The organism is Microbulbifer maximicatervae (SeqCode) (assembly GCF_056232625.1).
On the sequence record NZ_CP174324.1, the window covers coordinates 2,539,496 to 2,597,166 of the forward strand.

Below are 57,671 nucleotides of genomic sequence, written 5' to 3' on the forward strand. Positions count from 1 at the left end.
AATGCGAAAAAATTTAGTCCTGCATGCCGGTCCCCCAATAACCTGGCAGCGGGCATCTGGACCGTTAAAAGGCGCAATCATTGCCGGTCTGATTTATGAAGGCCTGGCTAAAAATAAAGTTGAAGCGGAGCGGGTTATGGAGGAAGGCCGGGTTGATCTTGAGCCTTGCCATAACCACAATGCGGTCGGGCCCATGGCTGGCATTATTACCCATTCAATGTCTGTGTATATTGTCGAAGATAAGCTATCCGGCAATCGGGCTTATTCCAACCTTAGTGATGATCGCGCCGATTACCGCGGTAGCTCTATTCGCTTTGGCGTGTATGACAAAGAGGCCATCGATTACCTTCGTTGGATAGAGGACGAAATTGCCCCCGTACTAAATCAAGCAATCCAAGATGAAGGCGGAATTGATTTTGTACCTATAATTGGCCGGAGTCTCCTTATGGGAGACGACTGCCATGTAATGACTAATGCCGCCACACTGATTTTCTCCAGAATTTTAATGCCAGGAGTTATTCGGGCCAGTAAAAAGCGAAAAGATATTGAAAGGATTACCAACCAAATCTACAAGGATGAGACATTCCCGTTAAATCCAATCATGGCCACCTGCAAGGTTATTTCCGATGCCGGCAGCGGTATTCCTCACAGCAGTATTATTACAACCATGGCTCGCAACGGGACGGAATTTGGTATTCAAGTTTCAGGGTTGGACAAGGCCTGGTTTACCGGTTTGGCCGGGGTTGGCCATGGACTATTAATGCCAGGAATCACTCCCGCAGATGTCAACCGGGATATGGGAGACAGCGCCATCACAGAGACTATGGGTTTTGGCGGCACCCAGAAAATATTCTCGGGAACATACCAAGATAACATCGACAACATACTGAAAATGTATGATGTGTGCCACGCTGAGAGCGACTTTGTGGTTACTCCAGGCATAGAGGGTAGAGGTGCTCCATTTGGATTCGACCTGCTTAAAATTATCAGAACCGGCACAACACCAACCATCAACTCTGGCTTGGCCCACAAAGATATGAACCGCTATCAAGTCGGTACCGGGTCTCTGCACCCCCCGCTGGAAGCATTTTTAAATGCTGCTGCCAGCTTTCTAAATTCTGAGGAAGAGCAACCCCCTGTCCACTAACAACTGAGCCTCACAACTAATAATATTCAAGAGTTCATAATTCACGTGAGCATAAAACAGAAAAAGGGGCTAAGCCCCTTTTTCTAATACCGACAAACTAAAAGCTCAGATTACCAACCGCACTGACGCCCTTGGTTCTGCTCTTCCAGGTACGCCATCAGCGGCTGGAAGTAATCGATAATGGCGGAAGCATCCAGGTCGCGCTGACCGGTGAGCGCTTCCATAGCATCCGGCCAGGGCTTGCTTGCACCCATTGCCAACATAGCGCGCAGCTTCTTACCAGCCTCATCATTCTGGTAGATGGAGCAGCGGTGCAGCGGTCCGGTTTCACCAGCGGCTTCACACAGCGCGCGGTGGAATTGGAACTGCTGGATACGCGCCAGGAAGTAGCGAGCGTAAGGCGTATTACCGGGGATATGGTACTTGGCACCCGGATCGAAGTTCTCTTCGGAGCGCTCTACCGGAGCGGCAATGCCCTGGTAATCTTCACGCAGCTTCCACCAGGCCTTGTTGTAGTCTTCCGGCTTCACCTCACCGTTGAATACTTGCCAGCGCCACTTATCAACGAGCAGACCAAATGGCAGGAAGGCAATCTTATCCAGCGCCTGCTGCATCAGGTAACCGATATCTTTACTCTCATCCGGCACCTCATTCATCAAACCGATTTCCTTCAGGTACTTCGGTGTGATGGAAAGCGCGATGGTATCGCCAACAGCTTCGTGGAAACCGTCGTTAGCGCCATTTTTATAGAGGAAAGGCTGATCTTTATAGATGCGCTGGTAGAAGTTGTGGCCCAACTCGTGGTGGATGGTAACCAGGTCTTCACCCGTTTTATTGATACACATCTTGATGCGAAGGTCGTCCTGCCCGTCCATATTCCAGGCGCTGGCATGACAAACCACATCGCGATCGCGAGGCTGGGTGAACTGGGAGCGCTCCCAGAAAGTTTCCGGTAGAGGCTTAAAGCCCAGGGAGGTGAAGAACTTCTCCCCGACTTTAACCATGTCTTTTTCACTCATGCCGGAATCAACCACCAGCTGAGTCAGATCATAGGGGGCCTGCATGTCGTCGTCTTTGACGATGTCGTAGACGTTACCCCACTCCTGGGCCCACATATTACCCAGCAAGTGTGCAGGAATCTTACCCTGAGCCGGCACTACGTCATCGCCATAATGCTCATTCAACTTGGCGCGAACATGGCAGTGCAAAGCTTCGTACAACGGCTTCACTTTACCCCACTGGGTATCCATATCCTCAGCAAAGGCATCCGGGGCCATATCATATTTGGAGCGCCAGAAAACACTCAGGTTGTCATAACCCAGCTCTTTGGTACCCGCATTACCGATCTCCACCTGGCGCTCATACAGAGGCTTCATAGGAGGAGAAACTTTACGCCATCCAACCCACAGATCCTTGAGTAATTCAGGATCGCGATTGGTTGCCATCACCTGCCCCATCTCGGTCAGGGTGTAGCACTTTTCTTCACCGCCATCTTCGCGGCAGTATTTACCGGCACCGTACATGCCCTGCATTTTTGAGCCAATTTGCGCCAACTCAGAAGTTAGTGCCGGATCTTTCGGCGCCGGGAATACCAACCCCTGCTTCAACATGGTCAACTGGCGACGGGTATCCGGGTCCAGGTCCAAGTCGTTAAATTTGGCGGCCTCTGAAGCCAGCTCCACGGCCAGGGTGGTGTATCGCTCTGAAGCCAAAGCTTCTACGTATTGGGAATCAATATTGATATAGGTAGAAGCAAGCCAAGCGGCATGGCTTGCCTCTTGTCCCATTTTTTCCATGCGAGCCTGGGCATCTTTTAAGAAAGCTTGCGCATCTTTGACTGTCAGCTGGGAATTATCAGCTGGGCTTTCCGCAGTCGCCTGGGCTACACCAACCGGTTTTACCGCTTGCTGCCCACTGTCACAGGCAGACAGTGCAACGGCAACCGCTATCGAGAGAGCAACTTTTTTCATTTTCTCCTCAAGAATCATTTTTAGATCTGCTTATAGTTGACGCCGTTTATAGCATAAGCCCCACACGATCAGCGACGGCAAGGCCGAAGATCGAGCCAGATCGACACAAAATCCCCTTTTATATCGTCTTTGCGGGAAAAAATTTGGTGAGGGAAAGAGCAAAAACCCAGGACACGGTCGAGCAAAACACTCTCAACGGGGATTTTTCAGGGGATGATTTTTGAAACAAAGAAGGGAGAGATTGGAGGCAGCCCAACCAGCAACACCCTCGGCACATGATACCACTGCTACCGTTGCTCCCTTCCGGGCCTGGCGGAGTTCACAGCTGCTCATTGCGAGGGGACCGGGAGGGCCGCCACAACGATCTTCGGTGCCAGTGCATCCGAAGAGGGCGCGATTATAGAGGCATAAACGAATAAGATCCAGCCCTATTAACAGGTTATAATAAACGACTACTATCTCACCCCCTGCAAAGAGTTACTCATGCACTTGTTTGTCGATAATTTAACCAACGTTGACTTCAGCTACCTCGACTCAAAACGAGGCATCGTAGGCGAGACCTGGCTGGCAAACGCAGCCCTCGATGGCGCCTTGGATGAACAGGGGATGGTTTGCGACTTTGGCATAGTGAAAAAGACCCTGAGGCATTGGCTGGATGATCAAGTCGACCACCGCCTCTTGGTACCTACCCGCTCACCCCAACTGACCCTGGAGCACAGTGGAGACCAGGTTAACCTGACCTGGCTACTGGAAAACGGGGCCTCTATTAAAGTGTCAGGTCCGGAACAAGCTTTTGCCTTAGTGGACGCCGAGGTAATTACTCCTGAGAGCGTCGCCGTCTGGTGTGTCCAGCAGCTGGCCAGCCACTTCCCCGATAGCGTGGAGAAGCTCAAGCTCAGCTTCCACTGTGAAGTCATTGAAGATGCTTTCTACCACTACAGCCATGGCCTGAAAAAACACCTTGGCAACTGCCAGCGTATCGCCCATGGACACCGTTCACGTATTCAGGTCATGACGGGTGGCCAACGCGATACAGAGCTGGAAAAGTACTGGGCTGAGCGCTGGGAAGATATCTACCTGGGCACTCGCGAGGATCTGGTTTCAACAACTGCCGATGATCGCGGTGAGGATATCCATAACTTTGCTTACAGTGCACAACAGGGAAACTTCACCCTGTCCATCCCTGCCAAAGTTTGTGAAATTCTTGACTGTGATACCACGGTGGAGCAGTTGGCCCAATATATCGCCAACACCCTGGCGGCTAAAGAGCCTGGGAAAGCGATTACCGTAAGAGCCTACGAAGGTATTGGCAAAGGCGCGATTGCTTCAGCTCAAACCAGCTAGCCCAGCCCCATAGCACCGACACCGTTATAAATTGAAGTACCAAGGCGCCCGACTTTGAACCTGATTGTTTTACAAAAGCACGACTTTATTAGTCCCAATCGCGTCCGCCTGAGTGGACGCCAGCTGGAGCATATCACCAAGGTTCACAGAGCAGCGCCGGGACAACAACTGCGTGTCGGACTGCTCGACGGGCAAATAGGTAGTGGCGAGATTGTTACGCTCGACGAGAAGTGCGTTGAGCTTGAGGTGGCATTCGCAATCGATCCGCCCCAGCCATTACCTCTCACACTTATTTTGGCCCTGCCTCGACCCAAAATGCTCAAGCGGGTTATCCAGCACCTGACTGCACTCGGAGTCAAAAAACTGGTTTTAATTAATAGTTACCGGGTCGAAAAGTCTTACTGGCAAACCCCTTGGTTGCAGGAAGACAAACTCTTTGAGCAATGCCTGCTCGGACTCGAGCAGGCTGTCGATACACAAATGCCGGAAATTCTGTTGCGCAAACGCTTTAAACCGTTTGTCGAAGACGAACTCCCTTCCCTCTCCAGCGACTCTCGTAAACTGGTGGCTCATCCAGTAGGGGGAACGGCTTGCCCTGTGGACATAAAGCAACCGACCACTTTAGCCATTGGCCCTGAAGGCGGCTTTATCAGCTATGAAGTCGAGAAGCTCCAGGAAGCAGGCTTTCAATCCGTTCACCTGGGTCCACGTATTTTGCGGGTAGAAACTGCACTGCCAGTACTAATTAGCCGGTTATTTCCCGCGTTTTAAATTATCGGACTTTACGAGGCTCTGCTGCATATCCACAGGAGCCTCTGAGTACTTACCCGACGTATTGCTTTTTAAGCTTTTACGAAAGCTTAACTACCCATACCTCAATTGTTCAAATAACCCCCAGTAAAGTTACCTATCTCTTGCGATGAGACAGTTGCACAATTCAGCAATCAATATTTCATCAATTTGTCACAATTAAGTCATATTTTGCGCCCTCGTTTTACCACCTTACGGTCGAATTACTATGAGCGTATTCTTAAGCCGGCTAAAGCAAACCCTTACCTTACTTCTTATTGGGGGGGCCCTGGCTGCTGCAACTTCCACAGCCCAGACCCGCTTCCCTCCCGACACATCGGGCCTGCTTTTTACTTTACATGGCTCCAACACTGTCGGCGCAAAGCTGGCGCCCAATCTGGTGAGCGATTACCTCGAAGCCCGTGGTGGCAGTAATCTCGAGATTATCCCTTTAGGGAAAGAAAATGAGGTTCGAGTGCAAGGAGACCTCGGTGGTAAAAAAATATATGTCGATATTGCGGCACACGGTTCGAGCACCGGATTTAAAGGCCTTGAACGTTCCCAGGCCAATATCGCCATGGCTTCGCGACCAATAAAAGATACTGAGCACGCAGCCCTAAGTCGCTTTGGAGATATGCGCGGCCAAAGTGCAGAACATGTTATTGCCATCGATGGCCTGGCTATTATTGTTCACCCTCAAAACCCCATCAGCCAATTAACCCTGCAACAAATAGCAGCAATATTTTCCGGAAAAATTACCGACTGGTCTGAAGTCGGCGGGCAGAAAGGTCGCATCAAAGTTCTCGCGAGAGATAATCAGTCCGGTACCTGGGATACGTTTAAAAGCTTGGTACTTGGAAAAAAGCACTCCCTTATTGCCAATGCAAAACGCTTCGAATCGAATGATCAATTGTCGGACCGTGTTTCGGCAAACCCCAACAGTATTGGATTTGTGGGCTTGGCATCTATTCGACGGGCCAAGGCAGTGTCAGTATCCGATCAGAACACCCAACCACAAGCTCCAGAGCATCTGACAATTGCAACTGAAGACTACCCCCTTTCCCGCCGCCTTTTTCTCTATACCGCTGCTTACGGTTTAAAACCCGTCACCGAAGAGTTCCTGCACTTTGTACAGAGTGAGCAGGGGCAGGAGCAGGTAAAGGCCACTGGGTTTGTCGCGCAGACGCCGATCGGTGTAAAACCTGAAGCCAACCGGGATGGGCCCAGCGAATACCTGAAATTAACGGAAAATGCCGAGCGCCTGAGTATTAACTTCCGTTTCTCTGAAGGCAGTGCCTCTTTAGATAACAAGGCAAAACAGGATATACAGCGCCTTGTCCGCTTTATGCAAAAGCCTGAGAACAGCCACAAACGACTGCTATTGATCGGGTTTGGCGATGAGAAAGTCAGTGAGGGGCGTTCAATCGTTTTATCAAAACTACGCGCAGTTACCGTTCGCTCCGCACTCAGGGATCACCAGATTAATACAGCACCGGTTCAGGGCTTTGGTGCCTATCTGCCGGTAGCCTCCAACAGCTCCAGTTCAAAGATAAAAAATCGCCGGGTAGAAATCTGGGTTATTTAACCCTAGCCCTAAACCCCTCTCCCCCGTGAGGCGACAAGGAAGTCCCTCAGCATCCTTTTTTCTTTTCCTCCTCCCCTTCCCCAGTTTTTCCCTAAACAACAAGTCCAGCTTTCTCCAAAGCATAAATAACGCGCATAAAAAAGCCGCGTAAATACGCGGCTATCAATTAGTGGCTATGCCACCAGGTCTCACAGAGAGGAACGCAAAGAGCGCTCCGGGGGAAACTTCCCAACAACAAGCGCGTTACCGCTTATTTACAATGCGGCCGCCCGCAGGCGGCCACCGGGACAATTAAGCTACAGCGTCTTCCGCTACTGCTTGTTTTTGCAGAGCCAATTTGGGATCTACAAACTCGTAACCCAATACATCGGCTACGGCTTGGTAGGTCACCATGCCAGCGTGAACATTCAGGCCTTCCAGCAAGTTGGAATCGTCCAACAGTGCCTGCTTGGCGCCTTTGTTTGCCAGGGCTACCGCGTAAGGCAGGGTGGCATTGTTCAGGGCCATAGTAGAGGTGCGAGCTACACCGCCGGGCATGTTGGCAACACAGTAGTGAACCACACCATCAACTACGTAAGTAGGCTCTTGGTGAGTAGTCGCCTTGGAAGTCTCGAAACAACCGCCCTGGTCAATAGCAACGTCAGCTACAACTGCGCCTTTCTTCATGCGGCTGATAATGTCACGGGTCAGCAGTTTGGGGGCTGCCGCGCCAGGAATCAGAACCGCACCAACAACCAGGTCAGCTTCCAGTGCGTGCTTTTCAATAGCATCGTTAGTGGAGTACTCAGTGCGAACCGCACCACCGAAAATATCGTCCAGCTGACGCAGACGCGGCAGAGAGCGGTCGAGGATAGTAACGTCAGCACCCATACCCAGGGCCATCTTCGCTGCGTTAGTACCAACAACACCACCACCGATAATCAGGACTTTAGCGGGAGCTACACCGGGAACACCGCCGAGCAGTACGCCGAGACCACCCTGGGCTTTTTCCAGGTGGTGGGCACCGCACTGTACAGACATACGACCGGCAACTTCAGACATAGGCGCCAGCAGAGGCAGGCCACCGAAGCGGTCGGTTACAGTTTCATAAGCGATGCAGGTAGCGCCGGACTTAACCAGCAGCTCAGTTTGTTTGGGGTCTGGAGCCAGGTGCAGATAGGTGTACAGAACCTGCCCAGGGCGCAGCATTTCGCACTCGTGGGGCTGGGGCTCTTTTACCTTGACGATCATATCGGCAGTGGCAAAAATCTCTTCCGGAGTATCGATAATCTTGGCGCCGGCTTGAACGTACATCTCATCGGGGAAACCAATAGCGGCACCACCATCCTTCTGTACGATCACTTCGTGACCGTGGCCAACCAGTTCGCGAACACTCGACGGCGTCAGGCCAATACGATACTCGTGGTTCTTAATCTCTTTAGGGACGCCAATCAACATTTTCCTTCTCCTCGCTCTGTGCGCTCGGTACTGCCTTAATCAAATAGGAGTACCTAATTTCTATGTTTTCCCCAGTATAAGAACAGATAAGAAGTGGATATTTAGCAGATTTTTGATAAAACTAGTGGAATCCACTACACAACCTGTCGGCAAGTCTACTTTTTGACCATGTCGACCAATTCGGAGTCAGCAGTTATGCGCAAACGTGCGGGAGAGCTAAGCACTATCGACCGGAACATATTGCGTGTTCTACAAAAGAATGGACGAACCAGCTATGCAGAGCTGGCCCGACAGGTAGGTCTGACCGCGACCCCCTGTGTCGAACGGGTCAAACGCCTGGAAAGTGACAATGTTATTCAGGGCTACACCGCCCTGATCAACCCGGAGTACCTCGATGCTGCCCTGGTAGTTTTTGTGCAGATCAGACTGAATCGATCCGCACAGGACGCCTTCGAGGAATTTCGCAACGCCGTGGCCGCCCTGCCGGAAGTGCAGGAGTGTTACCTGGTATCGGGGAATTTCGATTACCTGATCAAAGCCCGGGTGGCGGATATGAGTGCCTACCGCAAGTTCTACGGTGAAACGCTTTTGACACTGCCGGAGGTGCAGGAGTGCACCAGCTATGTGGTGATGGAAGAAGTTAAAGAGACACTGGAAGTACCGGTTCACTACAACCGATAGCAGGATAGATCGATGAGTGGCCACAGCCACTCATCTGCATAAACCGGCAATCAGTATTGAATGCCCAGTTTCCGGTAAATAAAACCAATCACCCAGGCTGGGCCGATCAACAGGAATTGTAAGTCCTTAAAGAAAGAGGGTTTCTTGCCTTCGATATGGTGGCCAATGAATTGGAACACCCACATGATCACAAATAGGGCCAGTGCCGTCTGCCAGATGGGCACCCCCAGCCGCTCCAATACCGACCAAGCCCACAAACACAGAACCGTTAATCCCGTCATTCCCAGGGCAATGGGAAACGACATCGCGAAATAAAACAGAAGAATCGGGATTGTCACCACGACAGCCCAGTTCAGCCATGGAATTGTCGCCATAAATTCCGGCTGCGGAACTGCCCACAAAAGTCCGGCCACAGTTGCATAAATTACGGGAACAGCAATCCAATGAATGGATTTGTTGATCGGATTCTGATGACTCTCACCATACTCGGAAAACCACTGCTGGGCACTGCGCATGACAATCTCCTCATTCTTATATTGTTATTGTCAGAGCAATAATAATCCCCAACCCATGGATATCAATCAATGGCCGAAAATACCACGAGGCCTACAAAACGTGGCTTTTAGCGCCTAACGTAGGCATCCAACTGGGATAGATAGAGATCCGCCATCGATTTATCGAAACAACAGAATACAACCTGCTGCGGCGCCCCCTCCTTCTCCTGAAATTGCTGCACCTGCTCTACAGCCACCTCTACGGCCAGCTCCGGGGGGTAGTCGTAAACGCCACAACTGATCGCCGGAAAAGCAATCGAGCGCATATTTTCGCGCCGAGCCAATGCCAGGCAGTGCCGATAACAGCTGGAGAGCAGCTCGGGCTCACCCAAACTGCCGCCGCGCCAAACAGGCCCAACCGTGTGGTAGATACGTTTTACGGGAATGGAATAAGCGCCAGTGGCGCGCACTTCACCAACAGGACAACCGCCCAAACTGCGGCAGGCCTCCAGTAGATTGGGCCCCGCTGCGCGGTGTATGGCCCCATCGACACCACCGCCTCCCAAGAGACGGCTGTTGGCAGCATTGACGATTACATCGACGTGCAATCGAGTGATATCACCGAGATGAACTTTGATCACTCAGCATCTCCAACCGCTATTTGAATAATTGCTGCGGATGGAAATCCATTTCACTTCACAACAGTCGCACCTTTGCCAGAGATGCGTCCCTAGCGCGGCTGGTCTGTCTCGGCCCGAGCGAGTCGCTCGGGCTCAAGTCCTGCCCTGCCCCCTCAACCAAGCAACTTGCGGTGCTGTGAGGCAACGGCTTCCGGGCACTTCGTCAGCGCGCTCACTAACACGATAGCAGCTGAAGAGAAAACAAAACCCGGCAACAGCTCATAAACATCAAAAATGCCACCGGAGAGTTGCTCCCACACCACAACGGTGAGGCCGCCAACGATAACACCGGCAATAGCACCACTACCGGTCATACGGGACCAGTAGAGACTGATCAACAACGCCGGGCCAAAGGCAGCGCCCAGACCAGCCCAGGCGTAACTCACCACATCCAGAACCTTGGAATCCGGGTCCATCGCAATCCACACAGCCACCAGTGATAAAGCAACCACCGCCCAGCGCCCCACTTTCACCATGGCTTCCGGAGTGGTCTCACGACCAAACCAAACGTGGTAAATATCCTCCGCCAGCGCAGCCGAGGACACCAACAGCTGGGAGTCTGCCGTACTCATAATGGCAGATAGAATCGCCGCCAAAAGAACACCGGCAACTAGCGGATGGAACAGCACCTGCACCATTTCCATAAACACAGTTTCGCCATCTGGCAGGCTCTGCTGGATTTCCAGGTGGGCAAACAGGCCTACCGCCATTGCACCCAAGAAACCGGCCAGGGACCAAACCGCCGCCACTGTCGCCGCAACCGGAATATCGTTAGGGCTGCGCACCGCCATAAATCGCGCCAAGATATGCGGCTGGCCGAAGTAGCCCAGTCCCCACGCAAGGGAACTGAGTATCGCCACCAGGCTTAAGGTTTGCCCGGTGTTATCGGTCATCCAATGGGTCAGCTGTGGCATCTCCGTTTGCAGGCGAGTCCAGCTGGCAGAAAAACCACCCTGGTCAGAAATAACAACGAGAGGCACCGCAATCAGCGCCGCACTCATCAGCAGTCCCTGGAACACATCGGTCCAGGACACCGCCAAAAACCCGCCAAACAGGGTGTAAGAAATAACAGCAACCGCACCGATAATCACCGCCCAGCGATAATCCCAGCCAAACACCGTTTCAAACAATTTGCCGCCGGCAATCAGGCCCGAAGCCACATAGAAAAGGAAAAATAGAAGGATGAATATCGCGCAGACGGTGCGCAGATAGGGGTGCCCCATCTTAAACCGACGATCCAGATAAGCTGGCACCGTCAGGGAGTCGTCGAGCTCATAGGTGTAGATGCGCAGGCGCCGGCCCATTGTCACCCAGCTCAGAACGATGCCGGAGAAAAGGCCGATTGCGATCCAACCGGCGGAGAGCCCCGCTGCATAGGCCGCGCCAGGCAAACCCAGAAGCAGCCAGCCACTCATATCCGAGGCTCCGGCAGACAGGGCCGCCACTGCCGGCGGCAGGGAACGGCCGCCGAGGAAATAGTCGCTGGCATTTTTTGTACGCATGTAGGCGTAAATACCGATAACAACAATCAACGCCAAATAGGCGACAAAAGTAAGGGCGATCAGCCACTCGGCGGCCATAAGGGATTCCTTCTGATCAAAGTGGGGTGGTACTTGGCGCGGGAATAGTCTGCGTTTTCCTGCTCAATTTTTCAGCGCATTGAGCTATGGAAAGAGCACCACCTAAAAATTGTTATGTTTATTGCGCGTAAATCTACCCATAAGGTGGCGCCGACTCAATCAGCAAACTACATATATGTTGGATACAACTACAGAAAAAAAGACAACACTATGGGCATTTGTCTGGACGAGCTCCGACTCCAGGTTATCCGTCCAACCCTCAAGCACTTGAGAGCCTGGAGCCAGGGCATGGAGAATCTCCTTCTGGGAACCGCCGCCCAGGAGTCGCAATTGGGCTTCCACCTCAAACAGGGACGGCGCCACGGGCTGGGTATTTACCAAATCCAGCCCCACACCCACCGGGAAATCTGGGATCACTACCTGATCGATCACCCAAGCCTCGCCTCAAAAGTGCGGGGGCTGGCGAGCCAGCGGGATTTTCTCGATCACCCCCACAGCGAACTGACCACCAACCTGCGTTATGCCACAGCCATCGCCTGGCTGATTTACAGGTCGGCTGAGGTGCACAAGATCCAGGAGGAGGAAACCTCAGACGTGGCCAATATGGCGCGCCTCTGGCATCAGCATTTTCACCATGGACCCAGTGCCAGCCCCCGGGACTTTGAATGCAGTTACGCGCAACTGGTCAGCGGTGCAGATCCTACAGATTCAGCGCCTCGATATACTGGGGCTCCACTTCCTGAGCATCCTCAGGCTCCCAAGAATTCACCTGGCGCTGGATTGAATGGTCAGGACGCTCGACAGCCGACGGCGTAGAGCGATCCAGTTCCAGACTCTCAAAATCGTAGAGGTCCCTGTCCGCCAATTGTGACGGGGACACCCGGGTAATCGCGGCGAAAATATTCTCGCTGCGGCCTGGGAATTTCTTATCCCACTCCCGCACCATCTGCTTGATCGCCTGGCGCTGAAGGTTCTCCTGGCTGCCGCACAGGTTGCAGGGAATAATCGGGAACTGCTTGTACTCGGCGTACTGGGCGATGTCCTCTTCGCGGCAATAGGCGAGCGGACGGATCACGATATTGCGGCCATCGTCGGCGCGCAGTTTGGGCGGCATCGCCTTGAGGCGACCACCGTAAAACATATTCAGGAAAAGGGTCTCGACGATATCGTCTTTGTGATGGCCCAGTGCCACCTTAGTGGCGCCAATTTCTTCAGCAAAGCCATACAGGGTGCCACGGCGCAGACGGGAGCAGAGCCCGCAGGTGGTCTTGCCCTCAGGCACCACTTCCTTCACTACCGAGTAGGTATCTTTCTCGACAATATGGTGGGGAACACCCAGGGATTGCAGGTATTCCGGCAGGATATGCTCGGGGAAGCCCGGCTGTTTCTGGTCCATATTGACCGCCACCAGTTCAAAGTTAACCGGCGCTGTCCTCTGCAAATTCAGCAGAACGTCCAGCATGGCATAGGAATCCTTACCGCCGGACAAACAGACCATAATCTTGTCGCCCTCTTCAATCATGTTGAAGTCGGCGATGGCGCGGCCCACATGGCGGCGCAGGCGCTTTTGCAGCTTATTAAACTCGAGCCGCTCGCGGCGGTTTTCCAATTCGGGCATGGTGTCTCTCTAACTCATTCGCGACCAGTGACCGGGCCCAGAGTACCGGCACAAAACCTTAAACTTTGGGACCAGAGCCAGGCTTTCCTGTTCCTGGGGGCGCGATTGTACGCATTTCGATCACGGAGTACACGACTCACCAGCCGCCTTCTCCCCCAACAGGGACTTCACGCAGGGCCAGACATGATCCAGCAGGGCCGGCTGCGCCTTGGCGGTGGGGTGGATACCGTCGGATTGCATAGCGCCCTGCTCCAGGGCCACGGTTTCCAACAGGAAAGGCACCAGAGCGACCTCTTCGGCCTTGGCCACTTTGGGGAATACAGCGGCAAAAGCCTCGGTATAGGCGCGGCCGTAGTTCGGTGGGATACGCATCCCCAACAGCAGGACTTCGGCCCCGGAATCTTTAGCCAGCTTGACCATCTGCTGCAAATTGCGCTGCAAACTCTGGGGTGGGTAGCCGCGCAAACCGTCGTTACCCCCCAACTCGACAATCAGCCACTGGGGATTGTGCTCTTCCATCAAACGCGGCAGCCGGGTCAGGCCGCCTGCGGAGGTCTCCCCACTGATGCTGGCATTGACCACCTTCACCAGGCGCCCCTTCTCCTGCAAGCGCTCTTGCAACAGATTGACCCAGCCCAGCTCCTCATCGATACCGTAGGCCGCACTTATGCTATCCCCTAATACGAGCAGAGTGCCGGGCTTGTTGGCACTCAGTGCCAGATTGGGGACCGACAGCATCAGCACCAAGCCGAACCGAGTCAGTAACTGCCGAAAAAAGGCTGTTGTCATGTCATACTCTCCAAAAATCTCGCGTATCCGCAAAGGGAATACAGTATGTCCGCCATTCTCACGGCAGAAAACCTCTATCACAGGGTCTCCACCAGCGAAGGGCCACTGACCCTATTAAACAATATCTCCCTGAAAGTCGCCCGTGGCGAGAGCCTCGCTGTGACAGGGGCCTCAGGTTCCGGCAAGTCCACCCTGCTCGGCCTGCTGGCGGGATTGGACAAACCCACCGAGGGCAAGATCTGGCTGGCGGGCGACGAGATCACCGCCATGGACGAAGAGCAGCGCGCAGCAGTTCGCGCCCGCTGCGTGGGCTTTGTATTCCAGACGTTCCAACTGCTACCCGGCCTTACCGCCCTGGAAAATGTGATGCTACCGAGCGAATTGCGCGGTGAGCGGGGCGCTGCCAAGCGGGCGGAAGAGTTCCTCGCCCGGGTGGGCCTGGAACAGCGACTGCGCCACTATCCGCGCCAGTTATCCGGCGGTGAGCAACAGCGGGTGGCCATTGCCCGGGCCTTTGCCAGCTTTAGCAGCAAAGATGCCATCCTCTTTGCCGACGAACCCACCGGCAGCCTCGACGCCGGCAACGGCGCCAAAATTATCGACCTGCTGTTTAAACTCAACGAAGAGTCTGATACCACCCTGGTGCTGGTGACTCACGAACAGCGACTGGCAGAGCGCTGTGCCTCCCACCTGCATATGTCGGCCGGTGCCGTAGATACCTACGCTCCCCTTATCGACGGGGACAACCTGTCGGAGGTGTCCGCCTGATGCTGCCACTCAGACTGCTGTTCAGGGACTGGCGCGGTGGCGAGCTGGCGCTAATTGCCTCGGCCCTGGTTTTGGCTGTTACCTGTGTCACTGCTATCGCCCATTTCACCGACCGCCTTACCCGCGCCATGGAGCAGCAATCCCTCACCTTCCTGGCCGCAGAACGGGTACTGCGCAGCAGCAAACCCGTGGATAGCGCATGGCTGGAGGAAGCCGACAAAAAGGGATTGGAACAGGGCCAGATAGTCCAGTTTTCCTCCATGATCTCCGCCAACGACCAGTTCCAGTTTGTCTCGGTCAAAGCCGTCGATAAAGGCTATCCATTGGTGGGGCAACTGGAAATCAGCAAATCCCCGGAAGGCCCAGGGGAAGTGGCACCGCATGGACCTCCCCCGGGAGAAGCCTGGGTGGAGTCCCGCCTTCTACCTTTGATGGGAATCCAGCTCGGCGATCCCATCGCCCTCGGCGACACCCAGTTAAAAGTGACAGCCATACTGGAGCGGGAACCCGACCGGGGTACCAGCCTGTTTGATATGGGGGCGCGAGTATTAGCCAATACCGCCGACCTGCCCGCCTCAGGTGTAATCCAGCCCGGCAGCCGTGTGCGCTACCGCTACCTGTTTGCCGGTGATGACCAAGTCCTGAAGGACTACTTTGACTGGCTCAAACCTCAGCTCACTGAACACCAGCGGATCTTGGACCTGCGCGAAGGCCAGCCCCGGGTTGCCTCAGCCCTGGATAGAGCCGAGTCCTTCCTGTTTCTCGCCGCCAGCCTGGCCGTACTTCTCGCCAGCGTCGCCGTCGGCCTGGCAGCCAGACGCTACGGACTACGCCACGGCGCTTACGTAGCCGTAATGAAAAGCCTCGGCGCCGGGCGTAACAAAATTCTCGGCATCTACCTGGGACAGCTGGCCGCTCTCACCCTGATTGCCACCGCTATCGGTCTGGCACTGGGCACCTTTATCCAGAGCCAGGCGGTCAACCTGATGGAAGGATTCTTCCCGGTTCAACCCCCGGCCACCAGCTGGAGCCCACTGCTGATTGGACTCGCCACCGGCCTCGCCTGCGCCCTGGGCTTCGCCCTGCCGCCGCTGTTCCGTTTGGCGCGCACAGACCCGATGCAAACCCTGCGGCACGACTGGAGCAATCCGGACAGACGCGAATGGCTCGGGCTGATTCTCGGCCCCAGCGCCATGTTGCTTCTGATCTGGTGGCTTTCCGGCAGCCTGCTAATGACGCTGGCCTTATTTGTCGGCATGCTCCTGTTGGTAGCGGGCAGCGCCCTGGTCAACCGACTCCTGGTGCGCGGTAAGTTGGCCTCCCTCGGGGGCGCCTGGCGTATTGCCCTGGGCAGCCTGCAACGCCGCGCCGCGTTTAACACCCTATTGATTGCCGCTTTTGGCACCGGATTATTGGCCATGCTGGCCATGGTCTTTGCCCGCACCGCCCTGGTGGATGAATGGCGAATGCAATTGCCGGAAAAAGCCCCCAACCACTTCCTCCTGAATATCGCCCCCCACGATGTTCCAACCATGGAAAATATGCTGGCAGAGGGCGAGGTAAGCAGCACCGAGTTTTATCCCATGGTGCGCGGCCGTTTAGTGGCGATTAACGGCGTCTCGATAAAAGAGAAAAAAGATCGTCCCGGCGGCGTTCGGCGGGAATTGAACCTGAGCTACACCGACACCCTCGCACCAGATAACCGCATCTTGGAAGGCGAGTGGTGGGACAAGGCCAGCGAAGGTGTTTCCGTAGAAGTGGAGCTGGCAGCCCAGCTGGAACTATCACTGGGAGATCAGTTGCGCTTTTCCATCGGTGGCCTCGAAGTAGAAGCCCCGGTAGCCAGCTTCCGCTCGTTGGACTGGAACAGCATGCGCCCCAATTTCTATATGATATTTGCGCCGGGCACTATCGATGATTTCCCGGCTACCTATATCACCAGTTTTTACCTCCCACCGGAGGACAAGTTGCTGGTCAACGATCTGGTTCGCGCCTTTCCCAGCGTCAGCGTGATAGAGCTGGATAAGATCATCCAGCGTATCCGCGACACCATTAACCAGGTGTCCTTTGCCATCGAATCGGTTATGGCCCTGATGCTGGTGGCCGGGGTCTTGGTATTAATTGCCGGGGTCCGCGCCAGTATCGCCGAGCGATTGCAGGAAGCGGCAATTATCCGCACACTAGGAGGCCGCAGGCGCTTGTTACTGAGAAGCCTGATACTGGAATTTGGCCTACTAGGTTTTGCCGCCGGTTTGCTCGCGGCTATCGGTGCTGAAGCCACCTTGGCTGTGCTGTCTTATTGGGTCTTTGAACTGCCGGTGATATTGCACCCAGTCCTTTGGCTAACCGGACCACTCACCGGTGCAGTACTGGTTGGCACCGCCGGTACCCTAGCCTGTTACAGCTCGATCAGCCAGCCCCCGCTCAGGGTATTGCGCGAACTGGCCTAACTGATGAATGTCGGCTCTTAAGAATAAAGATGTAGTTTTTATGGACCTGGATTTCGATCGCAAACATATTTGGCACCCCTACTCCTCCCTGATCGACCCGCCGCCAGTATACCCTGTAGCGCGGGCCGAAGGGGTACGTATTTACCTGGAAGACGGGCGCGGCCTGATCGACGGTATGTCCTCCTGGTGGAGCGCCCTGCACGGCTACAATGTGCCCGAGCTAAACCAAGCCATGCGCGATCAGATGGACAAGATGTCCCACGTGATGTTCGGGGGTTTAACTCACGAACCGGCGATCGAGCTGTGCAAGAAATTAGTGGAAATCACTCCAGCTGGCCTCAACCGGGTATTTCTTGCTGACTCCGGTTCAGTGTCTGTGGAAGTGGCTATCAAGATGGCCGTGCAATACTGGCACTCCCATGGCAAGCCCGAAAAGAACCGCCTGCTGGCCCTGCGCAACGGTTACCACGGTGATACTTTCGGGGCCATGGCCACCTGTGACCCAGTCACCGGAATGCATCATTTGTTTGCTGAGCATCTGAACCAGCACCAGTTTGCACCCGCTCCGCAAACACCCTTTGGCAGTACCTGTAGTGACAGTGATATCGCTGAACTGCGTCAGCAAGTGGAAGAGAACCGCGATCAACTGGCTGCGATTATTTTAGAGCCCATCGTCCAGGGCGCTGGCGGCATGCGTTTTTATTCTGCCGATTATTTGCGCCGGGTGCGCGAACTCTGCGACGAGCACGACGTACTGCTAATCGCCGATGAAATCGCCACAGGTTTTGGCCGTAGCGGCAAAATGTTTGCCTGTGAGCACGCCGATATCACCCCCGATATCCTCACCCTGGGCAAAGCTCTCACCGGCGGCACCATGACCCTCGCCGCCGCCCTCTGTACCGATAAAGTGGCCGAAGGTATTTGCCAGGGAGAAGCCGGTGTGTTTATGCACGGCCCCACTTTTATGGGTAACCCCCTGGCTTGTTCCGTCGCTAACGCCAGTATCCAATTGTTACTCAACAGCCCTTGGCAGGAGCGAGTAACTACGATCGAACAGCAGCTGACCGAACAGCTAGCCCCGTTAAAATCCGCATCGGGTGTCGCTGATGTTCGAGCCCTTGGAGCAATTGGCGTGGTGGAAATGCGCGAGCCGGTAAATACGGCCAAAGTGCAGGAAGCCCTAATCGAACGCGGAGTTTGGCTGCGCCCCTTCGGCAAACTGGTCTACGCCATGCCGCCCTATGTGATTTCGAAGGAAGACCTCAGCCAATTAATTTCGGCGATGGTTGATGTACTGGGAGAGATTTCCTAGCCTCCGTACCAATTAGTTTGTGAAGCCGGTCTCAATAATCCCGAACTAACCGACTCATCCTATAAATAACCCTCTCTTTGCTAACGCGAAGAGAGGGTTAACAGATCAAATTCCATAACACGGAGGCGCCTCTTCCGGACTAAAAACCTCCGTTGCCCCTCCCCTGTGCATCCTTTCCAGATTCAATTTTCTTATTCCTTACAAATTTCGATCAGCTTGATAGCAATTTTTACGCGAAGTGTTTTGAGCACCTAAAAATTCCTGTATCATGAATGTTAATGATAGTTATCCTCATTTACGATAGCGATCAAAGTGGCCAGAATGATCACTGATAAATGTTAGGCATTCACCTCGCCCGATCAATGCCTTATCAACCCTTAGCGTTTGGGCGTTAGAGAGGAAAAATGAGAACTTTAATTGCGTTACTTTTTGCTGTTACTTTTGCTACCACTGCTCAAGCTAGCCCCGCATCAGACGAAAAGCCGATCCAACATCTCAAAGTAGCGGACGTTACTTCTATGAAGGATGCCAAGAAGATTTTCATTGAGAAAACAGCAGAAATTAAAAGCAAGCAAAAGCTGAACCCTGCTGAGCTTCACCAGATTCATGTCATCACCTACACCCTCGAAAAAAGTGTTGAGTACTTCGCTGAAAACCTGAAAGGTGAAAGACAGAAGCTTGCAAAAGACATCGCCGTTGTTGTGGAGAACATCCACATTAATTCCGAAAACAACCGCCCAGAAAAAACCCGCAAGGATCTGAATCACTACTTTAAATTAGCAGAAAAGTTTGAAGCTGGATTTAAGCATAAACATCACTAATACAGAGCATTCCCGAGCTTAACCAGCGGCCTTAATCGCAGCGATTGGCTCGACTGAAAGCGCTAACTAACAGTAGTTAGCGCTTTCATAGCAACACCACCCCGCCACAATCTCGATCAACTTCTCAACGATTCCCACTGCCCAGATTTCCTTCCTGTCTGATCCGCACATAAATCTCCTCGCGGTGTACGGGCAGAGATTTTGGAGCAATTATTCCTATCTTTACCTGATTGCCCTTAACTTCTAATACAGTGATTGAGACATTCGCTCCAATCCATAAGTTTTCGCCTGTACGGCGCTTTAAGATCAACATATTTTTTCCTACTGATACTTAAACCATGGGTAGGCCTTCCACAAAAGGAAAGCTTGAATAGAAATGTTTTGAGTAACTACGAGGAGGTGCGCGAGAACGGTAGGCATAGAAAAAGAAAAGGCAGACGCAACGCCCCCAGGGCCTGGGGAATCTCTCCAAGCCGCTGATTGTGCTCCACTTTATTGAAGACGAGCGGGTTTCTAGCGTACTATGCATATAGCCATCTTGATAGGACTGTTATCAATTTGGTTAGCTGGCCCCAGGTGTTCCAGCACCTTGGGTCAGCGCCTTTTACTTATTCTTAGTTCACGCTACCGTTCTCCTTTTAAGGGGTGGTCTTTAAAAATTCTTGATTCTCTCGATACTCTTAAACCGAGCTGCTTTGATTGTTGCCTTTAGATGGCTTCTTAATCGCGGCCAAAATACCAATAAATATCTATCAATTTTACGTGGCTTTGACACTAAAACAATCCTAATAAAATCTAATAAGATTATTTTGGTGCCTATATTTTTTTACCTGTTGAGATATGTTGATGGGCAACATAATTGCAGCTGCTTTTGAATACACTGATTAGAATCTGAAGAGAGCCCTCAATGTAGGGGATCGCACCCTATATAAAGGGTAGGCGAAGACAGCTTTAGGTCGGCTCTGTATGATATTTCAAATCCAAATAGCTAAGGTAAAGGGTGTCGAAGAGAAACACTCTTCACTCGCCATGACTATGAAGCTACAAATTTTTGGAATTTTGAGCTTACCCAGGAGCAGTTCGCTGAAATCGGAGAAAATCTCGTTTTACGTTCGCTGGTTCTTAATGGGGAACTTACTGATGAAAATTCTTAGTGGGCTGTGACGGCAAAATTCTGAAAATAACGGAAACCTTAGCTGAATTCTAGCCTTTCCAGAACTCAGTGTTTAGATAAAAGTATTATGAAGTGTCTGAATAGAAAAATACGTTTGATTACTCTTGCTTCCATACTTTCCATGCGGATCCCGACGCATTGACGGGCCTTGCCGCATGATCAACACACTGGTAATACCTTCTTATGAGAAACATACGGTTACCGAGCAAAAACACTCTTCATAAAAAGGTCCGCTTAGGTTTGGTTTGGTTTGGTTTTGCCGTAATTACTTTAAACATTCGATGATTGAAGAAAAGCAACATCTAAAGAACTTTTGCATATGCTACCCTACCGCGCTCCCAAAACTAATACAAGCCTGCAAAAGTTAGTGAGTGCCAGCTTGGGAGATTATTTACCATAATATTGGAAAACGAGGAAGTACTCTAAAAAATAATTTTTAAGTCAATGAGTTATAGACTGACGTCATAGCCTAGGTAGCTGTCGAAATCATCACCTTTAAAAATTACACGACCGTACCAATATTACTCAAGCTTACAATAAATAGAAGTTTTTTTGCTTTTGCGTAGAAATTGATTATTAGATGACAATCATGATAATAGTGGCCAAGATAATCAGTATATGAATGTTATACCTTCGAAATCACACATTTTATTTGCAAATAGGAAAATTATTAGCGAATGGATTACGTTACAAAGAAAATTAGCGAGAAATCTGAATTAAACGCCTTCACTGGAAATTATAGAGATGCAGCTACTCAAGAACAATCAAGGTTAGAGTATGTTCTCGTAATTATTCTTGGTTACTTGTGGAATAAAAACATTAATAAAATTGATGATGAAGCCAAAAGCAGCTGTATCCAAGGAATCAATAGGCCATCAATTGGCAGCATTATATCGATATCCAGGACTCTAGATGTAGATGGTGAAATTTTCGGAAACAAAAAATTAAAGAAATTTAGAGATAGTATTAACAACTATCCCTCAATTAGAAATGAAAAAGTTGGCCATGGATTTTCATTTGACGATGACTCAGAAAAGCTTTTCAATGTATTTTCAAATCTTTACAAGGGCATCCATCAAGATGGGCCCAGTTTCTTAAGAAATAATATTGAGCTAATAAATATACTATCTGTTACCGATGTTGCATATAAAGGGATATTGTATAAACCAAGCGGAGAATACTTCCCCTGCTCAATATCGAATGAGGCAGCCAACCTCCGCTGTCATAATATTTACATAAGATTTGAAGGAAATTACTTTCAGGTAACACCATTTATTCAAATCAAAGATATCGATGATTTCTATGTATACTCTTATATAGAAGATCGCCTTGCTTCACGGGCAGTATTCAACCAACTAATAAAAACGAATAGAGAGTACTTTAAAGTTGACAGCCTAATATTTGAAAGTCTTGATATTGATGAAAAAAGATTGAAAGCAGCAAATGGAACTATAATTAATAACTTTGAAAATAATTATAAGAAATATATCAACACATCAATTGTCAAGAGGCTTGTGAAGTTTTTAAAGGAAAATAAATCGACAGTATTTTCAACCGTTTGGGGGCATGGGGGAGTAGGAAAAACTGCTTCAATACAGCGCGTCTGTGAAGTGCTATTAAGTGAAGAAAAAATGGCATTTGACTACATTGTTTTTGTGTCAGCAAAAGATAGAAAGTTCAATTATCATAAAGGTGTTATTGAGAAACTTTTAGGGGGTGTCGACTCATATGATTCTGCTATACGCTACATCAATAATGTGGTATTCGGTAATGATGGCTCCGATCCAGCAGAAATCATTAACTTTAAAGGTAAAATGTTAATTATTCTTGACGATTATGAAACCTTTAATCCCGAAGAGAAAGAAAAACTACTAGAATTTATAAAATCTCTAAATATTCTTCATCACAAGGTTGTAATAACGACAAGATCAGCAAGTAACATAACAGGTGAAGAAATCGAAGTAGAAGAGCTAACACCTGAAGAGTCTTTACTTTTTTTGACAACGTCCTAGAGAATGAACTTTGTATAGATAGCAGTTTATACAAACAAGGAAAGGATATTTCAAATTTGTCAGAGTCTATCCACAGACTAACAAGCGGAAGACCATTATTTATTTTTCAAAGTGCAATCATCTATGGGGAGACAGGGTCAATGTCTTCCATGCTTGACTCAAACATCAATAAGGGAATTAATGCTATAGAATTCCTATACGGAAGAATAATTGACTATTCATCTCCAAGCGCAAAAAAAATATTTGGCTCAATGGGGTTACTGACTTCGGACAGAGACCTGAGTAACCTATTATCAAAATTGCAGTATATTACGAATATGGAGAAAAATGAGAGCACTTTCGAAAAATCTATAGAAGAGTTAACAAAACTCAAAATCATAACTATTGTTGACAATAAATATTTCAAAGTATATTCCAGTGAAATTGTCTCTCTTATGAAAGATTCATTTCAAGACGACGGATCAATAACCAGCAGACTTCAAGTTGTCGGAAGAGATAAAAATCTTGACAATGATCTATCACTACTTGACGACGCAGACAATTCCCGCCTGACTAAGAAACCTAGCGAGGTCAAACAAAAATACAGATCATTAATTTCAAGAAGCGCCACACCTATTGACATTAAAGTTCAGTCTGTCATTAATTTAGCCCAGTTTCTAGTTGAAGATAATGGCAGCTATGATGAAGGCATAGAAATACTTGAAGAATATCAGCATGAATATAATTCATACCCTCAATTTGTAAAGACTTATGCAACGTACCTTTGGAGAGGCGAGGAAAGCGAAAAGCGTAAGTCGATCGACTTAATCAACAACCTCTTAAGGATTGATAATTTTGAAACACAAAATGAAAAACTAGACTTTCTTTGTATATTAATGAGATATGAAACAACTTTTTTAATCGATTCCAGAGAGGATCTAAAGGATTCATTTCGACTTAAAGAGATCTCAAAATCAAAGTATGACAGAGTTTTTGGTGAACAAAGACAAGGCTTCTATAGAATATATACATTTCCAGGTATGGAAATATTTGAATGCATAAAGTCCGACACTCTCAAGAATCTAGAGCATGATATAAAAGTTAAAGCGTTAAACGGACTTTCATACTTTATTGAAGTTTGCCTAAGAAGAAGAATGTATGATGAAATAGATATAGTATTAACCTATGTATTTAATCAACTAAAGTACAACTACCATGATGTATTTAAGAGAAAGGTTGAAAGAATTAACAAATCAAGAAAAACTAATATAAAAAAGTATGACGAATACATTATTAAGGGTAGTACTGGAGATAGGTATGAAGCAGCAAAAATTGGTGCTGGCAAAAAACAACAGGTAGGCTCACTAGGTACAATCCTTTCTGCTGCAATTAAAAAAAATGAAAAAGCATAAATCGCGTAGTCGGTAGTTTATAGCTGCCGACCCCCATACTGCCTATCGTACAGATATTTATTGAGCAGTTCTCTATCCGTATTGAATTTCTATTCAGAGGACAGCAACACTAGGACACCCACAGATTGAAAGATGACACAGGAAATAGTGCAGGCCTTCAACCTTAACCGCCATTTCTCCTGATCAGGTATAGAGCAAGGTGAAATACTGAAAAATTATGCTTTAGTTTTGAAAATTGAGTGATTTTGGCCAAACAACACTAGGACACCCACAGATTGAAAGATGACATCGGAAATAGTGCAGGCCTTCCACCTTGACGGCCATTTCTCCTGCCTGGAGCTGGAAGAGGTTAAATACTGAAAATTTATGCTTCAGGTTTGAAAGTTGCGTGATTTTGGCCATCCGGAAGGAATAGCTTCGAAAGGCTGGGCGGGAATTAGTGGGGCATTGCAGAAAGGAAGCGTTGGCAGTCGCCAATACCGTGTACCCAACGTTTATTGAGCTGAATACAGGCTTGCCGTACAGCCTCTGCTGATCCCACCAGGCCTTTAAAGCGGCTTTCAAAGTTCCGATTAAGATAGAGCCAGTGTTTTGTTGAGATGCCCAGCCGCTCAAGGATAGGGGGCGTCTTTTGAGAAATGGCACCGCGCTTTTTGGGGTCTAAATGCCGGCCACTCCAGTCTACTAACGCCAAATAGTGATCCAATTGAAAGGGTAACCCTTTCGGCATATTAAGGCGCTCGCCGCCCACAAACGGTAGTAGCTCTTTAGGCTGCTCACCTAAGATCACAGCGCGAACACGCTGCTGAATGGACGTGTGATCGGAGTCCTCCGGGGTTTTTGCAATATCGGCACGGATAGGATTGAGATCGACATAGGCCATGCAGGCAGCCAAGGCTCTTTCATCCAATAGCGCCTGAGACTTGAAACGGCCCTCCCAGAAGCGGCCAGTACAGCGGTCTTCTGCATTGGCTTGGCGAGCAATAGATTCGTTTAGGCAGCGCATAAACCAACTGATATCCATTAATCGCTCTCGCCACAGCTCAATCAGCTCTTTAAGCTTGTTCTTTTCACTGCAATCCAGAGAGGCACCCTGAATAAAGCGCTGAGCCAAATTAGAAGCTTTAAATAGTTCCTGCCAGCGGAGAATGACCTCAGTATCAGACCAAGTTCTGGCCGTTTTAGCATCGATATAGAGCACCACATGGTAGTGATTACTCATTACCGCATAAGCAGCGATATCCAGCGCAAAGATAGCAGATAGCTTTTTCATCCCAGTCTCAATCCACTGGCGCCGGTGCTCATAATCCCTCCCCAATTGATCATCTCTTCCACAAAGAAACGCCCTGCGTACACAGCGGGAGACGCAGTGATAGTACGGCGTCGCATCAAGTGATATCTGTGAGCGGCGAGGCTGGGTCATCGGGTATGGATTTAACTGTTTTAATATCCAGTACTTTTATTGTGATTTCCGTATTGTGTCAATAGCTGTGACGCCTTAAGCTCTACCTTTGATGGGTGTCCAGAAACAACGGCCGATAAGAACATCAACTTTCACTACACAACTGCATCATTGACCCTACCCGCTTGATCACCCGGCTTCGGTGTCCTTGGCCACCTCGCCTTCAGGCTAAGCCTTATATGATATTTCTGTCCGTCAGCTCGTAGCTTTGCTAGCGGCTTCCTCCCCACAAGACCTCGCGGTATTGCAGTTGCCATTCGCTAGTAGTTAGCATTTAATGAAGTCCATTAAACGGTGATCTTCCTACAGGGGACTTTCACCCCATTAATCCACGCCCATGCTGGGCGTACCAACAAGTGCCAGCACAATCGCGCTTTTAGCGCTGGACTCGCAACAAGTTGCTCGCCTTTTATGGCGGCGTTATGCATAAAATAAGTAGAGTACGAAAATGAAATTGAAAATTGATATATTCTCCATTCTGTTTCTATTTTTAACCGGCTGTGCTTCTTCGCCACCACAAGATGCTAAATATTTTCAGGAAATTTCTGAGAGTAAAGGTGGGTACGCTAAACTTTATATTTATAGACCTAATTTCAGGAATGGTAGCGCAGTCTGGCCAGAAGTGTTCTTTAATTCTACTAAAATAGTGGGTTTAAAAAATCATTCGTATACACAAGTCTTTATTCAACCTGGAAAATATAAGATCAGAACGGAAAAAAGTAGCTTCATATCGGGCCTGGGCAACATACCAGGTGAGATAGAAATAAAAAGTACAGAGGACCATTTTTTATTTCTTGAACAGTATTATTGCCAAACAGAATATTCAAATGCTTACTGTTTAGTTAACGGTCGCGATATGGATTATCAACGGTGGGTGATGAAGTCAAAGCCTGATGCACTTCGTGCTTTAGGAAGTTACTATTATGTAACCCCGTATGTTGAAGTAGTTAATAATTAGTAAAATGCATAAATCGGGTAGCCGGTAGTTTTTACCTACCGGCCCCCGCACCACCCATCGTGCGGGTCCGCAATGGGCGGTTCCTATCCATAATGAATCTCTACCCAACGATAGTGTCGAGCAGATCTTCATTTGAGTTGAGTTTCATGGCAGTGCGCTACGTCAATTTTATATCCGGCTGGCAACATATCGGTAGGCTAGCCCTGTCTTTTAACTCGTGGATTTTGGGTTCAGGCCTTTACCCTGTCCAAGGTATTAATCTTGGCATTTGGCTACTATGCCGTCTGCTGATTTCTGTTTAATCACCCTACTCATTACTGAGCGGAGCGCTGCTGTGCCCCAACATTTTTGTTTACCCCACGATAGTGGCTAGCGGGTTGGGCCTATTTATGAGTCAGCGGCCACACTGAAAGCATCACAGCGACAAGTTAAACAGATCTCCCCAGATAAGAACGTGAACTTTCACTACACAAATGTATCATTTACTCTACTCTTTAGATCACATGGCTTCGGTGTGCTTGACCACCTCGCCTCCAGGCTAAGCCTTATATGATGTTTCTGTCCGTCAGCTCCTAGTTTTGCTAGCGGCTTCCTCCCCACAAAACCTCACGATGTTGCAGTTGCCATTCGCTAGTAGTTAGCATTTAATGGAATCCATTAAACGGTGATCCTCCTACAGGGGACTTTCACCCCATTAGTTCACGCCCATGCTGGGCGTACCAAGCGCAAGCACTCGGATCAAATTTCCACTGCGTTCCAATTTGCCCGGTGTTGCGGGCGTTAGGCGATGAGGGTTAAATAAAACCATGAATCGAAGATTTTATAAATCGTATGCTGAGGGCATGGAAGGTGATGAAGGTGCATTCCTTTGTGAAGTTGTAGACCAGCTAATCGTAAGGCAAATTTACGTTATCGATGGATGCCATTTTTGGGCGACACCTAACGCCGAAAATAATGAGGTATACTTTTTTACTGATCAACCGGAGTTTCCTAAGGGAGATATACCTCGTCTTGAGAAAGAGTTTGATCTTGTTGAATTAACGGAAGAAGATTTTCTGAAAGTGTGGGAAATTGCACAGAAAGAAAATTATTGAACCGAGTTATGGGAGCAGCCGCCTAAATCGGGTAGCCGGTAGTTTTTAGCTACTGGCCCCCACACCACCCATCATGCAGGTCCGCAATGGGCGATTCCCTATCCGTAATGAATCTCTACCCAACGATAGTATCGAGCAGATCTTCATTTGAGTTGAGTGTCATGGCAGTGCGCTACATCAACTTTAACCGACTGGAAACATATCAGTAGGCTAGCCCTGCCTTTCAACTCGTGGATTTAGGTTCAGGCCTTCACCCTATCCAAGGTATTAATCTTGGCATTTGGCTACTATGCCGTCTGCTGACTTCTGTTTAATCACCCTACTCATTACTGAGCGGAGCGCTGCTGTGTTCCACCATTTTTTTCTATCCCAGCGATGGTGGCTAGCGAGCTGGACCTATTTATGAGTCAGCGGCCACGCTGACAGCTTCACAGCGGCAAGTTAAACAGTTCTCCCCAGATAAGAACGTGAACTTTCACTACACAACTGCATCATTGACTCTACCCGTTAGATTACATGGCTTCGGTGTCCTTGGCCACCTCGCCCCCAGGCTAAGCCTTATCTTATGTTTCTGTCCGTCAGCTCGTAGTTTTGCTAGCGGCTTCCTCCCCACAAGACCTCGCAGTATTGCAGTTGCCATTCGCTAGTAGTTAGCATTTAATGGAATCCATTAAACGGTGATCCTCCTACAGGGGACTTTCACCCCATTAGTTCACGCCCATGCTGGGCGTACCAAGTAAAGCCAGCGGACGCATAAATGCACCGCTGCTTTTGGCGTTAGGGCCTTTCTCAGCTAAAACATAATTTAGGGTATCCATGTGATTGAACCAAAATACAAGAATATGAATTCATTATTCGCCGATAGGGTCTTTAGAATACCCAAATATCAAAGATACTACTCATGGGGATCAAAACAACGAAACGATCTCTTTTCTGATATTAGAGCTTTGAAGGTAAAAGGTGTTGATCGTGATCATTTCATGGCAACGATTGTTTGTTACCAAACGGATGAAGTTAAAGAAATTGGCTCAAAAGAATATCGGCTATACGATGTAGTTGATGGTCAACAAAGATTAACAACACTGATTATTTTAATTAAGTGTATCCATCTTGCATTAGAAAGCGGCGAAGAGAAAGAAGAGCTTGGAAAGATAATTGTAAAATCGGATGGTAATCTTATTTTACTTCAAACCAACAACACTAATAAGCACATTTTCAATAGCTTTATAAGAGATGGAAAATCTCCGACTAAGGATAAAATAACTACCCATGCTGACAGGAATATTTATCAAGGCATAAAGGAATGCATGCAGTTTGTAGATGAGTGGAAGGACGATTATGGAGATGCTCTTTCGCTGCTGAGAATTATAAGAAATAAATTGGGATTTGTGGTTTTTGATACTGATGATTCGAGAGTTGTATATAGTCTATTTGAAGTTTTAAACTCAAGAGGGCTTGCTGTCGACTGGCTAGATAAGACCAAAAGCTCATTGATGGGAATTGCTTTTGAAAAGGCAACAACTGATGAATCACGGACGACCTACCTCGATGAGCTGAATGATTTATGGGGCAAGATCTATGTAGAGCTTTCAAAATATCCTGTTCCAGGCCAGGAGGTACTTAGGGTAACGGCTACTTTGTATACGGGGACAGAGTCTGGGAAGCCCAAAAAGGCAGAGTCCGCACTGACATCATTGGCTGATGCTTGCTCATCTGCAAAAGATACCGTCAAGATAAGTAGCTGGATCTTCGATGTGGCGAAAACACTTGTAGAATTGCAATCAAATATTCATCTCGGCCCCGTCACAAATGTATTGCAAGCCCGCGTTTTATCAGTTGCAATTTCATTGGCTAATTCGGTTAACGAACAAGAGAGGAATAAGCTGTTAGATCAGTGGGAAAAAGTAACATTCAGAATATATGGATTGCATGCGAAGGACTCAAGGTCAAAGGTGGGTGACTATGTTCGATTGGCAAATAAAATAATGAACAAGTCGGCGGGAGCGTCCAGATATAGCGAAATTATCGCAGCGTTGAGAGATATAGGGTCTGATTATTCTGTTGACCGAGCAATCGATGAAGAATTGAAAGGGAAAGATGTCTATGACGGAAATCAAGAAGTAATTCGGTACCTGCTATGGCGATACGAGGAACATTTGGCAGCGGAACTCGGAACGAATGCGGTTGTAAATGACGAATGTCGAATTCAAATATGGCAGGCAAGATCCGCCAATGAAAGTGTCGAACACATTATGCCGCAGAATCCCGAATCAGGTGGAGCTTGGGATGGAAAAATTAACGATAACAGCCGTTACGAAACAGTCTCAAATGGGATTGGTAATCTTATATTATTGCCCATGCCAATAAATAACGAAGCCAAGCGGCAGGGATTTATCGCTAAGAAAGGTATTTACATAAAATCTGAAGGTCTACGAATGGTTCGCGAGATATTGAGTTATGACGACTGGTCCGAAAAGGAAATTTTAGAAAGAGAAGAAAAAATATTTAAATGGGTGCGATCCGAATGGGCAGACAGAACAGATTGACCCTATGCCCTAACAAGCCAATGCATGGGACGTTAGGTGAGGGCGAAGAGCAACACTCAACAACACTGGGACACCCATAGATTGAAATATGCCACAGGAAAAAGTACAGGCCTTCCACCTTGACAGCCATTTCTCCTGATCAGGTATAGGGCAAGGTGAAATACTGAAAAATTATGTTTTAGGTTTGAAAATTGCGTGATTTTGGCCAAACCGGAAGGAATAGTATCGAAAGGTTGGGAGGGAATTAGTGGGGCATTGCAGATAGGAAACGCTGGCAGTCGCCTATGCCATGTACCCAGCCTTTATTGAGCCGAATACAGGCCTGCCGTACGGCTTCTGCTGATCCCACCAGGCCTTTAAAGCGGTTTTCAAAGTTCCGATTAAGATAGAACCAGTGTTTTGCTGAGATTCCCAAACGCTCAAGGATAGGGGGCGCGTTTTGAGAAATGGCACCGCGCTTTTTGGGGTCTAAATGCCGGCCACTCCAGTCTACTAACGCCAAATAGTGATCCAATTGAAAGGGCAACCCTTTCGGCATATTAAGGCGCTCGCCGCCCACAAACGGTAGTAGCTCTTTAAGCTGCTCACCTGAGATCACAGCGCGAACACGCTGCTGAATGGACGTGTGATCGGAGTCCTCCGGGCTTTTTGCAATATCGGCACGGATAGGATTGAGATCGACATAGGCCATGCAGGCCGCCAAGGCTCTTTCATCCAATAGCGCCTGAGATTTGAAACGGCCGTCCCAGAAGCAGCCAGTACAGCGGTCTTCTTCGTTCTCTTGGCGAGCAATAGATTCATTTAGGCAGTGCATAAACGAACTGATATCCATTAATCGCTCTCGCCATAGCTCGATCAGCTCTTTAAGCTTGTTCTATTCACTGAGGTATAGTTAGGTCTAAATGAAGCACTGAGCCACATTATTAGCGGAAGAATAGATCAAGATTTTAGTGGGAGTTTATGCAAGAAATCGAATGGAAGGACGGAAATCCTTCACTAGAAGGTTTATATTTTGTAGCGGTTAAAATGGGACCGGCAGCGGGATGTTATGATTTCGCAAACTGGAACGGCATGTCTTGGGAAAAGAGTATTGAGGGAAGTGTAATCGCTTTTTGTGACACCAGCAGTTTTATACAACAAATTTCAATTAAATGGCCTTTTGCTGATAATGTGGCAATAGATATTAAACCGATACCTGGCGGGGAGTCAGAGTTTGAAGAAGTATAGCTAAATCGGATAGCAGGTATTTCCTAGCTACCGCCCCCCAAAAACCTCATGATGTTTAAGTTGTCATTCGCTAATAGTTAGCATTTAATAGGGTCCATTAAATGGTGATCTTCCTGCAGGAGACTTTCACCTCATGAGTTCACACTCATGCTGGGCGTACCAAGTTAAGGCATATTCAGCTTAGGCTGGTTCTCCGTCTCAGCACTTTGTGCCCACGCTGCGTGCCCATACTTACCGCGCTAGAATAAACCAATTTCAAATATTCAATGGAGTGAATTTATGAAAAAAAGCAAGAAGGAAGAAGAGTTCTTTATTTAAAAGAGGGAACTTGGTGAACTTTTTGACTCCGAATTTAATTTAGACGTAAATTTGTGGAGAGGGCAGCGTAAAGCTGATCGAGGATCGCCTGTTTTGTATCCTATACTAAAGTCTTTTAGGCTATCTAACGGAAAAATTAGAAATCCTGATATAGACACATACTGGAGCAATGGTGAGTGGTGGGTAGACTGTACTTCAGGGGGTGTTTCATTATTTGATGTGCTGGGGGTACCGGTTTCTCGTTGGGATTATTATAGGCTATCACCAAACATTGTAATCCCTCATGGCCTAGTTATAACGAAGGATTCATATAATCGAAGTTATGAAGCTACACATTACTCAATCCGGCCTCATTGGGATATGCCAGTCGCTAAGTTTTGTATACTCTTAGATGAACTTACTAAAGAAATAGTATTCGAGAATTAATTATGGAACTAAGCCTTTCACATTTGTCACTCATGATCGAGCTAACTGAGTCAGAAATATATCGAATGAAATTGATAATAGATAATCCCTCTTCAACAGAAGAGGAAGTGGATGCCAGTGGAGAGCATTCCATGCAACTATTATCTCTATCGACAGCACTTGCGGAATTGTATAAGCATAAGTGGAGCGATAACTGTAACTATCCTAGTTATGAGGATTTAGTTTCTTCACTCCAATTGGAGAATTGAACTCTAAATCGGATAGCCGGTAATTTCTAGCTACCGGCCCCTACACCACCCATCGTGTAGGCCCGTAATGGACGGCTCCCTATCCGTACTGATTTTCTATTCAATGATAGTCTTGAGCAGATCTTCAGTTGAACTGAGTGTTATGGCAGTACGCTACCGAAACTTTACCCGACTGGAAACATATTGGTAGGCTAGCCCTATCTTTTAACTCATAGAGTTTGGCTCCAGGCCTTCACCATGTCCAAGGTAATAATCTTGGCGCTAGGCTACTATACCGTCGGCTGACTTCCGTTTAATCACTTTGGTCATTACTGACAGAAGCGCTGCTGTGTTCCACCACTTCTTCTATCCCCACGATAGTGAAAAGCGGGTTGGGCCTGCTTACGAGTCAGCAGCCACACACAATTTCATAGCAGCAAGTTAAACAGGCCTTACCGGATAAGAGGCACTACCTGATTGTAGCCACCAAAAGAATGAGGGTTGAAGACTTGGTAAGTAAGTTAACTTGGATTGCTGATCGGATGTCAGTAATTAAAGAGGCTCAAGACGCACTATGATTGAATATAAATACCCAGAAGAACGCGAGATCCTTATTCACTACGCTGAAAAGATGGAGAATGAAACTGCACTAGATATTCTTCAGAAAGGTGTAGTTTCTAATCGAGAGCAGGCATTAGCTCTTTCCCAATTCTATTGGGGAATGATAGACGTTGCTGCTGATGATCAAGATTCTGGATTCCCGCTGCTGGAGAAAGAAGGAATCGAGCAGTGGATGGAGTATATTTTTCACTCTCTGAATGGCTACTTGGTGAGTAATGGCTATGAAGAAGAGTGGGATCAAGAGTAAGGCTCTGAATCGGGTAGCCGGTAGTATCTAGCTACCGGCCCCCACATCACCCATCGTGCAGGTCCACAATGGGCAGCTCCCTATCTGTAATGAACTTCTACTCAACATCACTACTGTGTTCAGCCACATTTTTTAACCCACGATAGTGGCTAGCGGATTGGACCTATTTGTGAGTCAGCGACCACCTGAAAGCTTCCTAGCAGCAAGCTAAACAGATCTCCCCAGATAAGGGCGTGAACTTTCACTACACAACTGTATGATTTACCCTACCCTTTAGATCACATGGCTTCGGTATCCTTGGCCACCCCGCCTCCAGGCTAAGCCTTATATGATGTTTCTGTCCGTCAGCTCGTAGTTTTGCTAGCGGCTTCTCTCCGCAAGACCTCGCGATGCTGCAGTTGCCATTCGTTAGTAGTTAGCATTTAATGGAACCCATTAAATGGTGATCCCCCTACAGAGGACTTTCACCCCATTAGTTCACGCCCATGCTGGGCGTACCAAGGCAAACAACCCAACGCCGTAGGTGCGGGTTATTTTGGCGTTAACTTCTACGGAGATATAAGTGGATATTCTGATAGTAAAGAATCTATATAGACTACTCTCCCAATACAGAAGTAAAGAGAAGGCTTTCCCGTCTATTAGTGAAGATTTAACTCCCAAACCATTGAAGGATTTCCACCAATGGGCCGATTCAAAGGATTTCGAAGGCGGCTTTTTAATTGAAAACCCTAGGGGAATAAATCTTTGGTTACTTTTAATAAAATGGAACGAAGCAAATGGATATTATGTCGTTCTCTTTCCTGAGGATAAAGCTGGACCAATAGCTGAAATTCATAGCTTCTCCTCTGACGAAGATGGAGAGTATCTTCATTGGCGTTATAGACCATCAAAGAGAGATGGAAGAAATGATGAGCGTAAAGAATATTTTGAGAAGTATTTTTTTGGCCTTGATGTCGTTATCTCTTTGCCAAGAATTTTAGACGAAATATCCGAATTTCTTGGTGAATTGGTCTCTCTTGCAGAAAACCGAGCGAAAGCAGATAAACTTGATCCAGACAAGCCCTCCTTTCGTAATGGGTTTCCTGAGGGAAAGATAAAAGAAAAACTGCACAGAGCAAGGGAGAGAAACTCAACGTTGATATCGCAAGTTAAAGCAGAAGCGTTGGCTAAAAACAGAAAACTACAATGTGAGAGTTGTGGCTTTGATTTAAAGATTTTTATGGGGAACTGGGCGCTGAGTTTATCGAGGTGCACCATACCAAACCTGTAAGTGAGCTCCATGAGGATGGAGAGGAAACCAAAAAGGAAGATATAGCCTTGGTGTGCTCTAATTGCCATCGAATGCTACATAGGCGCAGACCATGGTTAGAAATGAACGATTTAAAAAAATTAACAAGTCAAAGAAAACAGCAGCATTAGGAGATCCACAGATTGAAAGATGACGCCTGAAATAATACAAGTGTTCCACCTTGGAAAAGTGTTGGTAGGATATAAAAGTGTCAGTCTACAAAGTAACCTTTCAGGACAAAGCTCCACGAATAAACATAGATGTGCCAACAATGATGAAGACACTTGGTGGTTTCAAGTTTGTCTTTGACGGCACTCCTCGAGAGGAAATTTGGAAAAAATTCACAGCGTCGCTCTTTAACAATGAAGAAATTGCAACTGACTTAGGAGAATGGCAAAGAAATATATGCTTTAACTTAAAAGCATATAATGCTCTTCACTTGAAGCTTGATAGATATGGTGAGTTTCTGCCAATAGATATTTCTGGAGAAACGTGGTTTATTTTCAATATAACGCACAGTATTGAAGCTGATTTAACAAAAAGTTCAAAAGAAATAATCAATGGAAAAGAATCTTCATATGTAAAAGAGATTTCTTTTAATCCATCTCCTGACGATCTTATCTTCAAAACAAGCTATGATGGGTTCATGGGAATTTATTGCCAAAAGGGTTTTATAGATCTAATCAATGGCCATTCAGGGTTAGAATTCAATGAAGATCTACGAGCAATCTGAACCACGCATTTAAACCGGATAGCCGGTCGTTTCTAATTACCTGCTCCACACCACCCATCGTGCGGATCCGCAATGGGCGGTTCCCTATCAGTAATGAATCTCTACCCAACGATAGCGTCGAGCAGCTCTTCATTTGATCTGAGTGTCATGGCTGTGCGCTACGTCAATTTTATATCCTGCTGGCAACATATCGGTAGGCTAGCCCTGTCTTTTAACTCGTGGAGTTTGGCTTCAGGCCTTCACCCTGTCCACGGTATTAATCTTGGCATTTGGCTACTATGCCGTCGGTGACTTCTGTTTAATTACCTTGATCATTACTGACCGAGGCGCCGCAGTGTCCCACCTATTTAGTTTACCCCACGATGGTGGCGACCTACTTATGAGTCAGCGGCCACGCTGACAGCCTCACAGCCTCACAGCCTCACAGCCTCACAGCCTCACAGCCTCACAGCCTCACAGCCTCACAGCAGGAAGCTAAACAGATCTCCCCAGATAAGAACATGAACTTTCACTAAACAACTGAATCATTGACCCTACCCGTTAGATCATATGGATTCGGTCTCCTTGATCACCTCGCCTCCAGGCTAAGCCTCATAGGATGTTTCTGTTCGTCAGCTCGTAGTTTTGCTAACGGCTACCTTCCCACAAGACCTCGCGGTATTGCAGTTGCCATTCGCTAGTAGTTAGCATTTAATGGAAACCATTAAATGGTGATCCTCCTACAGGGGACTTTCACCCCATTAGTTCACGCCCATGCTGGGCGTACCAAGCGTAGGCACGGGCGTTAGCCATCAGGTTCGAGAGGGAGCATGAAGCTTCAAGGTAAAGTAGTAAATTGGAATGATGATAAAGGCTTCGGTTTTGTTGAGCCTAATGGTGGAGGCGATCGTGCTTTTGTTCATATTAAAGCTTTTAAGCCTCGTTCACGTAGGCCTGTTAATGGTGAAGTCATCATCTACGAACTAGTCAGAGAAAATAGTAATCGGTTTAAAGCTACAAATATCAAATTTGCTCGAGATGCTGAAGCCTCAAGTAATCGAAGCAAATCTAAAGGTGGTGGCAACTTTGGTGTAGCTTTTATAATAGTTTTTTGTATTGGCCTTTCGACATCGATCGTTGTCGGTAAATTACCGTTAATCGTTGCTGGCTTGTATATTGCAATGAGTTTAATAACATTTATCGCTTACGCAATTGATAAGTCCGCTGCTCAAAATGGGCGCTGGAGAACAAAAGAAAGCACATTACATTTGTTTTCAACATTTGGTGGTTGGCCTGGTGCTTACTTTGCTCAAAACAAGTTACGTCACAAGTCGAGTAAAAAAGAATTTAAAAGTGTTTATTGGGTAACTGTCTTTTTGAATTTAGGTGGCTTAATTTGGCTTCATACTGAAAAAGGAACAAAGTTCCTTAATAACACAGTTGTTCCATTATTGAATGGCTAAATCGGGTAGCCGGTAGTTTCTAGCTACCGGCCCCCACACCACCAATCATGCGGGTCCGCAATGGGCGGTTTCCTATCCGTAAGGATTTTCTATCCAACGATAGTCTTGAGTAGATCTTCAGTTGAACTGAGTGTCATGGCAGTGCGCTACCTCAATTTTATATCCGGCTGGCAACATATCGGTAGGCTAGCCTTGCCTTCTAACTCGTGGATTTTGGATTCAGGCCTTCACCCTGTCCAAGGTATTAACCTTGGCATTTGGCTACTATGCCGTCGGCTGACTTCTGTTTAATCACCTTACTCATTACTGAGCGGAGCGCTGCTGTGTTCCACCATTTTTTTCTATCCCCGCATGCTGGCTAGCGGGCTGGGCCTATTTATGAGTCAGCGGCCACGCTGACAGCTTCACAGCGGCAAGTTAAACAGATCTCCCCAGATAAGAACGTGAACTTTCATTACACAGCTGCATCATTCACTCTACCCGTTAGATCACATGGCTTCGGTGCCCTTGGCCACCTCGCCTCCAGGCTAAGCCTTATATGATGTTTCTGTTCGTCAGCTCGTAGTTTTGCCAGCGGCTTCTCTCTGAAAGACCTCGTGGTGTTGTAGTTGCCATTCACTAGTAGTTAGTATTTAATGGAGTCCATTAAATGGTGATCTCCCTACAGGGGACTTTCACCCCATTAGTCCATGCCCAGGCTAGGCGTACCAAGTCAATTAACTACGCGCCTTTGGCGCCCGACAGCTTACACGCCGCTTCGTTATTTTTCTGAGGATGACTAGTGCTTAAAGATCAAGTTCGAAGATTTTATGAGGTTCTTTGGGATGCCCACGATAAAAAAGCTATGCCATCGATCCTGCATGAGAGCTTCTCCTTTAGAGGATCGTTGGGGCAGGAAAAGCGAGGTCACAAAGGATTCGCTGAATATGTCGATATGGTTCACAAAGCGCTGGGTGATTACAAATGCATTATTGAAGATCTCGTAGAAGAGGGAGACAAGGTTTTTGCAAAGATGTCCTTTACCGGATTTCATAGAGATGAGTTTATGGGCTTTTTACCATCACATAAACGCGTAACTTGGAATGGGTGCGCCTTGTTTACCTTTGAAGGTGATCGAATCTCTGATCTATGGGTGCTGGGTGATTTAAAGAGCCTTGAAAACCAGCTCAAGAAAAACGAAATATAACAGTCGCAGCCTGCAGGACCGTCGCTACGCGACGATCTATGCTGCAAGGCGTAAAATCTAAGCACCATGAAATCTAACATATTCCTACTACTCTATTTATTCAGTTCAATTTCTGACGCGGTAGGCATTGAGAATCCGGCAAAAATTATCAACGCAAAGATTGTAACCAATCAATTAGATCGCTATATTTCACTAAGCTGTCAGAAAGGTCAGAACACAGAAGTGTTCGCCCTTACTGATCACCCTAAAGGCTATGAACTCTCTATTCCTAAGGGTTCAATTTCGGGATGCCTGCAAGGTGAATACTTAGTTATTGAAGGAGACAATAGACTTCTATTATTCATTGGACCCAACCCTCGGCCCGTATATAGAACCAAGTAAACTAACCAAGATTGAACAAATTTCTGCATCTGACCGCCTACACCGCTCGCTTTGTACTGTACGCTTACGCTAGCACAAAGCGCTCCGTTCCGGCGGCAACTGAACAAGGCGTTAGTTTCCATCAGGCTTCGATCAATGAAAGTTATATATCTAACCTTATTAATCATCCTTTATTCTCAGCGAGCCATTTCGTTTGAATATGATCATAAGAATTTAAGCTTTGATTTGAATAATGCCTCTGACATTGTTATTGCCAAGAAAATCTCAGGCCGAATTCCGTACGCAGATCTGACATATGAAATTAGCTCATATAACTCAAAGCCCATTGAGTGGCGTGACTCTCAAGCCTGGGAGAGATTACAAGATCTGAATCGAGGTATCGACTCAACTTTTTTGGTATTGAATTCAATCAAGGGTTCTTTTGAAATAGGGGATCGATTTATATTTAACGACTCATGGATACCTGTTGAGTTGGGTTCAGTTCAACTGTATTTTCTTTATCGGAAAAACGATCAAATCCAGTCTAATCCGTGTCATCGAATGCCAATCGGCGATAACAAACAATCAGTCGTCGAGCTTTCTTCAGATCCTAATGGGATTATTGATTTGGTTTTACGCAACAAGCTATCATTCTGCGATTCAAAAAACTGACAATGCAATGCACTGGACCTCCTGTGTATTGCTTAGGGCGTTATGACTTCCAAATATGAAAGAGATTAAAGAAAGAATTATAAACGCGGGATTAGGTGAAAAAGGGTTGCCGGTATTGGCCAGAATGGGCGAAGATCCAGGAAAGGAATATATAGAACAACTGCTGTCTGACTTGCATTCACTATTTCAAAACCTAAAAAGTTCAAGCAGTTTGAGCAAAGAGTTGTCGTACGCCTTGTACTGTATAGGCCACTATCCATATATTGAGTACTCAGCATGGATTGATAAAGGTGCAACATTTAGAGGCGACCTGATTGACCCTCAGATATTTCAGTTAGAAATGGCCGTTGAAAGTATATTTTGTAATGAATGGTTGGAGTATGTTAATTAATCAAAGTAAAATAATAACAAAAAGCTCTTACGGAAAACCTACGGGTTGCTTCGGCGTCCGTAAAGCTTTGCGTTATGCACATGAGAACTGAAGCATTGAATATTGAAGATACAGAGAAGTTAATATCATGCTATCAGTTGGCGATTTTGGCGCTTCCAAAAGTAACTCGTCATGAAGGATATCCTTATTATCCAGATGAGATCTCTGATTTTATGAATCTTTTAGAGCGCCCGCCTTGGGTAGCATATGAATATCAGCCAAAGAAAATTAGAAATATTTTAGATTCGATTGATCGAGCCACATTTGAAGAAGTCAGGTGGGCTTTAACTGCAGCAGCTAGAGCAGAAAGGTTTTGTGAAGGTTCCTGGGAGCTAACACTCAGAAATAGGCTTCTAGATCCAGTCCTTAAGCGACTTCAAGACCTACATCATGCATAACAAAGCCGCAACAATAGGACACCCACAGATTGAAAGATGGCTCTGGAAATAGTTCAGGCCTTCCACTTTGACGACCATTTCTCCTGGTCTGGTGTACGGCAAAGTGAAATACTGAAAAAATTATGCTTGAGGTTTGAAAATTGCGTGATTTTGGCCAAACCGGAAGGAATAGTATCGAAAGATTGGGAGAGAATTGGTGGGGCTTTACAAAAAGGAAACGTTGGCAGTCGCCTATGCCATGTACCCAGCGGTTATTGCGCTGAATACAAGCTTGCCGTACAGCCTCTGCTGATCCCACCAGGCCTTTAAAGCGGCTTTCAAAGTTTCGATTGAGATAGAACCAGTGTTTTTCTGAGATGTCCAGCCACTCAAGGATACGGGGCGTCTTTTGACAAATGGCACCGATTGGCTTGAGACCTACATAAGCTATAAAGTGGGCTTCCTAATAGGCCTAATTAATGACTTAGCGGCCAAGCAGACAGCAGCTAGCTAAACAGATCTCTCCAGATAAAAACGTGACCTTGCAATACACGACTACATCATTAGCCCGGCCCATTAGCCACATAGCTTCGGCATACTTGGCCACCTCGGCTCCAGCTAAGCCTTATAAGATGTTTCTGTTCGTCAGCTCGCAGTTTTACTAGCGGCTTCTCTCCGCAAGACCTCGTGATGTTGTAGTTGCCATTCGCTAGTAGTTAGCATTTAATGGAGCCCATTAAATGGTGATCCTCCTACAGGGGACTTTCTCCCCATTAGTTCACGCCCATGCTGGGCGTACCAAGTAAAGGCACGCCGACAAAATTGGCGCTGCGCTTCTATTTTGCTCGAGCTACGAGCGTTAAGTTTACTGAGTATGAATGAGTATTCGAGCAAGAGAGCACTAAACAGAACCATACGAAAGGTCGAAAATCAATTTGCCACCAATCTAGCTAAGTCAAAGTGGCAAAGAAGGCAGCTTGAGAATGATTTAGAGTGGTTTGTAACTTGGAAGATTAAGCAAGTAACCCAACCGAAGACCTTCTGGTGTGACGGAGCTACAGACTTGCATCTGGACAGAGTTTCCAAAAAACAGCTCCGTATAAAGGCTTTGATTCGTATTGGGCCAGAAAGCAACGTAAACTGCATCAAGGAAGCAATACTACAGGGGACAATTTTCTTAAGCTCGCACGGTAAAAGACTAAAGAACTATAAGCTCGTCATTGAGAGCGGTGAGTCAAAATATGTGCTATCGAAAAAAACTTAACAAGGCGTTTAACTACACTCCGGCCTCAAGCGGCCTCCGTCGGACAGCCAAAATCGTACTTCGCGCCGGCTGCCGGTTAGCTTATCGTTAGGTTTACATTGATGAAGTACTTCGGTTTTCTTATTGCCGTACTCTCTATAAGTGGTTGTGTCATTCAACCAAAGAAATGTTCGATGGCGCAGCCTTCAGAAGGCTGGGTGTATATTAAAAAGCCGCCTGCAGAGGTGACGGAAGCAGCGGCAATACAAATTGAGAGCGGAGCGCACCATCTATGGTTAAAGAATAAAGATGGCCGTTATGGATTTTGTAGTCGGCCTAGAGGTCACGTTGATTGTTCATATCATTTCGAAGAAATAGATATAGTCAATAATAATTATGAGCAAGTTACTTTAACAATATCTACGTGTGGTAGCCCCTATTAATGAATAGGCCGCAAAACCTAAATCTGGTAGCCGGTAGTTTTAGCTACCGGCCCCCGGAGCTCCCATCGTGCGGGTCCGCAATGAGCGGTTCCCTATCCGTACAACGGTAGTGTCGGGCAGATCTTCATTTGAGTTGAGTGTCATGGCAGTGTGCTAACTCAACTTATCCGATTGGAAACATATCGGTAGGCTAGCCCTGTCTTTTAACCCACGGATTTCAGGTTCAGGCCTTGACCTTACCCAAGGTAATAATCTTGGTATTAGGCTACTATGCCATCGGCTGACTTCTGTTTAATCATCCTGACCAAGACGCTGCTATATTCCACCACCTTTTTATGTCCCTGCGATAGTGCTAGCAGGTTGGGCCTACTTATGAGTCTGAGGCCACGCTGACAGCTTCACCCTAGTAAACTAAACAGATTCGCCAGATAAGAACGTGAACGCTCACTATACCACTGCATCATTGACTCTATCTGTTAGGTGTCCTTGGCCATCCCGCCTCCAGGCTAAGCCTTATATGATGCTCCTGTTCGTCAGCTCGCATTTGCTAGCAGCTTACTCCCTACAAGACCTCACGGTATTGCAGTTGCCATTAGCTAGTAGTTAGCATTTAATGGAACCCATTAGTTCACGCTCATGCTGGGCGTACCAAGCCAATTAACTACACGTCTTTGGCACCCGATAGCTTACACGTCGCTTCGCTATGTTTCAGCTACGGGTTATTGAGGCGTTATGTTTCTGAGGATGACTGGTGCATAAAGATCAAGTTCGAAAATTTTATGAGGTTCTTTGGGATGCCCACGATAAGAAAGCAATGCCATCGATCCTGCATGAGAGCTTCTCCTTTAGAGGATCATTAGGACAGGAAAAGCGAGGTCACAAAGGTTTCGCTGAATATGTCGATATGGTTCACAAAGCGCTGGGTGATTACAAATGTATTATTGAAGATCTCGTAGAAGAGGGAGACAAGGTTTTTGCAAAGATGTCCTTTACCGGATTTCATAGAGATGAGTTTATGGGCTTTTTACCGTCACATAAACGCGTAACTTGGAATGGGTGTGCCTTATTTACCTTTGAAGGTGATCGAATCTCTGATGTATGGGTGCTGGGTGATTTAAAGAGCCTTGAAAATCAGCTCAAGAAAAACGAAACATAACAATCGCAGCCAGCAGGACCGTCGCTACGTGCCGACTTCTACTGCAAGGCGTTATGAGTAAAAAATGAAAGAACACCAAATACAAAAAGTAATAGACGAGCTTCCTGATGATAAGAAGATTCAGCTGTTGTGTAATTACGGCCATCAATTAACAATTCATGCCCGTGGTGGTTATGAATTTCAAGGGTCGGGTGTTACCGATCCGAGACTACTGAGAGACTGCAACGAAATTCAACACCGCGTTTTTCAAGCAGTTCGCGAAGTGGCTCAAGATTCAAACAATCAATTTTGTCTCAATAACGTTGGCGGCTGGATATCAGCCGAAGAAAGAAATGAAACAATACGTACAGCTAGTGTTCAAGCTTTTCAAACAGCACTGGCTAAACTCAACACATAACCAGGCACGCAATGCTCGGCCAAGGGAACCTTAGACTGGGTTGTCACTGCATCGTAGCGCCGGCCCATTCGCTTGGCGTTTAGCCTACAAAGGAATATCAATCATTGAGCAAGCACGTTGGCTGTATTATTAATGAACTTGAAGAATCAGAGATAGCTGATGATGATTTTAGTTTGTTTATGATTTTATTAAAAATTGATGATTCTGGAGAGGTGACATCAACTGAATCTATAGAGCCAATCGGTAAAATTGGTGTCGACATCGATAATGAAGAGTGCTTGTTTCATATAACTCCTTACGGCAAGCCTTTAAAAATATCTGAGGCATATGCAGAAATAGAAACTATTGATTCTAGGTTTTCTCTTGTCTCTGTAATAGAGAAAGAATTCGATGATTCATCATGGGTAAGAATGGATAATCCAGTAATTGGCTTTGGGGAAAATGTAAATGAAAAACGGTTTTTTATCGTATGCAGGGCTTAATAAAGGTAGGCAACTTCGCCCGCTAAAGGCGCGGGCTAGACTCGCTAACTCCCGCCTTTGCTACCGACGTTAGGCTCTCATATGAACGAAGCTCTAGTACTTGAATATTTAACCGATAGTGATGGTAGTACTAGGGATATTACGTTTACTCCAGCCACTTTGGCTTGTGTCGAAAAATTCATAAAGCTATTTCTCGAGGAATTCAGCGATGGCGAGCTTCAAGATCAAAACGGTGAAGTAGTTGAAATGTCTTCGGAAAGTGTAGTGTCTTACATCACACAACGTGAAGAAGGTTGTATTCATGGACAGCTGAAATCTAGAGATAGCTTTGTAAGACAAGTTCATCTGTTTCTCGATTGGCCTGAAGGTGAAAAAATAGCTGTTGAAATATCGTATTTTCCAAACGATCTTTGCAGTGATTTTACTACATCGATCTTTTTCAAAGCATTGAATAGTTGGTGGGATACTCTACAGACTAATGATGTATTCGTTAGGTATGAAAATGCTAGCTGGGAGTTTTATGATCCCGAGGGGCTGGGAGTCTTTTATCATGCTGTCAAGTCCTAGCTAGCACATGTTGTCGGACTGGTTTTCTGCTGTGCTCCAAACCAGCCGTAAATGCGGACGTTATGAACGATGAACACTCGGGCCAAATTTGTTTTTTTTCTATTGTTAGTTGTCAGCTGTACGAAGCAATATGATATTTCGCTAATAGTCAATGAAGCTATCGGCTTCAAGCCTAAAGAGGATTTCGTAGTTGTCAAGCGAGAGAAGGCTTCTGATATTGCAAAGTATTTCGATGACTATAACGAAATTTTCTATATAGAGATGTCAGAGCATGATCATGCTTCATTCATGAAGATCGTTGAGGAGGGTGGCTCCTGGAAGCTTCAGCCTAAATCTAGCCTTCCGGGCAGTAGTAACTTTCCGGAATGGGAAAAAATCATGTACTTCAAACAATATGGTCTTTTGACAATATTCAGAGTACGTGGCGACAGACGTGCGATTAATATTCAGGTCTACGAGCAGTGAGGCTCATAAATCGGGTAGCCGGTAATTTTTAGCTACCGGCCCCAACACCACCCATCGTGCGGGTCGCAATGGGCGGTTCCCTATCCGTATGAATCTCTACCCAACAATAGCGTCGAGCAGCTCTTCATTTGAGCTGAGTGTCATGGCAGTGCGCTACCTCAACTTATCCGACTGGAAACATATCAGTAGGCTAACCCTATCTTTTTACTCGCGGATTTTTGGTTCAGGCCTTCACCCTGTCCAAGGTATTAATCTTAGCATTAGGCTACTATGCCGTCGGTTGACTTCTGTTCAATCACCTTGACCATTACTGGCCCAGGCACCGCTGTGTTCCACCACTCTTGTCTACCCCTCGAGGCTAGTGGGTTGGGCCTACTTATGAGTCAGCGGCCACGTTAACAGCTTCATAGCAGCAAGCTAGACAGGTCCCCCCAGATAAGAAGGTGAACTTTCACTACACAACTGCATCATTTACTTTACCCGTTAGATCACCCGGCTTCGGTGTCCTTGGCCACCTCACTTTCAGGCTAAGCCTTATAGGATGTTTCTGTCCGTCAGCTAGTAGTTTTGCTAGCGACTTCCTCCCCACAAGACCTCGCGATGCTGCAGTTGCCATTCGTTAGTAGTTAGCATTTAATGGAGTCTATTAAATGGTGATCCTCCTACAGGGGACTTTCACCCCATTAGTTCACGTCCATGCTGGGCGTATCAAGTAAAGGCACTCGACGCCAAAACCTTCACTTCCCTATGGTTTTGACAGAATTGCGTTATGCATCAATCTCTCCACCAAACAATAGGTATGTCTATATGAACCAAATAGCAACGCAGGATGTAGTTCGCATATCAGATAGCCTTTCTAAGGGAATGGATAAACTATATAAGACTGGGGGGTTCGCATTAGCCTTTGGGTTTGCTGGCATTTTATCTATGGTATTGGCTAACATACCTGGACTAACTTTACCGTCTGAGTTATTTGTTGTTGGAGCGATATTGACTATCGGGTGCTTTTTATTTTTCGTGTATACCCATTTCCAAGGAGCACGAAAAGCACTTGCTGAAATCAATGAAAATAAGCCTCTGATTGATGCCGTACAAGATGTTTCTTTACAGGTCACAGAATTGACATCTGTTATTCAAGCGTACAGCTTTAAAAACCTGAGCAAAATACATAATACTTTAGAGGTTGCATGCCCTATTATTGAAGGTCTTCCCCTGGTTGGAGATAAAGCCAAAGAATGGGGATTAAATGATGCCTCAAGGATTTCAGGTATAATTGTGGATACTACTGAAAACACGAAAAACTTGGTAACGGAAGTTAAAGAAGCTCTTATCAAAGGTGATTTAAAGAAACTAAAAAGTTACTCCAAGGATCTTCAGCAAGCTGTGGACACAACCAAAGAGGCCCTAAAAACTAATGCTTAAATCGGGTAGTCGGTAGTTTCTAATTACCGGACCCCACACCACTCACCGGGTGGGCCCGCAATGGGCGGCTCCCTATCTATAATGAATCTCTACCCAACAATAGCGTCGAGCAGCTCTTCATTTGAGCTGAGTGTCATGGCAGTGCGATACCTCCGACTGGAAATATATCCACAGGCTAGCCCTGTCTTTTAAATCGTGGATTTTGGGTTCAGGCCTTCACCCTGTCCAAGGCATTAATCTTGGCATTAGGCTACCATGCCCTAGGCTGACTTCTGTTCAATCACCTCAGTCATTACTGACCGAGGCGCTGCTGTGTCCCAACATTCTTGTCTACCCCTCAATGGTGGCTAGTGGGTTGGGCCTATTTATGAGTCAGAAGCCGCGCTGACAGTTTCCCAGCAGCAGGCTAAACAGACCTCCCCAGATAAGAACATGAACTTTCACTATATAACTTCATCATTTACTCTACCCGTTAGATCACATGGCTTCGGTGTCCTTGGCCGCCTCGCCTTCAGGCTAAGCCTCATAGGATGTTTCCGTTCGTCAGCTCCTAGTTTTGCTAGCGACTTCCTCCCCACAAGACCTCGCGATACTGCAGTTGCCATTCGTTAGTAGTTAGCATTTAATGGAACCCATTAAATGGTGATCCTCCTACAGGGGACATTCGCCCCATTAGTTTACGCCCATGCTGGGCGTACCAAGTTTGTCAATGATCGTCCTTAGGGCTGGACAGCTTTAAACGTGGCTTTGCCACAAAGCTGCCCATTACAAATGGCGTTATATTTTTACTGAACTATGGAGTAGTAAATGAAAAGACCTACATGGGCGACAATAATTGGAGTGTTGGCAATTATTTTCGGGATATTTGGGGTTCTTGGTGGCGCTCAGGAAGTAGTCATGCCTTCGATGCTCGAAATGCAGAAAGAAATGATGACTGAATTCAGTAAAGGGAAAACTCCTGATGGAAAGGATATGCCGCAATTGACACTAGAAATTGAAGAGGAAGGTGAACCCAAACGAATTGAGTTTTCTCAAATGATGGAGTCTATGCAAGAACAGTTTAAGGTCCCAGAGTGGTATGAATCTTGGTCAATTGTTTTTGGTATTGTATCTATGGTCGTAGCAGGTCTGTATCTTATATCTGGAATATTTCTAATGATGACCAAAGATTTCGCAATAAAACTTTTCTACATAGCTATCGCTGCGTCTATTATTTGGGCCATTATTCAAGCAGTAATTAGCTCACAGTCAAATAGTGGGTTCTTGATAGCTAAAATACCTGGCTCAATCACTAGCATTGTCATCGATATAATACTTCTTATTGTGGTTCTCGTTGGCAGTAAAGAGGCTTTTGTTGCTCAACAAGAAGAAATATAGATCGGGTAGCCGGTAGTTTCTAACTACCGGCTAACACACCACCCATCATGCGGGTCCACAATGGTCGGTTCCCTATCCATAATGAATTTCTACCCAACGATAGCGTCGAGCAGCTCTGCATTTGAATTGGGGGTCATGGCAGTGCGTTACGTCAATTTTATATCCTGCTGGCAACATATCGGTAGGCTAGCCCTGTCTTTTAACTTGTGGATTTTGGGTTGGACCTACTTATGAGTCAGCGGCCACGCTGACAACCTCACTGCAGCAAGCTCAACCGATCTCCCCAGATAAGTACGTGAACTTTCACTACACAACTGTATCATTTACCCTACCCTTTAGATCACATGGCTTCGGTATCCTTGGCCACCTCGCCTCCAGACTAAGCCTTACAGGATGTTTCTGTTCGTCAGCTCGTAGTTTTGCTAGCGGCTTCCTCCCCACAAGACCTCGCGACGCTGCAGTTGCCATTCGTTAGTAGTTAGCATTTAATGGAGTCCATAAAATGGTGATCCTCCTACAGAGGACTTTCACCCCATTAGTTCACGCTCATGCTGAGCTTGCCAAGGTGCAGCAACGGACTTCCGGAAATTGTGCACGGCGTTAGGACTGTAAACCTGAAATGAAATTATTAGTAACCCTTATCCTTGTTTTCATCGCTCAGGATACACTTGCATGTCCGGGGCTAAATTGGACGCCAGGACAGTGGGCTGAAAATGCGAAAGAAGTTTATATTGGTAGAGTGTCTAGCATATCTATTCCTGAGTTGGAACATCGAGTGTTAAGCAAAGAGCAAGAAGGTTATTTAGTTCGTGGAGCGGAAAGAGTAATCCGAATAAAGGTATATGAAACACTGAAGGGCAGCCAAGAAAATCTTGTTCAGGTGAAATTAGGTTGGTGTCGTGGCGGTAAAGCGGATCTTGGAGAAATGGTAGTTCTTTATAGTCTTGGTAAGGAGTGGCACGCAAAGAAAGCTGGTAGTGCGATTGCCAAAACTAGAGCAGCCCTAACAAATAAAGACACCGGTCGTGGTAAAGCTACGCCGGTGCTTTAAACGTAAAACGTAGGGGAGTTTCGGTGTCGTTTCTCAGCAATATTTTCACTAAGGACAAAGCGAAGACTATGCGACTTGATAGTCTGGGTGAGTTTTCGTATGCCAACGATGGTAGAGACGAATATTGGAAGGTGGAAAAACCTGTAGGCCTATTACCGTCTAGATTTGATTTTGGTGCTGTTAGCGGAAGCCTAGAAGGTCCATATCCAGTAGCGCTTGACGCTTTTCGGTTCTATGCAGAAAGACCAGAAAATTTGCACTCCTACCTAAATGATCTCTTTTATTCCAAGCTTAAAGAAAAATATGGAGATTTCACTATAAAAGATATTCAATCAAATTTTTACCTTAAGTCTCTCACATGTAAATCCAAAGAAGAATTTGAGTTTGGATTTCACTCAAACAGTGATGATGTATTTGTAGAGCTATTTTGCAGAACTGGTTCGGTAACAGAAGTACATATTGATGAAGGCTGCTGTGAATACGTATAACCAATTAATCCACTACGCGCTTACGGCGCCGGACAGCCTACTCGCCGCTACACGACGCTTCGGCTACCGGTTATTGAGGCGTTAAGTGCAACCGTTAATAGAGTGCTGTATGTATAAATTAGTATTTCTAGTAGGCCTGATTTTTTTCCATTCCAAGCTGCAGCGGGCGTATGGGGAGTCAGTGCATTTGAGAACGATACTGCTCTAGATTGGGTGAGTGAAGTATCCAACTCAGATAATTCGCTAGTACTTTTTAAAAGTGCAATCGATGCGCCATCTAGAGGTGGATATATTGATGCTGACATTTGTTTCAATGCTATTGCAGCATCAGAAGTAGTAGCAATCATATTCAATGTACCGAGTGGAAAATATAATGAAGATATATTGAGCCTCGCAAAATCTCTCAAGCCAAAATTGAGCGAAGAGGCAGTGCCAAGAGCAGAGAAGGCTGTGGTAATTTGTAGTAGTGAGCCAGGCTCGGAATTAAAACAGTTGTGGAATGAATCGAAAGAATGGAGCTTCTATGTTAGTGGGTTACAGCTTCGCCTGAAGTCCGCACTTAAATCGGGTAGCCGGTAGTTTCTAACTACCGGCCTCACACCACCCATCATGCGGGTCATGAATACTAACCGGTTGGACCTACTTACCAGCCAGTAGCCACGCTGGCAGAATCACTGAAACAAATTACACATATTCCCCAAGATAGGAGTATAAAATTTCACAAATCAACTGCATCATTAGCCCTACCCATTAGATCACGTGGCTTCGGCATCCTTGGCCTCCTGACTAAGCCATATAGGATGTTTCTGATCGCCAACTCATAGTTTTGCTCGCAGCTTCCTCCCCACAAAACCTTATAGTATTGCAATTGTCACTCGCTAGTAGTTAGAGGTCATTAAACGGTGATCGTCCTGCTGGGGGCTTTCACAGCGTTGTTCATAACATGTCAAGTGCGATTCTTATTGCCCCCATCCTTTACGCGGGCACAATAGGGCCCCATAATCGCTCTTTATCCATAAGCAGGATTAGATTTCTTGCCTCAAATACACATGGAAGTATGTCAATAGCATATATGATTAATTGCCGAACACTCGAAGCTGGTACCTAGTGAAAACTCCCAAACGTCTACAGCCTCTCATCGATGATGGCTTAATCGATGAAGTTATCAGCCGCCTAATGAGCGGCAAAGAAGCCGATATATTTATTGTCCGTTGTCGTGACAAAATTCGTTGCGCCAAAGTCTATAAAGACGCAACTAAGCGTAGTTTTAAAAAGGCCGCACAATACCAAGAAGGGCGTAAAGTTCGCAGTGGTCGTCAAGCACGTGCCATGCAAAAACGGTCGAATTATGGCCGCCAACAGCAAGAAGAAATTTGGCAAAATGCCGAAGTTGATGCTTTATCCCGTTTAGCACGCGCTCATGTACGAGTTCCCAAGACTTTTGGTTGTGTTGACGGTGTATTATTGATGGAGTTAATCACTGACGAAGCAGGCAATGTCGCACCACGGCTTGGCGATGTGACAATGTCAGAAGAGCAAGCAATTCAAGATCATGCATTAATGATTCATTACATCATGCTCATGCTTCACGAGGGAATTGTACATGGTGATTTATCCGAATTTAACGTCCTAGTGGATGATTCCGGCCCTGTGATTATCGATTTACCCCAAGCTGTTAATGCCGCTGCCAATAACAGCGCACAAGAAATGTTCACTCGCGACGTCGACAATATGCGTCGTTATTATGGCAGATTTGCCCCCTCTTTATTACAGACTCAATACGCCAAGGAAATGTGGGCACTGTTTGAAGAGGGTAACTTAACGACTAGCTCAACGCTCAGCGGCAAGTTTGATGATGACGATGACAGCGCCGATGTCGACGCCGTGCTAGAAGAAATCAAAGCGGTGATGCAAGAGGAACTGGAACGAAAAGAGCGCATACGTGAATCTTCAGAAGATGCATAAATTTAGATGAAAGCACCCGGTTTAGTAACCTTATTGGTTGCTGCGGGTATTGCTTATTACCCTATTGCACAAATTAATGCATACACACATTAGGACACCCAAAGACTGGAGGATGCTGTGAACTGTAGAGTAAGCTCCCTTTCTGGGGGCTCTTACCCTTTGATTTATAGGTAAGATAGATTAAGTTCTGGGAATTGATATGCAGATTTTTGGAAATGCTATTTTGGATAAAAGAGTGGTAATCATGTTATAGAGTATTTTGGGTAGGAGTAGATTAGCAGGGTGTGGCTGAGAGGAAACTCCGGCAATCCCTATCCCGTGTACCCAGCGTTTATCGAGTTGGATGCAAGCTTGCTTTACCGTCTCTACTGATCCCAACAAACCTTTAAAGCGACTTTCTAAGTTCCAACTGAGATAGAGCCAGTGTTTTGCTGAGTTCCCCTGCCGCTCAAGGATAAGAGGCGTCTTTTGAGAAATGGCACTGCACTTTTTGGGGCTAAATGCCGGCCACTCCATTCTAATAACGCCAAATAGTGATCCAGCTGAAAGGGCAACCCTTTCGGCATATTAAGGCCACTTTTCCACTAAGCTCCTCATTGGGCGGTACCCTGTAAAAACACACCAGAGGATTGAGTTGTAAAGCCCTTAACTGAATAACAGCTGTTCTAATAAGGAGTCGGTCGCTAAGTAACTAACTCCAAAAATGCTAAGCGGCTAAATACTACCCTTAAACTTAACTAAAAGTTAATGGTCAAGTAACTCCGCATTAGTCGGGTACTTTTCAAGGAGTTCAATAAGCTTTTTAGTGCCATCTACAGGCTTTAGGCTAGCAAGCGTTCTTCGTAAAGCTCTTATCGTTGTAATATCTTTCGAGTTGAACAGGATTTCTTCACGGCGAGTACTGCTTTTAGCAATATCCAAGGCAGGGAAAATTCGCTGTCTCGCAACTTCCTTTGACAATACTACCTCCATATTTCCCGTACCCTTAAACTCCTCAAATATCACCTGGTCCATTCGGCTTCCGGTACCCACGAGTATCGTTGCTAGAATCGTAAGTGAGCCACCACCTTCAATCTTCCTAGCAGCGCCAAACAGCTTTCTGGGTATCTCCATAGCCCTGGCATCTATCCCGCCAGACATCGTACGCCCCCTACCACTCTGCTGCGCATTATGTACCCGTGAAAGCCTTGTCAACGAGTCAACCACGATCATTACATCCAGGCCTTCACCGGCTTCCTTACAGGCCCTATCATGGAGTTCATTAGCTACTCTCACATGCTCTTCATAGCTATGATCAGAAGAGGACGCATAAACTTCGGCCGGTACACTTCGCTTAAAGTCAGTAACCTCCTCTGGCCTTTCATCAATAAGTAAAGCGTACAGCTTTATTTCGGGGTAAGCCTTCCCCACTGCTTGGCAGATATGTTTCAGGATAGTGGTTTTGCCACAGCCCGGTGGAGCCACAATCAAGCCTCGTTGCCCCTTACCAATTGGCGTAATCAAATCCATCGCCCTTACCGTAAGTTGCTGAGAACCTGACTCAAGGCGAATAGGCTCAGATGGGTTAATAGCTACTCCATTTAAGAACCGTTTCTTTGGATCAGAAGTATCCTCTTGCTTTTTATCAGTCTTCTTAGGCTCCGTATTTCTCTTTACCTTTAAGGATAATATTTTTCTGGACATAACATGCTCTTTATAAATCAATCGAGACCGGGGAGATTATTAATGATTGTCGATGGCTGGACAAAAGATTAGTACTCCCCCAAATTGGATACTATAGCCAGAACTTGCGGCTAAGCGATTACCTTTCCGAACCCCAGGCAGACAAATAGTCCTATTAAAACCCGAGAACACCGATTAACGTCAGCCGTAACCATCGAAACACCGACCAGAAGGTTGAAAAAAACGAAGAATCGTTTCTGATTGAGGGTTCACACCAGGACACCCACAGATTGAAAGATGACACTGGAAATGATACAGGCTTTCCACCTTAACGGCCATTTCTCCTGGTCTGGCTCGGACGAAGTGAAATGCTGAAAAAATATACTTTAGGTTTGAAAATTACGTAACTTTGGCCAAATAGGCCTTTGGATTGCTCACCTGAGGTGGCAGAACGAATACGCTGCTGAATGGAAATGTGATCAGAGTCCAGCGAGGTTTTTTCAATGTCAGCTCGGATAGGATTGAGATCGACATAGACCATGCAGGTAGCCAAGGCTCTTTCATCCAGTAACGCCTTAGACTTAAAATGGTCTTGCCAGGAGATGCCTGTACAGTGATCTTCTATGTTGGCTTGGTGGGCAATAGATTCGTTTAGGCAGCGCATAATCCAGTTGATATCCATTAATCGCTCTTATCCGAGCTTGATCAACTCTTTAAGTTTGTTCTCTTCAGTGCGGTCCAGCGAGGCGATCTGAGTGAAGAGCTGAGCCAAACTAGAAGCTTTGAGGAACTCTTGCCAGCGGAGAATGGCCTCAACATCAGATCAGGTATTGGCCGTTTTAGCATCAATATAGAGCAGCACATGATAGTAATTACTCTTTACCGCATAGGCAGTGATATCCAGCGCAAAGATAACCACCAGCTTTTGCATTTCAATCTCAATCCACTGGCGCCGGCGCTCATTATCCCTCCCCTCTTCCACAAAGGAATGCTCTGCTTACACAGCGGGAGACTCAGTGACAGTTTGGAGTCGTATCAAGAGAGATCTGTGAGCGGCGAGGCTGGGTGATGGGGTATGGGCTTAACTGTTGATTTTCGTATTGTGTCAATGGTTATGAAGCCTTAAGCTCTACTTTTGATAGGTGTCAAGAAACGGCCTTCTAAGATAACATTAACCGGCTCCATTTCTGTGGCGACTGAGTAAAACGTTATGTGAAATCGATATGAACAAAATAGAGCTTGCCCGAAAATATATGGACATATTCTATGAAACAAAGGACTTTGATTCATTAGACCTAATACTAAATGAAAAGCTGGACTTTGAAGGGCCATTGTTTAAATGTAAATCGGCCAAAGAATATATAGAATCTCTGAAAAATTCACCTCCAGTTGATGTATCGTATGAGATGGTCGAAGAATTCCACAATCCGAATTCAATATGTTACATATATAAATTCACTAAAAATTGTAGAAGTACATTAATGGCTCAAACATTTCATTTTGAGGTGGGTCGTATTAGCAAAATTCGTCTTGTTTTTAATCCAGAAGAAATTTCATAAACTGGGTAGTCGATGGTTTCTAGCTACCAGCCCTACTCCATCTATCGTACGAGCCCGCAATATGCGGTTCCCTATCCTTAATGAATATCTACCCATTGGATCACATAGCTTCGATGCCCCCAGCCACCTCTCCTCCAAACTAAGTGTTATAAGAAGTTTCTGCTCGTCCGCTCACAGTATTTTGCTGGCGGCTTCCTCCCCACAAGACCTCTCGATGTTGCAGTTGCCATTAGCGAGTAGTTAGCATTTAATAGAGCCCATTAAACGGTGATGCTCCTATATCGGACCGTCATCTTAACCCATCCCCATGCTGGGCGTACCAAGTTAAGGCAGCAAGGGCGCTTTACACCGGGACGTAGTAATCTGCACCCCGACTTAAGACGTCAGGTCCCTAAATCGAGCAGCACCAATAATTCATGCGTAAATCTGATAGACTTTTTCAGCTAACAAATATCCTAAGAGCCCATCAGCCTATTACAGCTAAAGAGCTTTCAGAGCGTCTTTCCGTTTCTGAGAGAACTATTTACAGATATATGGATGACCTCTCTGTATCTGGGGTTCCTGTATATGGAGAAGCCGGAATTGGATATAGGCTTTCTAAAGGGTTTGAATTACCTCCTTTACAATTAACAGAGCAAGAATTAGAAGCTTTGATCTTGGGTGTAAATATGACATCCTCTTGGACAGGACCAACTCTAAGCAAAGCATCTCATTCTTTATTGAGTAAAATTGAAGCTGCTTTGCCAAATAAGACTTTAACTCAGTCAGGTGATCAACGATCAGTAAGATTTCCAGGTGAGCATATCCGATCTATTGATTTTGATTATTGGGATGAAATCCATCAGCTCATACACGAAAAACGGTGGGTACAACTTTGCTACAAATCATTATCAGGCAAAACAACTGACAGAATAGTTTTCCCTCTTGGTCTATTTTTCTGGGGAGGAAGATGGACTCTTGGCAGCTGGTGCAGTCTAAAGAGTGAATATCGTGATTTCAGACTTGACCACATAGACACTCTGAAATCTGCGGCTGCCCCGACACAGCTTCCTGTCAATGTTTCCTTGAAGAACTACATAAAATATCAAAAAAGTCAGTCTTCAGATGAAACTCCTGACACAACGCTGTCAGTAGGGTAGATGGATAATTGCATCTCCAAAAACAACGGAGATAAGTATGATTTTCAAAAATAATACATCTGAATTCTTAGGTTTTGAGTTTGCTGTATTCCAGCTCAAAGACGGTGTTACAGAGGAGCAACTTTTAGCTCTTTCCAAGGAGGTAGATGATAAGTTTCTATCAAACGAAAAAGAGATTTTATCTCACTTCCTACTTAAGGGCAAAGATGGAAAGTATGCAGATGTTGCTATTGCTACTACTCAAGTAAAAGCAGAAGAAGTATGCCAGCTCTGGCTTCATAATGATGTTACTCAAAAATATTTAGAGCTTCTTGACCAAGAGTCAGTAGACATGTCTTTCTGGTCGAGAATCAGCTGAAACAAGGATCTAAATCGGATAACCGGTAGTTTCTAGCTACCGGCCCCCACACAACCCATCATAAAGATCTACAACTAGCGGCTCCCTATACGGAATGAGATTCTACCCAACGATAGCGTCGAGCAGCTCTTTGTTTGAGGCGAGGAATCATTCTTTAGTAGGCAAAAATCAATTTGATCTATGCTGGGACATTCGAGAGTGAAAACAGGCAAAATGTGAGGTGTCTTAATACATTGAAATTTTCTACAATAGATCTCATAGGCACTCTGCATTGGGTTATGTAATTCCAGCAGGGTATGAGCGTAAATATGCATAGCTAGAGTTTCTACTTTTTGCAGGCAAGACTAGGTACCGAATGAATATGCTAAAAAAAATTCTTATTCCTCTTTTTGTTCTGGTACTTCCAGCATGTTCAACACCATACCAGCCTTATGGATTTGGTGGTGGCTACAAGGAGGAAAAGGTATCAGATGGAAAATACAAGCTACTTTTTAGTGGAAACGGCTTAACCTCTAATGAGCAAGTTAAAGAGCTATGGCATCGTAGGGCATCAGAACTTTGTCCAAACGGTTACTCTCAAAGCGATATGAACGATGAGCCTTTTAGTGGTTTCAGTATGGTTTATACAGGTGGCGTATTTGTACCAATTGGTGACCAATTCCCAGAGCTTGTAGGAATAGTAACCTGCCTTCAATCCAATCCTACGTCAGATAGCTGATAGTTTCTAGCTACCGGCTCCCACACCGCCCATCATACTAGTCTGTAATGGGCGGTTACACATCCGTAGTGAATTTCTACTCAACGACCACCTAACGAATCACGTGGCCATGCTGATAGCATCATTGCAACAGGTTAAGCAGATCTCTACTCATGGAGCGTGGACTTCCACTAAAAAAATGTATCACTTACTGTACTCATTAGATCACCCTGCTAGGGCTTAATTGATGTTTCTGCTCGTCAGCTATTACGACTACCTGCCCACAAGATCTCGCGGTGTTGCAGTTGCCATTCGCTAGTAGTTAGCATTTAATGTAGCCCATTGAACGACGACCTTCTTACAGAGGGCTTTCATTTCATATAGGGCATGCCCATGCAGAATGTGCCAAGCACCGGAAATTTGATATTTACTCCAACGCTTGTTTTCTGTTCACTGCGCTTATAATGCAAAACAATCTACTCCGTGGATGCTGTTGCAGTAAAAGTTAGTGTGCCCACAAAATTTTAGGCTAAGCTTAATATGATAATAAAACTTGACAATTTAAACGAAGAAGTAGCAGATCAGATTTTCACAATATTTCAACGCTCCTATAAGGTTGAAGCTCAATTGATAGGTGTTACTAACTTTCCTCCACTATCGCGTAGTGCTCAAGATATAAAGAATTCTAAATCGCGGTTTTATGGATTTATTGACAATGAATGTCTAGCCGCAACTATCGAGATTGCTATAGAAGATAGGCGATTAGAAATTAATAGTTTAACTGTTCACCCAGATTATTTTAGGAAAGGAATAGCAGGTAAATTGCTAAGCTACATTCTAGATAAATTTGAATTTATAGAAGCAATTGTAGAAACAGCTGATGTAAATGAGCCCGCAATTAATTTATATAAAAAGTATGGTTTTGTTGAGTTTAAACGATGGATTCCGTCTCATGGCATTAAAAAGGTGGCATTATCATTAAAAAATGCGCTCTAAAACGAGTAGCCGGTAGTTTCTAGCTGCCTGCTACCCACCCCATCCATCACAGGGTCCGCAATGGGTGGCTCACTACTCTCAATGAATTTCTACCCGGCGACAGCCTCAAGCAGGCCTTAACCATGTCCAGGGTAATAATCTCAGCAATAGGCTATCAGGCCATCAGCCAACTTCTGATTAATCACCTTGATCATAACTGACCTAGGCGCTGTTATGTTCCAGCACTTTTTTTATCCCTTCGATGGTGGATAGTGGGTTGGGCCTATTTATGTAATCAGCAGTGACAACTTAATTGCAACAAGCTAAGCATAACTTCCTAGATAAGAGCGTGAATTTTCACTACACAACTACATCATTTACTCTACCCATTTTATCACTTGGCTTCGCTGTCTTTGGCCACCTCGCCTCATGGCTAAGCTCTGTATGACATTCTCTTTCGTCACTTCATAACTTTGCTAGAGACTTCCTTCCCATAAGACCTCACGGTGTTTCAGTTGCCATTCGCTAGTAGTTGGCATTTAATACCCTCCTTAAATGGTGATCTTTCT

The 57,671-nt window shown here is 46.4% G+C and carries 55 protein-coding genes, 1 other RNA gene and 1 pseudogene (1 of these 57 cut by a window edge); 43 read left to right on the plus strand and 14 right to left on the minus strand.

The window, feature by feature from the left end:
• Positions 1-1,147, plus strand: the 3' portion of a protein-coding gene (locus ACJJI6_RS11005; RefSeq protein WP_475713400.1) for a YlbE family protein. Its footprint begins 170 nt before the window's first position; only the last 1,147 of its 1,317 coding nucleotides appear in the window; its start codon lies off the left edge, out of view; the stop codon is at positions 1,145-1,147.
• Between the two features lie 110 nt (positions 1,148-1,257).
• Here the strand turns inward: ACJJI6_RS11005 and ACJJI6_RS11010 are convergent, their stop codons facing one another.
• A complete protein-coding gene (locus tag ACJJI6_RS11010; protein WP_282931675.1) occupies positions 1,258-3,117 on the minus strand; it encodes a M2 family metallopeptidase in 1,860 nt (619 codons plus the stop codon).
• Positions 3,118-3,368: 251 nt separating this feature from the next.
• Positions 3,369-3,466, minus strand: an RNA gene (gene ffs / locus ACJJI6_RS11015) — signal recognition particle sRNA small type.
• Positions 3,467-3,600: 134 nt separating this feature from the next.
• Between ffs and ACJJI6_RS11020 the strand changes: the two genes are divergently transcribed.
• The 3 genes from ACJJI6_RS11020 to ACJJI6_RS11030 all read left to right on the plus strand — a co-directional run bounded on the left by ACJJI6_RS11020 (position 3,601) and on the right by ACJJI6_RS11030 (position 6,835).
• Entirely contained in the window at positions 3,601-4,461 is an 861-nt protein-coding gene (locus ACJJI6_RS11020; RefSeq protein ID WP_282931674.1) for a 6-carboxytetrahydropterin synthase, read from the plus strand.
• Between the two features lie 54 nt (positions 4,462-4,515).
• Positions 4,516-5,232, plus strand: a complete 717-nt coding sequence (locus ACJJI6_RS11025; RefSeq protein ID WP_413664784.1) for a 16S rRNA (uracil(1498)-N(3))-methyltransferase — start codon at positions 4,516-4,518, stop codon at positions 5,230-5,232.
• Positions 5,233-5,479: 247 nt separating this feature from the next.
• Positions 5,480-6,835: a substrate-binding domain-containing protein gene (locus tag ACJJI6_RS11030; RefSeq protein WP_475713401.1), complete on the plus strand. Its 1,356-nt coding sequence runs from the start codon at positions 5,480-5,482 to the stop codon at positions 6,833-6,835.
• A 291-nt stretch (positions 6,836-7,126) separates the two neighbouring features.
• Here ACJJI6_RS11030 and ald read toward each other — a convergent pair whose 3' ends face one another.
• Entirely contained in the window at positions 7,127-8,272 is a 1,146-nt protein-coding gene (gene ald, locus ACJJI6_RS11035) for an alanine dehydrogenase (RefSeq protein ID WP_282931671.1), read from the minus strand.
• 195 nt (positions 8,273-8,467) lie between these two features.
• Here ald and ACJJI6_RS11040 point away from each other — a divergent pair, with 195 nt between their 5' ends.
• On the plus strand, positions 8,468-8,953 hold the full coding sequence (locus ACJJI6_RS11040) for an Lrp/AsnC ligand binding domain-containing protein (protein WP_282931670.1): 486 nt from the start codon (positions 8,468-8,470) through the stop codon (positions 8,951-8,953).
• Between the two features lie 50 nt (positions 8,954-9,003).
• On the opposite strand, the gene ACJJI6_RS11045 is transcribed toward ACJJI6_RS11040, so the two are convergent.
• From ACJJI6_RS11045 to putP, 3 genes are all read right to left on the minus strand, one after another.
• Positions 9,004-9,468 carry an Mpo1 family 2-hydroxy fatty acid dioxygenase gene (locus ACJJI6_RS11045; protein ID WP_108732210.1) on the minus strand — a complete coding sequence of 155 codons (465 nt, stop codon included), beginning with the start codon at positions 9,466-9,468 and terminating at the stop codon, positions 9,004-9,006.
• A 107-nt stretch (positions 9,469-9,575) separates the two neighbouring features.
• Entirely contained in the window at positions 9,576-10,088 is a 513-nt protein-coding gene (locus tag ACJJI6_RS11050) for an O-acetyl-ADP-ribose deacetylase (RefSeq protein ID WP_413664781.1), read from the minus strand.
• Positions 10,089-10,240: 152 nt separating this feature from the next.
• Positions 10,241-11,707: a sodium/proline symporter PutP gene (gene putP / locus ACJJI6_RS11055; protein WP_282931667.1), complete on the minus strand. Its 1,467-nt coding sequence runs from the start codon at positions 11,705-11,707 to the stop codon at positions 10,241-10,243.
• Between the two features lie 210 nt (positions 11,708-11,917).
• On the opposite strand from putP, the gene ACJJI6_RS11060 reads away from it, so the two are divergent.
• Entirely contained in the window at positions 11,918-12,523 is a 606-nt protein-coding gene (locus tag ACJJI6_RS11060) for a hypothetical protein (RefSeq protein ID WP_475713402.1), read from the plus strand.
• Here ACJJI6_RS11060 and ttcA read toward each other — a convergent pair.
• Both ttcA and ACJJI6_RS11070 read right to left on the minus strand, forming a co-directional pair.
• Positions 12,408-13,325 carry a tRNA 2-thiocytidine(32) synthetase TtcA gene (gene ttcA, locus ACJJI6_RS11065; protein WP_444912358.1) on the minus strand — a complete coding sequence of 306 codons (918 nt, stop codon included), beginning with the start codon at positions 13,323-13,325 and terminating at the stop codon, positions 12,408-12,410. The two genes, ACJJI6_RS11060 and ttcA, sit on opposite strands and share 116 nt — an antisense overlap.
• 120 nt (positions 13,326-13,445) lie before the next feature.
• The gene (locus ACJJI6_RS11070; protein ID WP_445363564.1) at positions 13,446-14,114 is read right to left on the minus strand and encodes an arylesterase; all 669 of its coding nucleotides are present in this window, start codon (positions 14,112-14,114) and stop codon (positions 13,446-13,448) included.
• A 45-nt stretch (positions 14,115-14,159) separates the two neighbouring features.
• Here ACJJI6_RS11070 and ACJJI6_RS11075 point away from each other — a divergent pair, with 45 nt between their 5' ends.
• The 4 genes from ACJJI6_RS11075 (at position 14,160) to ACJJI6_RS11090 (ending at position 19,465) form a co-directional block, all read left to right on the plus strand.
• Positions 14,160-14,882: an ABC transporter ATP-binding protein gene (locus ACJJI6_RS11075; protein WP_444894675.1), complete on the plus strand. Its 723-nt coding sequence runs from the start codon at positions 14,160-14,162 to the stop codon at positions 14,880-14,882.
• A complete protein-coding gene (locus ACJJI6_RS11080) occupies positions 14,882-17,332 on the plus strand; it encodes an ABC transporter permease (RefSeq protein ID WP_475713403.1) in 2,451 nt (816 codons plus the stop codon). Before ACJJI6_RS11075 ends, ACJJI6_RS11080 begins: the two co-directional genes overlap by 1 nt.
• A 7-nt stretch (positions 17,333-17,339) precedes the next feature.
• Entirely contained in the window at positions 17,340-18,644 is a 1,305-nt protein-coding gene (bioA, locus tag ACJJI6_RS11085) for an adenosylmethionine--8-amino-7-oxononanoate transaminase (RefSeq protein WP_475713404.1), read from the plus strand.
• A gap of 404 nt (positions 18,645-19,048) precedes the next feature.
• Positions 19,049-19,465 carry a DUF6746 family protein gene (locus ACJJI6_RS11090; protein ID WP_413664776.1) on the plus strand — a complete coding sequence of 139 codons (417 nt, stop codon included), beginning with the start codon at positions 19,049-19,051 and terminating at the stop codon, positions 19,463-19,465.
• 124 nt (positions 19,466-19,589) lie between these two features.
• Here the strand turns inward: ACJJI6_RS11090 and csrA are convergent, their stop codons facing one another.
• On the minus strand, positions 19,590-19,778 hold the full coding sequence (gene csrA / locus ACJJI6_RS11095; RefSeq protein ID WP_445359604.1) for a carbon storage regulator CsrA: 189 nt from the start codon (positions 19,776-19,778) through the stop codon (positions 19,590-19,592).
• 1,538 nt (positions 19,779-21,316) lie between these two features.
• Between csrA and ACJJI6_RS11100 the strand changes: the two genes are divergently transcribed.
• Positions 21,317-22,651: an NB-ARC domain-containing protein gene (locus ACJJI6_RS11100; protein WP_475713405.1), complete on the plus strand. Its 1,335-nt coding sequence runs from the start codon at positions 21,317-21,319 to the stop codon at positions 22,649-22,651.
• 56 nt (positions 22,652-22,707) lie between these two features.
• Complete coding sequence (locus ACJJI6_RS11105) at positions 22,708-24,042, plus strand: hypothetical protein (protein ID WP_475713406.1); 1,335 nt, start codon at positions 22,708-22,710, stop codon at positions 24,040-24,042.
• A 436-nt stretch (positions 24,043-24,478) separates the two neighbouring features.
• Here the strand turns inward: ACJJI6_RS11105 and ACJJI6_RS11110 are convergent, their stop codons facing one another.
• A complete protein-coding gene (locus tag ACJJI6_RS11110) occupies positions 24,479-25,315 on the minus strand; it encodes a transposase (protein ID WP_475713407.1) in 837 nt (278 codons plus the stop codon).
• Between the two features lie 637 nt (positions 25,316-25,952).
• Here ACJJI6_RS11110 and ACJJI6_RS11115 point away from each other — a divergent pair.
• The 3 genes from ACJJI6_RS11115 (at position 25,953) to ACJJI6_RS11125 (ending at position 30,102) form a co-directional block, all read left to right on the plus strand.
• Complete coding sequence (locus ACJJI6_RS11115; protein ID WP_445359599.1) at positions 25,953-26,462, plus strand: DUF2846 domain-containing protein; 510 nt, start codon at positions 25,953-25,955, stop codon at positions 26,460-26,462.
• Between the two features lie 806 nt (positions 26,463-27,268).
• Complete coding sequence (locus ACJJI6_RS11120) at positions 27,269-27,556, plus strand: hypothetical protein (protein WP_475713408.1); 288 nt, start codon at positions 27,269-27,271, stop codon at positions 27,554-27,556.
• An 818-nt stretch (positions 27,557-28,374) separates the two neighbouring features.
• A complete protein-coding gene (locus tag ACJJI6_RS11125) occupies positions 28,375-30,102 on the plus strand; it encodes a DUF262 domain-containing protein (RefSeq protein WP_475713409.1) in 1,728 nt (575 codons plus the stop codon).
• A gap of 244 nt (positions 30,103-30,346) precedes the next feature.
• Here the strand turns inward: ACJJI6_RS11125 and ACJJI6_RS11130 are convergent, their stop codons facing one another.
• Positions 30,347-30,934: a transposase gene (locus ACJJI6_RS11130; protein WP_475713410.1), complete on the minus strand. Its 588-nt coding sequence runs from the start codon at positions 30,932-30,934 to the stop codon at positions 30,347-30,349.
• Between the two features lie 128 nt (positions 30,935-31,062).
• Between ACJJI6_RS11130 and ACJJI6_RS11135 the strand changes: the two genes are divergently transcribed.
• The 23 genes and pseudogenes from ACJJI6_RS11135 (at position 31,063) to ACJJI6_RS11245 (ending at position 50,712) form a co-directional block, all read left to right on the plus strand.
• Positions 31,063-31,329 (plus strand): hypothetical protein, encoded by a 267-nt coding sequence (locus tag ACJJI6_RS11135; RefSeq protein WP_475713411.1) that lies wholly within the window; start codon positions 31,063-31,065, stop codon positions 31,327-31,329.
• 345 nt (positions 31,330-31,674) lie between these two features.
• A pseudogene (locus ACJJI6_RS11140) lies at positions 31,675-32,073 on the plus strand (Tse2 family ADP-ribosyltransferase toxin); the annotation flags it as partial.
• An 801-nt stretch (positions 32,074-32,874) separates the two neighbouring features.
• On the plus strand, positions 32,875-33,168 hold the full coding sequence (locus ACJJI6_RS11145) for a hypothetical protein (RefSeq protein ID WP_475713412.1): 294 nt from the start codon (positions 32,875-32,877) through the stop codon (positions 33,166-33,168).
• Positions 33,169-33,730: 562 nt separating this feature from the next.
• Positions 33,731-34,438: a hypothetical protein gene (locus tag ACJJI6_RS11150; RefSeq protein ID WP_475713413.1), complete on the plus strand. Its 708-nt coding sequence runs from the start codon at positions 33,731-33,733 to the stop codon at positions 34,436-34,438.
• Positions 34,417-34,587, plus strand: coding sequence for an HNH endonuclease (locus tag ACJJI6_RS11155; protein WP_475713414.1), 171 nt, complete (start codon positions 34,417-34,419; stop codon positions 34,585-34,587). The genes ACJJI6_RS11150 and ACJJI6_RS11155 overlap by 22 nt, the downstream gene beginning before the upstream one ends.
• Before the next feature lie 77 nt (positions 34,588-34,664).
• The gene (locus tag ACJJI6_RS11160) at positions 34,665-35,189 is read left to right on the plus strand and encodes a hypothetical protein (RefSeq protein ID WP_475713415.1); all 525 of its coding nucleotides are present in this window, start codon (positions 34,665-34,667) and stop codon (positions 35,187-35,189) included.
• An 809-nt stretch (positions 35,190-35,998) separates the two neighbouring features.
• Complete coding sequence (locus ACJJI6_RS11165; RefSeq protein WP_475713416.1) at positions 35,999-36,631, plus strand: DUF1294 domain-containing protein; 633 nt, start codon at positions 35,999-36,001, stop codon at positions 36,629-36,631.
• A gap of 781 nt (positions 36,632-37,412) precedes the next feature.
• The gene (locus tag ACJJI6_RS11170; RefSeq protein ID WP_475713417.1) at positions 37,413-37,817 is read left to right on the plus strand and encodes an ester cyclase; all 405 of its coding nucleotides are present in this window, start codon (positions 37,413-37,415) and stop codon (positions 37,815-37,817) included.
• A gap of 516 nt (positions 37,818-38,333) precedes the next feature.
• Positions 38,334-38,849, plus strand: coding sequence for a hypothetical protein (locus tag ACJJI6_RS11175; protein ID WP_444926991.1), 516 nt, complete (start codon positions 38,334-38,336; stop codon positions 38,847-38,849).
• Between the two features lie 55 nt (positions 38,850-38,904).
• Complete coding sequence (locus ACJJI6_RS11180; protein ID WP_413664758.1) at positions 38,905-39,240, plus strand: hypothetical protein; 336 nt, start codon at positions 38,905-38,907, stop codon at positions 39,238-39,240.
• 80 nt (positions 39,241-39,320) lie between these two features.
• Positions 39,321-39,677, plus strand: coding sequence for a DUF6508 domain-containing protein (locus tag ACJJI6_RS11185; RefSeq protein WP_444926990.1), 357 nt, complete (start codon positions 39,321-39,323; stop codon positions 39,675-39,677).
• 1,344 nt (positions 39,678-41,021) lie between these two features.
• Positions 41,022-41,342: a hypothetical protein gene (locus ACJJI6_RS11190; protein ID WP_444894831.1), complete on the plus strand. Its 321-nt coding sequence runs from the start codon at positions 41,022-41,024 to the stop codon at positions 41,340-41,342.
• 751 nt (positions 41,343-42,093) lie between these two features.
• On the plus strand, positions 42,094-42,498 hold the full coding sequence (locus tag ACJJI6_RS11195; RefSeq protein ID WP_475713418.1) for an ester cyclase: 405 nt from the start codon (positions 42,094-42,096) through the stop codon (positions 42,496-42,498).
• 64 nt (positions 42,499-42,562) lie between these two features.
• Positions 42,563-42,895 (plus strand): hypothetical protein, encoded by a 333-nt coding sequence (locus tag ACJJI6_RS11200; protein WP_444894833.1) that lies wholly within the window; start codon positions 42,563-42,565, stop codon positions 42,893-42,895.
• Between the two features lie 104 nt (positions 42,896-42,999).
• Complete coding sequence (locus ACJJI6_RS11205; RefSeq protein ID WP_444926989.1) at positions 43,000-43,377, plus strand: hypothetical protein; 378 nt, start codon at positions 43,000-43,002, stop codon at positions 43,375-43,377.
• Between the two features lie 81 nt (positions 43,378-43,458).
• The gene (locus tag ACJJI6_RS11210) at positions 43,459-43,944 is read left to right on the plus strand and encodes a hypothetical protein (RefSeq protein WP_444894835.1); all 486 of its coding nucleotides are present in this window, start codon (positions 43,459-43,461) and stop codon (positions 43,942-43,944) included.
• A gap of 69 nt (positions 43,945-44,013) precedes the next feature.
• Positions 44,014-44,409, plus strand: coding sequence for a hypothetical protein (locus tag ACJJI6_RS11215; RefSeq protein WP_444894836.1), 396 nt, complete (start codon positions 44,014-44,016; stop codon positions 44,407-44,409).
• Positions 44,410-45,216: 807 nt separating this feature from the next.
• Positions 45,217-45,831 carry a hypothetical protein gene (locus ACJJI6_RS11220; protein WP_282931626.1) on the plus strand — a complete coding sequence of 205 codons (615 nt, stop codon included), beginning with the start codon at positions 45,217-45,219 and terminating at the stop codon, positions 45,829-45,831.
• Positions 45,832-46,638: 807 nt separating this feature from the next.
• Entirely contained in the window at positions 46,639-47,208 is a 570-nt protein-coding gene (locus tag ACJJI6_RS11225) for a hypothetical protein (protein ID WP_444926988.1), read from the plus strand.
• Positions 47,209-47,827: 619 nt separating this feature from the next.
• Positions 47,828-48,259, plus strand: coding sequence for a hypothetical protein (locus tag ACJJI6_RS11230; protein WP_444926987.1), 432 nt, complete (start codon positions 47,828-47,830; stop codon positions 48,257-48,259).
• Between the two features lie 23 nt (positions 48,260-48,282).
• Positions 48,283-48,747, plus strand: coding sequence for a hypothetical protein (locus tag ACJJI6_RS11235; RefSeq protein ID WP_444926986.1), 465 nt, complete (start codon positions 48,283-48,285; stop codon positions 48,745-48,747).
• Between the two features lie 123 nt (positions 48,748-48,870).
• Positions 48,871-49,326 (plus strand): DUF4259 domain-containing protein, encoded by a 456-nt coding sequence (locus ACJJI6_RS11240; RefSeq protein ID WP_475713450.1) that lies wholly within the window; start codon positions 48,871-48,873, stop codon positions 49,324-49,326.
• Between the two features lie 528 nt (positions 49,327-49,854).
• A complete protein-coding gene (locus ACJJI6_RS11245) occupies positions 49,855-50,712 on the plus strand; it encodes a PA4780 family RIO1-like protein kinase (RefSeq protein ID WP_475713419.1) in 858 nt (285 codons plus the stop codon).
• Between the two features lie 744 nt (positions 50,713-51,456).
• Here ACJJI6_RS11245 and rho read toward each other — a convergent pair.
• From rho to ACJJI6_RS11260, 3 genes are all read right to left on the minus strand, one after another.
• Positions 51,457-52,395: a transcription termination factor Rho gene (gene rho / locus ACJJI6_RS11250; protein WP_475713420.1), complete on the minus strand. Its 939-nt coding sequence runs from the start codon at positions 52,393-52,395 to the stop codon at positions 51,457-51,459.
• A gap of 307 nt (positions 52,396-52,702) precedes the next feature.
• A complete protein-coding gene (locus tag ACJJI6_RS11255; protein WP_444894841.1) occupies positions 52,703-53,056 on the minus strand; it encodes a hypothetical protein in 354 nt (117 codons plus the stop codon).
• Positions 53,057-53,197: 141 nt separating this feature from the next.
• Entirely contained in the window at positions 53,198-53,356 is a 159-nt protein-coding gene (locus ACJJI6_RS11260) for a hypothetical protein (protein ID WP_475713421.1), read from the minus strand.
• Positions 53,357-53,597: 241 nt separating this feature from the next.
• On the opposite strand from ACJJI6_RS11260, the gene ACJJI6_RS11265 reads away from it, so the two are divergent.
• The 5 genes from ACJJI6_RS11265 (at position 53,598) to ACJJI6_RS11285 (ending at position 57,123) form a co-directional block, all read left to right on the plus strand.
• A complete protein-coding gene (locus tag ACJJI6_RS11265) occupies positions 53,598-53,933 on the plus strand; it encodes a hypothetical protein (RefSeq protein WP_444894843.1) in 336 nt (111 codons plus the stop codon).
• A gap of 416 nt (positions 53,934-54,349) precedes the next feature.
• Positions 54,350-55,072, plus strand: a complete 723-nt coding sequence (locus tag ACJJI6_RS11270) for a helix-turn-helix transcriptional regulator (protein ID WP_444894844.1) — start codon at positions 54,350-54,352, stop codon at positions 55,070-55,072.
• Between the two features lie 37 nt (positions 55,073-55,109).
• Positions 55,110-55,430, plus strand: a complete 321-nt coding sequence (locus tag ACJJI6_RS11275; RefSeq protein ID WP_444894845.1) for a hypothetical protein — start codon at positions 55,110-55,112, stop codon at positions 55,428-55,430.
• Positions 55,431-55,785: 355 nt separating this feature from the next.
• Positions 55,786-56,148 (plus strand): CC0125/CC1285 family lipoprotein, encoded by a 363-nt coding sequence (locus ACJJI6_RS11280; RefSeq protein WP_444894846.1) that lies wholly within the window; start codon positions 55,786-55,788, stop codon positions 56,146-56,148.
• Between the two features lie 519 nt (positions 56,149-56,667).
• The gene (locus tag ACJJI6_RS11285) at positions 56,668-57,123 is read left to right on the plus strand and encodes a GNAT family N-acetyltransferase (protein WP_444894847.1); all 456 of its coding nucleotides are present in this window, start codon (positions 56,668-56,670) and stop codon (positions 57,121-57,123) included.
• The last annotated feature ends 548 nt before the right edge of the window (positions 57,124-57,671 follow it).

Excerpts from the sequence above, each read along its gene's own strand:
- ACJJI6_RS11045 (WP_108732210.1), bottom strand. The coding sequence starts at position 9,468 with ATGCGCAGTGCCCAGCAGTGGTTTTCCGAGTATGGTGAGAGTCATCAG.
- ACJJI6_RS11285 (WP_444894847.1), top strand. The coding sequence starts at position 56,668 with ATGATAATAAAACTTGACAATTTAAACGAAGAAGTAGCAGATCAGATT.
- ACJJI6_RS11135 (WP_475713411.1), top strand. The coding sequence starts at position 31,063 with ATGCAAGAAATCGAATGGAAGGACGGAAATCCTTCACTAGAAGGTTTA.
- ACJJI6_RS11265 (WP_444894843.1), top strand. The coding sequence starts at position 53,598 with ATGAACAAAATAGAGCTTGCCCGAAAATATATGGACATATTCTATGAA.
- ACJJI6_RS11145 (WP_475713412.1), top strand. The coding sequence starts at position 32,875 with ATGATTGAATATAAATACCCAGAAGAACGCGAGATCCTTATTCACTAC.
- ttcA (WP_444912358.1), bottom strand. The coding sequence starts at position 13,325 with ATGCCCGAATTGGAAAACCGCCGCGAGCGGCTCGAGTTTAATAAGCTG.
- ACJJI6_RS11200 (WP_444894833.1), top strand. The coding sequence starts at position 42,563 with ATGAAAGAACACCAAATACAAAAAGTAATAGACGAGCTTCCTGATGAT.
- ACJJI6_RS11225 (WP_444926988.1), top strand. The coding sequence starts at position 46,639 with ATGAAAAGACCTACATGGGCGACAATAATTGGAGTGTTGGCAATTATT.
- ACJJI6_RS11185 (WP_444926990.1), top strand. The coding sequence starts at position 39,321 with ATGAGAACTGAAGCATTGAATATTGAAGATACAGAGAAGTTAATATCA.
- ACJJI6_RS11080 (WP_475713403.1), top strand. The coding sequence starts at position 14,882 with ATGCTGCCACTCAGACTGCTGTTCAGGGACTGGCGCGGTGGCGAGCTG.
- ACJJI6_RS11040 (WP_282931670.1), top strand. The coding sequence starts at position 8,468 with ATGCGCAAACGTGCGGGAGAGCTAAGCACTATCGACCGGAACATATTG.
- ACJJI6_RS11255 (WP_444894841.1), bottom strand. The coding sequence starts at position 53,056 with ATGGATATCAACTGGATTATGCGCTGCCTAAACGAATCTATTGCCCAC.
- ACJJI6_RS11100 (WP_475713405.1), top strand. The coding sequence starts at position 21,317 with ATGGATTACGTTACAAAGAAAATTAGCGAGAAATCTGAATTAAACGCC.
- ACJJI6_RS11230 (WP_444926987.1), top strand. The coding sequence starts at position 47,828 with ATGAAATTATTAGTAACCCTTATCCTTGTTTTCATCGCTCAGGATACA.
- ACJJI6_RS11220 (WP_282931626.1), top strand. The coding sequence starts at position 45,217 with ATGAACCAAATAGCAACGCAGGATGTAGTTCGCATATCAGATAGCCTT.
- ACJJI6_RS11130 (WP_475713410.1), bottom strand. The coding sequence starts at position 30,934 with ATGGATATCAGTTCGTTTATGCACTGCCTAAATGAATCTATTGCTCGC.
- ACJJI6_RS11075 (WP_444894675.1), top strand. The coding sequence starts at position 14,160 with ATGTCCGCCATTCTCACGGCAGAAAACCTCTATCACAGGGTCTCCACC.
- ACJJI6_RS11270 (WP_444894844.1), top strand. The coding sequence starts at position 54,350 with ATGCGTAAATCTGATAGACTTTTTCAGCTAACAAATATCCTAAGAGCC.
- ACJJI6_RS11070 (WP_445363564.1), bottom strand. The coding sequence starts at position 14,114 with ATGACAACAGCCTTTTTTCGGCAGTTACTGACTCGGTTCGGCTTGGTG.
- ACJJI6_RS11020 (WP_282931674.1), top strand. The coding sequence starts at position 3,601 with ATGCACTTGTTTGTCGATAATTTAACCAACGTTGACTTCAGCTACCTC.
- csrA (WP_445359604.1), bottom strand. The coding sequence starts at position 19,778 with ATGTTGATCTTAAAGCGCCGTACAGGCGAAAACTTATGGATTGGAGCG.
- ACJJI6_RS11280 (WP_444894846.1), top strand. The coding sequence starts at position 55,786 with ATGAATATGCTAAAAAAAATTCTTATTCCTCTTTTTGTTCTGGTACTT.
- ACJJI6_RS11275 (WP_444894845.1), top strand. The coding sequence starts at position 55,110 with ATGATTTTCAAAAATAATACATCTGAATTCTTAGGTTTTGAGTTTGCT.
- ACJJI6_RS11165 (WP_475713416.1), top strand. The coding sequence starts at position 35,999 with ATGAAGCTTCAAGGTAAAGTAGTAAATTGGAATGATGATAAAGGCTTC.
- ACJJI6_RS11115 (WP_445359599.1), top strand. The coding sequence starts at position 25,953 with ATGAAATTGAAAATTGATATATTCTCCATTCTGTTTCTATTTTTAACC.
- ACJJI6_RS11120 (WP_475713408.1), top strand. The coding sequence starts at position 27,269 with ATGAATCGAAGATTTTATAAATCGTATGCTGAGGGCATGGAAGGTGAT.
- rho (WP_475713420.1), bottom strand. The coding sequence starts at position 52,395 with ATGTCCAGAAAAATATTATCCTTAAAGGTAAAGAGAAATACGGAGCCT.
- ald (WP_282931671.1), bottom strand. The coding sequence starts at position 8,272 with ATGTTGATTGGCGTCCCTAAAGAGATTAAGAACCACGAGTATCGTATT.
- bioA (WP_475713404.1), top strand. The coding sequence starts at position 17,340 with ATGTCGGCTCTTAAGAATAAAGATGTAGTTTTTATGGACCTGGATTTC.
- ACJJI6_RS11090 (WP_413664776.1), top strand. The coding sequence starts at position 19,049 with ATGAGAACTTTAATTGCGTTACTTTTTGCTGTTACTTTTGCTACCACT.
- ACJJI6_RS11210 (WP_444894835.1), top strand. The coding sequence starts at position 43,459 with ATGAACGAAGCTCTAGTACTTGAATATTTAACCGATAGTGATGGTAGT.
- ACJJI6_RS11175 (WP_444926991.1), top strand. The coding sequence starts at position 38,334 with ATGAAAGTTATATATCTAACCTTATTAATCATCCTTTATTCTCAGCGA.
- ACJJI6_RS11110 (WP_475713407.1), bottom strand. The coding sequence starts at position 25,315 with ATGAAAAAGCTATCTGCTATCTTTGCGCTGGATATCGCTGCTTATGCG.
- ACJJI6_RS11030 (WP_475713401.1), top strand. The coding sequence starts at position 5,480 with ATGAGCGTATTCTTAAGCCGGCTAAAGCAAACCCTTACCTTACTTCTT.
- ACJJI6_RS11010 (WP_282931675.1), bottom strand. The coding sequence starts at position 3,117 with ATGAAAAAAGTTGCTCTCTCGATAGCGGTTGCCGTTGCACTGTCTGCC.
- ACJJI6_RS11190 (WP_444894831.1), top strand. The coding sequence starts at position 41,022 with ATGAAGTACTTCGGTTTTCTTATTGCCGTACTCTCTATAAGTGGTTGT.
- ACJJI6_RS11215 (WP_444894836.1), top strand. The coding sequence starts at position 44,014 with ATGAACACTCGGGCCAAATTTGTTTTTTTTCTATTGTTAGTTGTCAGC.
- ACJJI6_RS11060 (WP_475713402.1), top strand. The coding sequence starts at position 11,918 with ATGGGCATTTGTCTGGACGAGCTCCGACTCCAGGTTATCCGTCCAACC.
- putP (WP_282931667.1), bottom strand. The coding sequence starts at position 11,707 with ATGGCCGCCGAGTGGCTGATCGCCCTTACTTTTGTCGCCTATTTGGCG.
- ACJJI6_RS11180 (WP_413664758.1), top strand. The coding sequence starts at position 38,905 with ATGAAAGAGATTAAAGAAAGAATTATAAACGCGGGATTAGGTGAAAAA.